This is a genomic window from Citrobacter sp. C1, assembly GCF_014596895.2.
Taxonomy (GTDB): Bacteria; Pseudomonadota; Gammaproteobacteria; order Enterobacterales; family Enterobacteriaceae; genus Citrobacter; species Citrobacter gillenii.
Window position 1 is genome coordinate 4,944,095 of record NZ_CP115035.1, and the last position, 57,671, is coordinate 5,001,765.

A 57,671-nucleotide genomic window follows, 5' to 3' on the forward strand; every position below is an offset into this window, starting at 1 on the left:
GGCAACCGCGCCGCAGGGAGAATAATGATGCTAAAAGTATTATTGCTCTTTGTGCTGCTGATCGCCGGGATCGTCGTCGGCCCAATGATCGCCGGTCATCAGGGATACGTGCTGATCCAAACAGACAACTACAACATTGAAACCAGCGTGACGGGTCTGGTGATCATCCTGATCGTCGCCATGGTCATTCTGTTTGCGATTGAATGGCTGCTGCGCCGTATTTTCCGCACCGGTGCGCATACGCGCGGCTGGTTTGTGGGTCGCAAGCGCCGCCGTGCACGTAAGCAGACCGAGCAGGCTCTGCTCAAGCTGGCAGAAGGCGACTATCAGCAGGTTGAAAAACTGATGTCGAAAAATGCCGATCACGCGGAACAGCCGGTAGTCAATTATCTTCTGGCAGCAGAAGCGGCTCAGCAGCGTGGTGATGAAGCTCGCGCTAATCAGCACCTTGAACGTGCAGCTGAACTGGCCGGGAACGATACAATCCCGGTGGACATCACCCGTGTTCGCCTACAGTTGGCCCGCAATGAGGACCACGCCGCGCGCCACAGCGTCGACAAGCTGCTGGAAGTGACGCCGCGTCACCCGGAAGTTCTGCGTCTGGCTGAGCAGGCTTACATTCGCACCGGTGCATGGAGTTCCTTACTGGATATCATTCCTTCTATGGCCAAAGCACGCGTGGGTGATGAAGAACACCGTGCCATGCTGGAACAACAAGCCTGGGTGGGCCTGATGGATCAGGTTCGCGCCGATCAGGGTAGTGAGGGTCTACGCGCATGGTGGAAAAACCAGAACCGTAAAACCCGTCATCAGGTTGCCCTGCAGGTCGCCATGGCTGAGCATCTGATTGAGTGCGACGATCATGATACGGCACAGCAAATCATCATTGAGGGTCTGAAACGCCAGTATGACGACCGCCTGGTACTGCCTATCCCGCGTCTGAAAACCAACAACCCTGAGCAGATAGAAAAAGTGCTGCGCCAGCAGATTAAAGCCGTGGGCGATCGCCCGCTTCTGTGGAGTACGCTTGGTCAGTCGTTGATGAAGCACGGTGAATGGCAGGAGGCAACGATCGCCTTCCGTGCGGCCCTTAAACAGCGTCCGGATGCCTACGACTACGCCTGGCTGGCCGACGCGCTGGACAGACTGCATCAACCAGAAGAAGCCGCCACGATGCGTCGTGATGGCCTGATGCTGACGCTACAGAACAACAATCCTTCGCAGTGATTCCCTCTTGCCCGGTGACACTTCGCTTACCGGGCAATCGTATACACAAAATCATTCAAGATGCATCAAGGCGGCAAGTCTGGGAATCCACAAGCGCTTACATAAGTAAGTGACTGGGGTGACAAATCTGTCAGGAACAGATTTGAACGCTGTTTGCGGCGGCCCCGTAGGGGTGAGGCCCAAGGATGGGCCGAATAACCCAGGCGTAGCCAACAAAGAGGCAGCTTGAAGGATGACGTGTATATGCATAAAAAAACGCCCGCTCTTTTGGAGCAGGCGTTAAACAGGTCTGTATGACAACATAAATGGGTGCTTCACTCAACGTTATGTCCATGGTGTTTGATGAGGCTAACGCGACATCTGTCAGTGGACGATAAGCACCGGAAACGGCTCTGCGTCATTCCTGAGTTTATGAGGCCAGATGGCGAACATAAGAGATGGAATGAGCATCTACACGCATATTATTGCACAAGGCATGCCATGATTGCACTGCAAAAACTAGTTATTCGGACTTTTTAAGACATCAGGTAATTCGGGACATGGCAGCGATATCACACAGGTCTTTCTTTGTGTAAGTGCCTGAAAGAAGAGAAAATCAGAAAACAAAAAACCCCGCCGAAGCGGGGTTCAAAATTGGTCGGCGAGAGAGGATTCGAACCTCCGACCCACTGGTCCCAAACCAGTTGCGCTACCAAGCTGCGCTACTCGCCGTTTTACTGCTTTTTGAATTTTTAGTTCAATTCTTTAAGTCGTGGTGCGAGGGGGGGGACTCGAACCCCCACATCCTAAGGACACTAACACCTGAAGCTAGCGCGTCTACCAATTCCGCCACCTTCGCATTTCACAACTTTAAATTAATGGGGTGGCTAATGGGATTCGAACCCACGACAACTGGAATCACAATCCAGGGCTCTACCAACTGAGCTATAGCCACCACTGCAAATCTTTTACGCGGTATTAAAACCACCGCAGCTCTGGCACCCTACTAAATGGTGCGCCCGACAGGATTCGAACCTGAGACCTCTGCCTCCGGAGGGCAGCGCTCTATCCAGCTGAGCTACGGGCGCTTAGCGCCGTTGCGGGGCTGGATATTACGGAGGTCTCGGTCTGCTGTCTAGTGCTTTTTTAAAATAAATTACCGTTTGGTCACGGAATGTGCGTTTTGTCGCTTATTCCTCCAGTTTTTGGCTTTCCCCATGCCGATTCAGACCAAAAACCTTATAAATGAGCGTCACAGCCAGTATGAAGCCCATACCCACAAACAGCGACATTCGGGTATCTTCATTAAAATACATGCCGATCAATACGCAAATCAGGAACGCCATCGTCAAATAATTCGCCCACGGGAACAGAATGGAGCGGAAAGGATGGCTGGCAATCGCCTCTTTGTGTGCCTGACGAAAACGCAGTTGGCTAATCAGGATAACAAACCACGGTACCATCCCCGGCAACACACTGGCGCTATAGACATACACAAAGACACGCTGCGGATTCGGAATAACGTAATTCAGGCATGAGCCAATCAGCAAGATAGCGATAGAAATCGCTACGCCAGCAACCGGCACGCCATGACGAGAGACTTTTCCAACAACGGCAGGTAGTTGACGGTTCTTCGCCAGCGCGTACAGCATACGACCACAGCTATACATCCCGCTGTTGCAGCCAGACAGCGCGGCGGTCAGGACCACGAAGTTGATAATCCCGGCCGCAGCGGTAATTCCAATTTTGGCAAACGTGAGAACGAACGGGCTGCCGTTACTGCCAATCTCATTCCACGGGAAGATAGTGACGATCACAAATATCGCGCCGACGTAGAAAATCAGGATACGCCACAGCACTTTCCCTACCGCGCTACGCAATGTGACCTGCGGATTTTTGGCTTCACCCGCCGTGATGCCGATCAGCTCCACCCCCTGGTAGGAGGCCACCACGATACATAACGCGGTCAGGAAGCCTTTCCAGCCACCGGCAAAAAAGCCGCCGTGCTCGGTCAAGTTGCCGAAACCAATCGCCTGGCCGCCATTACCAAAGCCAAAGAAGATAACGCCGACCCCAATGACGATCATCACAATGATGGTGGTCACTTTGATCATCGCAAACCAGAACTCAATTTCACCGTACAGCCGAACCGCCGCCAGGTTTGCCAACGCCACTAACCCGACTGCAATCAGCGCGGGTATCCACTGTGCCATATCCGGGAACCAGAACTGCACGTAGACGCCAATGGCGGTAATTTCCGAGATCCCCACCGCCATCCACATAAACCAGTACGACCAGGCAGTGAGATAACCAAAGAAGGGGCTCATATAACGGTGGGCATACACCGCGAATGAACCGGCAACCGGCTCCAGAAACAGCATCTCGCCCATGGAACGCATAATGAAAAAGACGAACAGCCCGGCGACAATATAGGCCAACAGAACTGATGGCCCCGCCCATTTGAGGGTGCTGGCGGCGCCCATAAACAATCCAACGCCAATAGTGCCCCCAAGGGCAATTAATTCGATATGACGAGCCTCCAGCCCACGCTGTAGCTCAGGTTTACTTTCTGCCATAAATCCTCTTGTTGTGTTTGTATGCTTTCCGGTATGACCGGTTATCGTTATGGGTACATCGTTTTTTTGCCATAACAGGCCATACGGCGCCGACCGCTTGACGGTTGGCACCCAAAACACCACGGCACTATCATGATTGTTGCGAATGGTTTCCTAAAATCACTTAAATGGCAATTAAAGCATTCAAAAAATGAATAGATTGTTTGAGAAAGCAGCGATTATGTTGTGAATAAGTAGCGCGCTCAGCAGAATGCGCTACATACCAAAGAAGGGAGGAGATCAGAGATTGCCGGTATAGTGCCAGCGCAGATAACGTAATAAGCGAAGTTGACGCGTGATACGGCTCGGCTGCGACAGCAAGCGGTACAGCCACTCCAGCCCGAGGTTTTGCCAGACTTTAGGCGCACGCTTTACATGGCCGGTAAAGACGTCGTAGGTGCCACCCACGCCCATATACAGCGCATCGGGATGAACCTGGCGGCAATCACGCATAAAGATTTCTTGTTTCGGTGACCCCATCGCTACGGTAACAATCTGCGCACCGCTGGCGTGAATCCGCTCGAACAGCGCCTGACGCTGCTGCGGCGTAAAATAGCCGTCCTGGCTGCCCACAATGTTCACGTTCCATTGTGTACGCAGTTTTGCTTCCGTCTGCGCCAGCACCTCCGGCTTGCCGCCAATCAGGAAGACCGGCGTTCCTTCCCGGCCTGCTCGTGCCATTAAGGCCTCCCACAGATCGGCACCGGCCACACGTGAAACCTGGGCCTGTGGAAATTTTTTTCGCACGGAACGCACGACGCTGATCCCATCGGCGTATTTGAACTCAGCGGCATCGATCAGCGCGCGTACCTCAGGGTTATCTTCCGCTGTCAGCAACTTCTCAGCATTGATCGCCACCAGCGTCCCCTGCCTAAGATGCCCTTCTGCAAACAGGTAATTCAGCGCATGCTGCATATCGCGCCAGCCAATCAGTTGTAATCCGCGCAGTGTATACAACGGCGCAGTGGTGTTATCAGTCATTACTATCCTTCAACCTGTGTCCGGGGCAGCGATTTTATGCGTTTATGAATCAGTCCGGCACTGTCAAACAGCCAGAACAACAGTTTTGCCACCAGCAAACAGACACCAAAAATCACGAGGAAAAAGACCACTCGCGAGACAAACGAATCCAGTCCTTCACGTGCTAACACGATCATATTGAAAATGGCACCGAAACAGAAACTGTGCAAAATCGCCGACTTGTAGCGGTTTGTTTCCCGGTTACCTAACTCGTACAGCCAGTCGAACCATTTGATGATAAGTCCAACCACAATCGCGCCTAACGGGATAAACAACGCCCCGCCCATCACCACCAGCGAGCCAATTAATGTTGGCGAGATAGCCAGCCCCGAGTGGTTGTTCAACACTTCCCAGGTAAAGTAGTTCGCCGAATTGAGTACGATGCTCGGTCGCCCAGGCCACAGCCAACTGGGGATAAACACATAGAAGTCACGCACGATCGGCGCCAGACCCTGGAACTCAATATTGTGGTAATTCTGCAGCAACAATGCCAGGTTTTCCCACGGCGAGAAGGTGTCGCGCGTCAGATACAGGAAAGTATAGAACGCTTCGTCTCCGCTGACGTTCATGCCGTAGCGCTTCAGCGCCAACCAGAACATCCCCACAATGCCCAGCACGCCAGCGGCCGCCAGCATCCACAGCGAAATCCAGCCGCGAATAATGCCGATAAACAGGAAGATGGCAAAGGCGATGATGATATTGGCGCGCGTGCCGCCGACAATCATATAGGTCAGCAAGCCAAACGCGACGGTGCTTACCAGAAAAAACAGCCACGCTTTGCTGTCCTGACGCAGGAAGTATACCACCAGCATCGCTGGGATGAAGAAGTAGAAGAAGCGCTTCAACGCCACACCGGAAACTTCACTGGAGAAGATCTGGCTGTAGGACTGCAGTCTGAACAGCAGGAAGCCGTTGTGCATAAAGAATATGCCCACGCTCACTAGCGCAATCGCCATCAATATTATCCACGTCAGATGAGCCTCAACGCGGTTGATAGTAAACAGTGGCTTACGCGGTCTTTCCGCCGTTCGCCTGCGTAAACGGGTTTTATAGGTCACGTAATAGACAGCATAGAAACAGGCGGCTGACAGCAGCGCCTGCAGCAGAATTTCCGGCGGGGCCACCGCCACGTCGAAGCGGAATACCAGCACGCTGGTCAGCGGAAAGCCAAAGAAAAACGTCAATAAAAACAGCAATGAGAAGAACACATTGAAGTTAAAGCGTACCCGTCGGAACTCAAACCAGGTCAACGTGGCGATAAACAGTGTGGAGAGCAGCCACACCACCAGCAGACCGCTGAATTGCATCAGGCTCATACCGTTTCTCCGGAAGCAATTTTCAGCGCGTTATGCCACGGCTGTAGGTAATTCGGGCTAAAGAAGGTAATGGCGCTCTTATCGACCGAGGCCAGCTGACGCTGCGCTTCGCGCACAATACCTTCATTGAGTTCATCGGTGGTAAACAATACCGGCAAGTTTTGCTCTGCCATATCCTGCCAGAAGGGGTTTTCGCGGTTAAGCACACACGGAATACCGGCCTGGATCAACAGACACAAGGTGCCGATCCCCTGCTGACGAGCAAAAATAAAGTAGCCCAAATCGCACTGACGCAGTAACGCCAGATAAGCCTCAAATTCCAGCTTTTCGCTGAGAATGTGCAGGTTTTCCGCACGAAATAATGCCAGTCCAGCCTGACGAACGTCATCGATATACGCCGCATTATTGGCAGGGTAACCCATGGGCACAATCACGTTCACCGTATCGCCAAACTGCTGATGCACGGCGCGCAGCGCGGCAATATGTTCATTGCTGCGGTCGCCGGAGTTTCCCACCAGAATGGTCATTTTCCCGCTGCGTTCACGCCCGTCGCTCATCGTATTGAGCGATGGATCCATGCGCGTCGGGAAATACAGCAGCTCACCGCGCACGCGCGGATGCAGCCCAGCGAAATAGCGCAAATCACCCCGCGTGGCAAACACGCAGCCCACGCGGTTTTGCGCCAGCCGACGAAGCGGATAAAACAGGTGGAATTTCAGTCCACTGGAGACTTCATACAGATCGGCGCCCCAGATGTGCCAGTAAAACTGCTCGGGTTTAATTCCCCCACTCAGCAGTGCCAGCCATAAGCTGGTATTGAACTGACCGTGAAAGAAGAAACGCTGTTGACGATCCGCTTTCGCTTTCTTAATAACCGCCTCTGCCATCGCCTTTTTCCCGCTATAGAAACTCAGCGATAACGCCGGGCAACTTTCGCTGAATCCCGCATCCTGCCCGGCAACCATAAACACGCGCGCGTGCTCGCTCGTCGCAGCCAGCGAGTCGTTGAAAAACCGCAATACGGTTTGGTTATGGTGAGGGATATCCGATCCCAGAACGTGAATCAGTACTGTCATGCCCGCCTACGCCAGAGTAAAAATACGCCGCAACAGAGAGAAAAATAGACCACATAGGTTGCCATATATGCCTGGGCTGCTCCCAGAGCGCCATGCGCAGGGATCAGCCAGTGGGCAAATGCCGTCAATAACGTGAACTGGCTAATTTCAGCCAAAATATAAAACCGTAGCGACGCTTTCGCGATCACCAAATAGCCAAAAACGTAAGCCCCTACTTTCAGGACATCGCCCACCAACTGCCAGGCAAACAGATCGCGCATCGCGGTAAATTTAGCCGAAAACAGCAGCCAGATAGCAAAGTCACGCAGCAGCCAGACGGTGAAACTCGCGGCAGCAACCGCCGGTAGCACAAACTTCAGCGACTTTACGACCTCGCGCGAAATGTCATGCTTTTCAGTTAAGCGCGACAGCGTCGGCAGCAAGTAAACGCTGAATGAGGCGGTGATAAATTGCAGATACGCATCGGAAATACTGCTCACCCCCTGCCAGATCCCCACGTCATCCCAGCTGTAATGGGCTGCCAGCAGGTTTCGCATCATTACGTACGCCACCGGCAGCGTCACGGAGGTGACCAACGCCATCAGCGTGAACTTGCTTAACTGCCCGGCCAGACCGTTATCCCAGCAGGGTTTCAGGTAGCGCAGTGGGATAGTTCCACGCTTAATCAACATCGCAGCAGCGGGGATCACTACCAGCGCAGGCACCAGCGCCAGCCCTAACAACGCACCTTCGTAACCCCCGAGACGATAGCAACCATAATAGGCCACCACGCCCACCAGGCTACCGACAATCAGCGATAGCGCATTGCCGGCAGCATCGCGAAAACCTTTCATCAACGCCAGCAGCAGGTTCGCCCAGGCTATGCCCATCTGTACCAGTGCAACCAGCCGCACTAACCCTTGATAATGCGTATGACCAAATAAACCCTGGCTGATCGGCGCTGCTGCCAGCAGAAAAAGGGCGGCCATCAGCGTGGAGAATCCCAGCACCATCGCCGAAGAGGTACCGACCACACGGCGTAACTGCGCCGGATCGTCATGATGCTGTGCGACGTACTTCGTGACGCCGTTGAATATTCCGGCCCCCGCCAGTACACCGAGCACAGTAACCATCTGGCGGAAGTTACCCGCCTGCCCCACACCGGCCGGGCCAAATGAAACCGCCAGCAGTTTCACCACCAGAAGGCCCGCACCAATTTTTACCAGCGTACTGGCTGCCGTCCACAGGGACGCTTTAGCAAGCGACATATCAGGCGAAGTAGTTCAGTAAGGTCGTAATCACTGTGCGCTGGTTGACCGGCGACAGATTGTAAAACAGCGGCAGGCGCAGCAGACGTTCGCTCTCCTGAGTGGTGTAACGATCAACTCCGGCAAACTCACCAAATTTATCGCCAGCCGGGCAATCGTGCAGCGGGATATAATGGAATACCGCCATGATTTCGGCTTCTTTCAGGAAGTTGATCAGCGCACTGCGATCGTCGATATCGCGCAGCTTGATATAAAACATATGGGCATTTTGCACGCAATCCTGCGGGATGGAAGGCAGTTCAATACGCCCGGCGCGTGCCAGCGGTTCCAGCGCATCATAATAATTCTGCCACAGCGCCAGACGCTGCTGGTTGATACGATCCGCCGCTTCCAGTTGTGCCCACAGATAGGCGGCCTGCAGATCGGACATCAAATAGCTGGAACCAATATCTCGCCAGGTGTATTTATCCACTTGGCCACGGAAAAACTGGCTACGGTTGGTCCCTTTTTCGCGGATGATCTCAGCACGTTCGATTAATTTTTTATCATTAATCAGCGTGGCTCCACCTTCGCCACCCGCGGTGTAATTTTTGGTTTCGTGGAAGCTAAAGCAGCCAATATGACCAATTGTTCCCAGCGCGCGGCCTTTGTAGGTCGACATCACGCCCTGAGCGGCATCTTCCACCACGAACAGGTTGTACTTAGCCGCCAGTGCCATAATGGTGTCCATTTCGCAGGCAACGCCCGCGTAATGCACCGGCACGATAGCGCGGGTTTTGTCGGTGATCGCCGCTTCAATCAGCGTTTCGTCAATGTTCATGGTATCCGGGCGGATATCGACAAAGACGACTTTGGCCCCACGCAGCACGAAGGCGTTGGCGGTGGAGACAAAGGTGTAGCTCGGCATGATCACTTCATCGCCAGCCTGGATATCAAGCAGCAATGCCGCCATCTCAAGCGAGGCGGTACAGGAGGGTGTCAGCAGCACTTTCGCGCTGCCAAAATGTTGCTCCAGCCACTGCTGGCAACGACGGGTAAAACCGCCGTCACCGCACAGTTTTCCGCTGCTCATCGCAGACTGCATGTATTCAAGCTCGGTGCCCACCACCGGCGGTGCGTTAAATGGGATCATGTTGTCACCTGTATAACCAGTACGCGGTGCTTTCTACATTGGCACCGCTCTGTATGTAACGTTTAAGCGCGGCGATATTGCCCATCTGGGTCGCCACGCGCAATGTTGTTTTACCGCGAGCCTGCGCCCAGCACAGCGCAGCCTGCATCAGTTCTGCGCCCGCACCGCGACCAGCCAGTAGGCCAATACGCGCGTCGGTCTCATTCAGTTCACGCAGTGAGACATAGCCACGAATATCGCCAGCCTGTGTGCGAAAAACGAGACACTGATGGTCGAACGTGCCCAGTACGGCATTTTCAATCCACTGCGCGTAGAAACGCGCGCTGGCATCTGGCGCATACCACGGCGCACGAAAACGGCTTTGCGCGAACGCCTGCCCCGCCAACTGGCGTAACGCCTGGATATCTGCAGTTTGTGCGACCTGCGCGCTGGGATTGTCATAAACGCCCGTGACCGACAGCGCTAAATCCACTTCCCCTTCGACCAGCGAGAAACCCAGCTGCTGCAATGCATCTAACTCCTGGGCGTTCGCCGCAGGAATTTTCGCCTGTACCCGCTCCCAGGGCTGCAACGAATCCGCAGTCAGAACCGGCGCATGCGGGTCAACACGCACAATGGCGCTCTTCACGCCAAAGAACGTACTCTCCCAATTCAGCGGCTCAATACTGGCGCGGACGAGCACGGAGTAGCTCCAGCAGATATTGACCATAACCGGTTTTAGCCAGAGAACTGGCGGCACGCTTCACGCCTTCATCATCCAGCCAGCCGTTGCGCCAGGCGATTTCTTCCAGGCAGGCAATTTTAAAGCCCTGACGTTTCTCAACCGTCTGTACGAACATACTCGCTTCAATCAGGCTGTCATGCGTACCGGTATCCAGCCAGGCAAAACCACGGCCGAGCAGTTCCACCGTCAGGTTACCCGCGTCAAGATACATCTGGTTGATGGAGGTAATCTCCAGCTCTCCACGCTCGGAAGGCTTCACGCGTTTTGCGTACTCCACCACCTTACTGTCGTAGAAATAGAGTCCCGTCACCGCCCAGTTAGATTTCGGTTCTTTCGGCTTCTCTTCCAGCGAGACGGCGCGGAAATTGTCGTCAAATTCCACCACGCCGAAACGCTCAGGATCCATAACCTGATAGCCAAATACCGTCGCCCCTTCCGTTCGGGCAGCAACGTGGCGCAGTTTTGGACTAAATCCCTGTCCAAAGAAGATGTTGTCACCTAAAACCAGACAGGAAGGCTCACCGTTAAGGAACGTTTCCCCGATGATAAACGCCTGCGCCAGTCCGTCCGGGCTGGGCTGCTCGGCATAATGCAACTCAATGCCAAACTCAGAGCCATCGCCCAGCAAACGCTGGAAATAGCCTTTATCTTCCGGCGTGGTGATAATCAGGATTTCACGGATCCCCGCCAACATCAGCACCGATAGCGGGTAGTAAATCATCGGCTTGTCGTAAATCGGTAATAGCTGTTTCGATACGCCACGCGTAATGGGGTACAGGCGAGAACCCGACCCTCCCGCCAAAATGATACCTTTCATGCGTACCTCCTCCGGAAATTAACCCTTCAGACCTAAACGTTCACCCTGGTAGCTGCCGTCCTGCACGGGCTTCCACCACGCCTCATTCGCCAGATACCATTGCACGGTTTTGCGCATGCCGCTCTCAAACGTTTCCTGCGGCATCCAGCCAAGTTCACGTGCAATCTTCGACGCATCAATGGCGTAACGTTGATCGTGGCCAGGACGATCGTCAACAAAGGTGATCAGTGAGCGGTACAGCGCAAGGCCCTGTGGCTTGTTGGGGGCCAGTTCTTCCAGCAGACAGCAAATCGTCTCGACTACGTCCAGATTCTTACGCTCGTTGTGCCCGCCGATGTTATATGTTTCCCCCACGGCCCCGGTGGTCGCTACGCAATACAACGCGCGGGCATGATCCTCCACGTACAGCCAGTCGCGGATCTGCTGCCCGTTGCCGTATACCGGCAGCGGTTTGCCCGCCAACGCGTTAAGAATCGTCAGTGGGATCAGCTTTTCCGGGAAGTGGTACGGGCCGTAGTTGTTGGAGCAGTTGGTAATCAGCGTAGGTAAACCGTACGTACGTAGCCAGGCACGGACCAGATGGTCGCTACTGGCTTTCGATGCGGAATAAGGGCTACTTGGTGCATACGGCGTGGTTTCAGTGAAAAAATCATCCGTAGAATGGAGATCGCCATACACTTCATCGGTCGAAATATGATGGAAACGAAACGCCGATTTTTTCTCATCGGTTAATACGTTCCAGTAAGCACGCGCCGCTTCCAGCAGGGTGTAGGTACCCACAATATTGGTTTCGATAAATGCAGCCGGACCATCAATGGAACGATCAACGTGGCTTTCCGCCGCCAGGTGCATGACGCAGTCTGGCTGATACTGTTGAAAGACAGCGTCAAGCGCAGCCCGATCGCAGATATCAACTTTCTCAAAGGCAAAACGGTCATTCTGTGCGACTGGCGTTAGCGACATCAGGTTGCCGGCATAGGTCAGTTTATCGACCACCACCACAGCATCCTGCGTCTCGTTAATGATATGCCGTACAACCGCGGAGCCGATAAATCCGGCGCCACCGGTGACCAGAATTCGTTTCATTATCGCCAGACTCCTTTGGTATCAACCACGTACTGCTGGTGTACCGCATCGCCTTTAATCGCTTTAAATTCATTATGGTCGACCAGCATCACCAGCACATCAGCGCTTGCCAGTGCGTCGTCCAGTTTCGCCAACGTACACAGGCCATCCAGTTTTTTTGGCAGTTGATGAACATTCGGTTCCACCACCAGCGTTTCACCGCCGTGCCACTGGGCGATACTCAGCGCGATACCCATCGCCGGGCTTTCACGTAAATCGTCAATATTCGGTTTAAATGCCAGGCCAAAACAGGCAATTTTCACCTCGCTGGCGCGTTTGTTCGTCTTCGTCAGACAATCCGCTACGGCGGCTTTTACCCGATCAACAACCCAGTGAGGTTTGCCATCATTGACTTCACGGGCGGTGCGGATCAATTTCGCCTGCTGCGGGTTCTGCGCCACAATAAACCATGGATCGACTGCAATACAGTGACCGCCAACGCCGGGACCAGGTTGCAGTATATTGACGCGCGGGTGTCGGTTCGCCAGGCGAATCAGTTCCCAGACGTTAATCTCCTGTTCGGCGCAAATCAGCGACAGTTCATTGGCAAAGGCGATATTCACGTCGCGGAAGCTATTTTCAGTAAGTTTACACATTTCCGCTGTGCGGGCGTTAGTCACCACACATTCACCTTCAAGGAAGATGTTGTACAGCTCGCTGGCGCGCGCGGAACAGACGGGCGTCATCCCGCCAATCACACGATCGTTTTTAATCAGCTCGACCATCACCTGGCCCGGCAGCACGCGCTCTGGACAATAGGCAATATTGACGTCTGCCTGTTCCCCAGCCTGTTGCGGGAACGTCAGATCAGGCCGAATTTCGGCAAGCCATGCGGCCATCTGCTCGGTCGCCCCGACGGGTGACGTTGACTCGAGGATCACCAGCGCACCTTTTTTAAGCACCGGTGCCACTGACTTCGCCGCCGCTTCGACGTACACCATATCGGGTTCATGCTCCCCTTTGAACGGGGTAGGCACAGCGATTAAATACGCATCCGCTTCCGTGGGTTTGGTGGTCGCCCGAAGATACCCCTCTTCTACAGCTGTTTTCACCACCGCACCGAGGTCGGGTTCAACGATATGGATCTCACCACGGTTAATGGTGTCCACCGCATGCTGATTAACATCTACGCCAATCACGTGTTTTTGACGGGAAGCAAAAGCAGCTGCGGTTGGCAGCCCGATATAACCCAGCCCAATGACAGAAATGGTCGTAAAACTCATAGCGATATCCGATTGTTTTTTAACGCGTCTAAAATGCGACCACACGCTTGCCCATCGCCATACGGATTATGGGCTCGGCTCATGGTCTGATATTCATCTTCGTCATGCAGCAAACGCGTGACTTCTTCCACAATACGCTGCGGATCTGTCCCCACCAGCCGCACCGTGCCTGCAGTAATGGCCTCCGGGCGCTCCGTCGTTTCGCGCATCACCAGCACTGGCTTACCCAGTGATGGGGCTTCTTCCTGAATACCGCCAGAATCGGTCAGGATCAACCAGGCGTGGTTCATCAGCCAGACAAACGGCAGGTACTCCTGCGGCTCGATCAAAATCACATTGTCAACGTGACCCAGGATGCGATTAACCGGTTCGCTGACGTTAGGGTTCAGGTGCACCGGGTAGACAATCTGCACATCCTGATTCGCCGCTGCAATTTCTGCCAGCGCATGGCAGATTTGCTCAAAACCGCGACCAAAGCTTTCCCGACGATGACCGGTCACCAGGATCATCTTTTTATCCGCGCTCAGGAAAGGATAATGCTCGGCCAGTTCGGCCCGCAGTTCATCGCTCGCCAGTACGCGATCGCGAACCCAGATCAACGCATCAATCACCGTATTGCCGGTGACAAAAATGCGGTTATCGGCAATGTTTTCGCGTAACAAGTTCTGCCGCGAGTTTTCCGTAGGTGCAAAATGATACATCGCCAGACGCCCGGTCAGCGTGCGGTTTGCCTCTTCCGGCCACGGAGAATAGAGATCGCCGGTTCGCAACCCGGCCTCAACATGTCCGACAGGAATACGCTGATAAAACGCGGCCAGACTGGTGGCAATGGTCGTTGTCGTATCACCATGTACCAGTACGACATCCGGTTTAAACTCAGCCAGAATCGGCTTTAACCCTTCAAGGATTCGGCAGGTAATTTCGGTGAGTCCCTGACCGGGCTGCATAATATTGAGATCGTAGTCAGGCACAATGGAAAAGAGGTTCAACACCTGATCAAGCATCTCCCGATGCTGCGCTGTGACGCAAACTTTCGCCTCAAAATCAGGATCTTTTGCCAGCGCATGAACCAGAGGTGCCATCTTGATGGCCTCCGGTCGCGTGCCAAATACAGTCAGTACTTTCACATCGATTCTCTTCGGATTGGCAGCGAGGGCCCAGCCCCTCACTGCAACGGTATTGCTAAATCGAGCGGCGACGGGTTAACGCGACACCGGCACCGATCAAGGCCCCGACAATGCCCCACATAATCATCAGGAAGGCACGGCGCGGGCTATCACGTTTTACCGGTTCTTCCGGCGTCCGCAAATAACGATAGGTCTGAAAACGTGGGTCCAGAGTAGGACCGACGTTCAGCGTATTGAGCATGGCTCTGTTTTGGAAATAATCCAGATCGAACTCTGGACCAACGGCCTGCAAGTTTTCGAGTCGCGCCTGCAGCATAGGACGTCCGAGCAAAAACAGCTCAGAGTCCGGTAATTCATCCGCAGGTACATCGGTTGAAGTGCGAGAAATATTATGTTGCTCGGCTATTTTGAGCGCTTGTTCAATGTTGTGAGCGCGACGAGAAAAGAGTGATTTCGCCACCTCTTCCTGGCGTTTAACCTGCGCTTTCATCTGTACCGTGCGCGCAGCCCACGCGCCTTTTAACTCATCGTTCAGATGGCGTGCTGCACGCTGGCTGGCAAATGCCACATACTGGCGCAGCAGGTTGTTAGCATCTGGAGCCGTTTCCGCAATCAGCTTCACGCTGTCATTAGTGTTGCGCTGTGCATCACCAGGTATAAACTGAATGTTATTAATCAGCTCATCCAACAATGCCGCATCGGCTTTACTGTTGCCGACCATCCGTTGCTTAAAGTAATCGGTCTGCTGCCAAAACTCACGGCGCGTATCCCACGAGGCAACCTGCATGACAAATTCTTTATACGCTTCGTCCATCACCGACGGTTGATCCGTGGATGCCAGGCTAGCCTTAATATCCAGGTTACGTAAAAACTGCTGCTGAGAGTAATAGCCCCCCAACATATTCACCGTAGGTCGGTCAGAAATGGCGGTCGCACTCCACTCCTGACGCGCAAAAAACGTATAGGCGAGAGCAACAAGCGCAAAGACGAGGGCCATACCGACAATCCACACCTTCCCTGCCCATAAGGTCCGAAACAACCCACGGATGTCCAGTTCATTTTCAGTGTTCACGGCACGCTCTCCCGGTAATGGCTGTGTCATCGCATCCTCATTTACTTGGTTAAGTTTGGTTTGTTTTCGCGGTTTCTTCGTAGCCTGCGTTTCATACGTTTGATAAATCTTGCCACCTTCCAGGCACGCTTGATGCAATAACCGTAGAAGAAGAATGCTAGCAAAAACAGCACCAGCATGACCCATTCAGGGACAAAATGAGAATATTCTGCCAGCACGCCAATGGCGGCCAGAATCGCAGCAGCCAGCGTAATCAGGACAAATGCCTGCCGGGAAGTAAACCCGGCACGCATGATCAAATGATGAATATGCTGGCGATCCGCAGAAAAAGGACTCATCCCCTTACGCAAACGACGGTACATGATGGCTACCATATCCATCAGAGGAATGGCGATAATCCACAGCGCAGTGACCGGGCTAATAGGATGGGTTTTACCCTGTGTGGTTTCCAGCAGGATCCAGATAACGGTGAAGCCAATTAGCGTACTGCCCGCATCGCCCATAAACACCTTGTAGCGACGACCTAACACACCGAGGTTGAGCAGAATATACGGCAGAATGGCGGCAATCATCGCGAAGCACCAGATTGCCAGGCTAGTTTGTCCATCAAACCAGAGGATCAGGCCCATTGCGGCAAAGGATACGCTGGACAGCCCGCCAAGCAGGCCATCAATACCATCAACCATATTGAAGGCGTTAATTGCCGCCCAGACGGCGAAGAGCGTCAGGAAATAGCCGAACGGACCGAGGACCATCTCCCAAGGGCCAAAGATGTAGCCCAGACTGCTGAGATAGAGTTTACCAACCACCATCATAATGACGCCGATGACCGCCTGAATTGTGGCGCGAATTTTTACGCTGATATCATAACGATCGTCCAGCGCGCCAATAAAAACCAGCACACCGGCACAGGCGAGGTAGAGAGAAGCATGTGGGATGTAATAATCTGCGATTAAGAACATAAAGCAAATACCGGCGTAAACCGAGATCCCCCCAACCAACGGTATCAGCCCCTGATGACGTTTACGATAGTTGGGCTTATCCACTAAACCGATCTTTTTTGCGACCTTACGCGCAAAAAAAAGGAACAGTGTCGTGAATAGAAAAATACTGATGAGATCAGTACTTGCTGTCAGTAAATTCACAATGCGTGCTCTCAGAGAAAATTATTAGCAGAAGTATAACCACGAAGACCTTTATTCAGAAGGGAAACTCCGTTCCGAAATGCCTGTTTTGTATAATTATTAATCACACAACACGAATGACGTATCGAGCGCAAAATAAAGGTGAGTGACATCACTATTGCTTATGTGTCGCTTAGGTTACAGGCATAAAAGCAAAACGCCACGTAAAACGTGGCGTTTTCAGAGGATGCCCGACTTAAGAGCGCTTCATCATATCGAAGAAGTCGTCGTTGGTCTTGGTCATCGCCAGCTTGTTAATGAGGAATTCCATCGCGTCGATTTCACCCATCGGATGAATGATTTTGCGCAGGATCCACATTTTCTGCAGCTCTTCCTGAGTGGTGAGCAGCTCTTCTTTACGGGTACCGGAACGGTTGTAGTCGATAGCCGGGAAGACGCGTTTTTCAGCAATCTTACGCGAGAGGTGCAGTTCCATGTTGCCGGTACCTTTAAACTCTTCATAGATAACTTCATCCATTTTAGAGCCGGTATCGACCAGCGCAGTCGCGATGATGGTCAGGCTGCCGCCCTCTTCCACGTTACGTGCCGCACCGAAGAAACGCTTCGGACGGTGCAGGGCGTTGGCATCAACACCACCAGTCAACACTTTACCGGAAGCCGGTACCACAGTGTTGTAGGCACGCGCCAGACGGGTGATGGAATCAAGCAGGATGATAACGTCTTTCTTGTGCTCAACCAGACGTTTCGCTTTCTCGATAACCATTTCCGCAACCTGAACGTGGCGAGATGCGGGTTCGTCAAAGGTGGAAGCAATCACTTCACCTTTAACCAGACGCTGCATCTCAGTCACTTCTTCCGGACGTTCGTCGATCAGCAGTACCATCAACACGCAGTCTGGGTGGTTGTACGCGATGCTCTGTGCAATGTTCTGCAGCAGCATGGTTTTACCGGCTTTCGGTGGTGCCACAATCAGACCACGTTGGCCGCGACCGATCGGAGACGCCAGATCCAGGACACGAGCCGTTAAGTCTTCTGTAGAACCGTTACCACGTTCCATACGCAGACGTGAGTTTGCGTGCAGCGGGGTTAAGTTCTCGAACAGAATCTTATTACGCGCGTTTTCCGGCTTGTCGTAGTTAACTTCGTTAACTTTCAACAATGCAAAGTAACGCTCACCCTCTTTAGGAGGACGAATCTTACCGGAAATGGTGTCACCAGTGCGGAGGTTGAAACGGCGGATTTGGCTAGGGGATACGTAGATGTCGTCTGGGCCTGCGAGGTAGGAACTGTCTCCAGAACGAAGGAAACCAAATCCATCCTGCAATATCTCCAGCACACCGTCACCAAAGATATCTTCGCCACTCTTTGCGTGCTGCTTCAGGATGGCAAAAATAATGTCCTGCTTGCGCATACGAGCCAGGTTTTCCAGGCCCATATTTTCGCCGAGAGTGATCAGCTCAGAAACCGGCGTATTCTTTAATTCGGTAAGATTCATAATGGTGTGAGTTCTTAAACTTGGGGTAAATCTCGAACTTAATGTTGTGAATGGTATGGCAGGGTCATCCATGCCTGTTTACGGCCATCGACTCATGTCTGTTCGCTGTCTGGTCACAGGAAAGTACGCAGAGCAGAACTGAAACGACAAGACGGATTGAGCGACAAGCCAGGAATCTGTCCACTTCTCGCGCGAGAAACAACGGGAAGCATTGGATAAACAAGATTCAAACTTAATAAGGTATGTTTAATACGAAGTCAACACTAACTTAGCACGACTCAAGTCGGGCGTCCAGTCATCCGAAGAATTTTGGAATCAGGTCGCCCGAACTTGATAATTCCATCTTACGCCAGGTTAGCGTCGAGGAACTCTTTTAGCTGACCTTTGGACAGTGCGCCGACTTTTGTCGCCGCAACTTCGCCGTTTTTAAACAGCAGCAGGGTCGGGATACCACGGATACCATATTTCGGTGCGGTGCCTGGGTTTTGGTCAATGTTCAGTTTCGCAACCGTCAATTTACCCTGATACTCGTCAGCGATTTCATCCAGAATTGGAGCGATCATTTTGCACGGACCGCACCACTCTGCCCAGAAATCAACGAGGATAGCTCCGTCCGCTTTGAGTACATCCGTGTCAAAACTGTCGTCTGTCAGGTGAATAATTTTATCGCTCATAATAACTCCACAGGAAAAAGCCTGGTGTGTTGGTGTAGCATTAACCAACTAAAGGTTGACTTTATTTCACCGTATACGCTTTCGTAAAGCAATAGTAAGCTGATATTCTACCACACTATGAGCAAAACACATTTAACAGAACAGAAGTTTTCCGACTTCGCACTGCACCCACAGGTGATAGAAGCCCTTGAAAACAAAGGGTTTCATAATTGCACGCCCATTCAGGCACTGGCCCTCCCGCTAACGCTGGCAGGTCGTGATGTCGCAGGACAGGCGCAAACCGGAACCGGGAAAACGATGGCGTTTCTGACGTCAACGTTTCATTATCTTCTCTCTCATCCCGCGATTGCCGATCGCAAGGTGAACCAACCGCGTGCGCTAATTATGGCGCCAACGCGTGAGTTAGCCGTGCAGATCCATGCCGATGCGGAACCGCTGGCGCAAACTACCGGTCTGAAATTAGGCCTGGCTTATGGCGGCGACGGTTACGACAAACAGCTGAAAGTGCTGGAAAGCGGCGTCGATATCCTTATCGGCACCACGGGCCGTCTCATTGACTACGCAAAACAGAACCACATCAACCTGGGTGCCATTCAGGTCGTGGTACTGGATGAAGCCGATCGCATGTACGATCTGGGCTTTATTAAAGATATCCGCTGGCTGTTCCGTCGGATGCCGCCAACCAACCAGCGTCTGAATATGCTGTTTTCCGCGACCCTCTCTTATCGCGTTCGCGAACTGGCGTTCGAACAAATGAACAACGCCGAGTACGTAGAAGTCGAACCGGAACAGAAGACGGGCCACCGTATCAAAGAAGAGCTCTTCTATCCTTCAAACGAAGAGAAAATGCGTTTACTGCAAACGCTGATCGAAGAAGAGTGGCCAGATCGCGCCATTGTTTTTGCAAACACCAAGCACCGTTGCGAAGATATTTGGGGCAGCCTTGCCGCTGACGGCCATCGCGTCGGTCTGCTGACCGGTGACGTGGCACAGAAAAAACGTCTGCGCATTCTGGAAGAGTTCACCCGTGGCGATCTCGACATTCTGGTTGCAACCGACGTTGCCGCGCGTGGTCTGCATATTCCGGCTGTTACGCATGTATTTAACTATGACCTGCCGGATGACTGCGAAGACTACGTACACCGTATTGGTCGTACCGGTCGTGCAGGCGCAAGCGGACACTCCATCAGCCTGGCCTGTGAAGAGTACGCGTTGAATTTACCTGCCATCGAGACCTATATCGGCCATTCGATTCCGGTCAGCAAGTATAACCCGGATGCACTGATGACCGATTTGCCGAAGCCGCTTCGCCTGACGCGAACGCGCCCTGGTAATGGCCCACGCCGCACCGGTGGTGCTCCGCGTAATCGTCGTCGTTCAGGTTAAGAAACGTTATGCCATACACAAAATCATTCAGCCTGTATCAAGGCGGTGAGAAAACGCAGCCAACACAGATACAGGTTGAAGGATGAAGTGTATGAATTCTACCTCGTTGTATGCAGCAATCGATCTCGGCTCCAATAGTTTTCATATGCTGGTTGTACGCGAGGTAGCGGGAAGCATCCAGACGCTCACGCGGATTAAACGCAAAGTGCGTCTGGCCGCTGGCCTGAATAGTGATAATGCGCTCTCTGCTGAAGCCATGGAGCGCGGTTGGCAGTGTCTACGGCTGTTTGCAGAGCGCCTGCAGGATATTCCTCAGCCACAAATTCGCGTGGTTGCCACGGCAACACTGCGTATCGCCACCAATGCCGACATTTTTATTGCCAAAGCGCAAGAGATCCTCGGCTGTGCCGTTCAGGTTATTAGCGGTGAAGAAGAAGCCCGGCTGATTTATCAGGGGGTTGCCCACACCACCGGCGGTGCCGATCAGCGTCTGGTCGTCGATATCGGCGGAGCCAGTACCGAACTGGTCACCGGCTCAGGTGCACAAACCACCTCCTTGTTTAGCCTGTCAATGGGCTGCGTCACGTGGCTCGAACGGTACTTTACCGATCGAAATCTGGCGCAGGAAAACTTTGACGAGGCAGAGAAGGCGGCGCGTGAAGTCTTGCGTCCTGTCGCTGACAATCTACGTTTTCACGGCTGGAAAGTGTGTGTCGGGGCTTCTGGCACCGTACAGGCACTGCAGGAAATCATGATGGCGCAGGGCATGGACGAGCGCATTACGCTGGCAAAACTTCAGCAGTTAAAGCAGCGCGCCATTCATTGCGGACGTCTTGAAGAGCTGGAAATCGAAGGGTTAACGCTGGAACGTGCGCTGGTGTTCCCCAGCGGGCTGGCAATCCTGATCGCCATTTTCACAGAGCTCAATATCCAGTGTATGACCCTTGCTGGCGGCGCATTACGTGAAGGTCTGGTCTATGGCATGCTGCATCTGGCCGTGGACCAGGACATTCGCAGTCGCACGTTGAGAAATATTCAGCGTCGATTTATGGTCGATACCGATCAGGCGCATCGTGTCGCTAACCTGGCAAGTAAGTTCCTCGATCAAGTAGATAAAAAGTGGCATTTGGAAGCTATCAGCCGCGAACTACTGATTAGTGCCTGTCAGTTGCATGAAATTGGACTTAGCGTCGATTTTAAGCAAGCGCCGCAGCATGCGGCCTATCTGGTGCGCAATCTCGATCTTCCGGGATTTACCCCCGCACAGAAAAAACTGTTAGCCACGCTGTTACTCAACCAAACCAACCCGGTCGATCTCTCTTCGCTCCACCAGCAAAACGCGGTGCCGCCGCGTATTGCGGAACATCTTTGCCGTTTGCTCCGTCTGGCGATCATTTTTGCCAGCCGTCGCCGGGACGATTTAGTTCCGGAAATTCATCTCGAAGCAAAGAATGAACATCTTACGATAACACTGCCTGAAGGCTGGCTGGTGCATCATCCGCTGGGTAAAGAGCTTATCGATCAGGAAAGCCAGTGGCAAAGCTATGTCCATTGGACTTTAGAAGTGCACTAACCCTCAAGTATTGCCGGATAGCCTACGCTTATCCGGCCTACAAAAACCTACTTCTCTTTTGCTTTCGCCATCATTGCCCGAATATTCGCGATGCTGGCTTGCCCCTTCTGCATCCGCTCCTCAGCGCTGACCACTTTTCGCTCCTGCTCCCAGATAATATCGTCCTGCGGTAATTCCAGCAGAAAACGACTCGGCTCCGGGCGCACCAGTTCACCGTACTGACGACGCTCTTTACACAGTGTAAAAATCAGTTCTTTCTGCGCGCGAGTGATGCCAACATAGGCCAGACGACGTTCTTCATCGATGTTATCTTCATCAATGCTGCTCTGATGTGGCAAAAAGCCTTCTTCCATGCCCACCATAAACACGTACGGGAACTCCAGCCCTTTGGAGGCATGTAACGTCATGAGTTGTACCTGATCCAACTCTTCTTCACTCTCGCCACGTTCCATCATGTCGCGCAGAGTAAAGCGGGTAACAACCTGGGTCAGCGTCATAGGTTCATCAATATCACTACCTTCCAGCATTTCCGTCATCCAACTGAAGAGTGTATTGACATTTTTCATACGCATTTCGGCAGCTTTCGGGCTGGGTGAGGTTTCATAGAGCCACGATTCGTAGTCAATGCCGTGGATCAGATCGCGCACAGCCGCAATCGGGTCACGCTCGGCCAGGCGCTGAATTTCACCCAACCACTGTGTAAAGCGGGTCAGCGACTCATAGCCGCGCCCGGTTAGCGTCTGGCTAAGCCCCATATCAAAGCTGGCGGTAAACAGGCTTTTATTACGCGTCATCGCCCACTCGCCCAGTTTTTGCAGCGTCGCTGGACCAATTTCACGTTTTGGCGTATTCACAATACGCAGAAATGCGCTGTCATCATCCGGGTTACTCAGTACCCGCAGATAGGCCAGCAGATCTTTAATCTCCGGACGGGAGAAAAACGACGTGCCGCCAGAAATTTTGTACGGGATGCGGTTCTGCATCAGGAATTTTTCGAACACCCGCGACTGATGATTACCGCGGTACAGAATCGCGTAATCTTTATACTGCGTCTTGTTAACAAAGTGGTGGGCAATCAGTTCGCCGGTCACGCGCTCTGCTTCATGTTCTTCGTTATTGGCGCTTAATACCTTAAGTTCGACACCGTAACCCAGCTCAGAAAAGAGTCGTTTTTCAAAAACATGTGGGTTGTTGGCAATGAGGATGTTTGCCGCTTTCAGGATACGTCCGGAAGAACGGTAGTTCTGTTCCAGCTTAACCACCTGCAATGCCGGGAAATCTTTGCTCAGCAGCACCAGGTTTTGCGGACGTGCACCGCGCCAGGAATAGATAGACTGGTCGTCATCGCCCACCACGGTAAAGCGCGCACGGCTACCCACCAGCAGTTTTACCAGCTCGTACTGGCTGGTGTTGGTATCTTGATATTCATCCACCAGCAGATAACGAATCTTGTTCTGCCAGCGTTCACGGACCTCTTCATTGCGCTGAAGCAGCAGCGTAGGCAGCAAAATCAGATCGTCAAAATCGAGGACGTTACACGCTTTCATGTGCGCGTCGTACAAACCGTAGCAGTGGGCAAAAATACGATCGCGCTCGCCTTTGGCGCTGGCTGCCGCCTGTGAAGGCGTCATCAGATCGTTTTTCCAGTTGGAGATCGTCGAGATCAGCTGTTGGAGGATCAACTTATCGTCTTCGATGAGCCCTTCGGTCAACTCCTTCAGCAACGCCACCTGGTCGGTGTCATCGAACAATGAAAAGTTCGACTTCATGCCCAGCGCTGCGTATTCACGCTTGATAATGTCCAGCCCCAGGGTGTGGAAGGTGGAGATCATCAGCCCGCGCGCCTCTTTACGGCCCAACGTCTGCGCCACACGCTCTTTCATCTCACGCGCGGCCTTGTTGGTAAAGGTCACCGCCGCAATATGCCGTGCCTGATAGCCGCAAACGCGGATTAGGTGCGCAATTTTGTTGGTGATCACGCGGGTTTTGCCGGAGCCAGCACCCGCCAGCACCAGGCAGGGTCCGGTGACGAATTCGACGGCTTGTTGTTGTCCGGGGTTTAAACGCATAAAGATCACTCAATGAAAGTCGGGAGGGGAGATTTAGAGCATGGTAGTATAGCCAGCCTCAACCACCCCACTCAAGGCACGATCATGGCAAAAACAGCAGCAGCACTGCATATCCTTGTTAAAGAAGAGAAACTGGCACTGGATCTTCTGGAGCAAATTAAAAATGGTGCCGACTTCGAGAAGCTGGCGAAGAAACACTCCACCTGCCCGTCAGGTAAGAAAGGCGGTCACCTGGGTGAATTCCGTCAGGGCCAGATGGTTCCGGCGTTTGATAAAGTGGTCTTCTCCTGCCCGGTGCTGGAGCCAACAGGCCCGCTGCACACCCAGTTCGGTTACCACATCATTAAAGTGCTGTACCGTAACTAATAGAAAGCCCGGAGTATAAACCTCCGGGCTTTTTTGCCTGATAGCGCTTCGCTTATCAGGCCTACTAAATTCTATAAATATGACATTCTTCTATGCATTTCGTCTTAGCGGAAGGCGGCAAGGAAGTTCATCTCCAGTCACATAGATAACTATGTGACTGGAGTGTACGAACGTAGCCAACGCATCAGCAAGTTGAAAGACGACGGGGAATTAGCCTGCGACGGCGATACGCTTCATGTCAGTCATGTAGCCGCGCAGTTTCTGACCAACTTCTTCAATCGCATGGCTACGAATAGCGTCATTGACGTCACGCAGCTGAGCGTTATCTACCGCACCTTCAGCAATGGCTTTGCCCAGGTCACCAGTTTGCAGCGTGGTCATGAACTCTTTCAGCAGCGGTACGCAAGCGTAAGAGAACAGGTAGTTACCGTACTCAGCGGTATCGGAGATCACCACGTTCATTTCATACAGACGCTTACGGGCGATAGTGTTGGCAATCAGCGGCAGCTCATGCAGTGATTCGTAGTAAGCCGACTCTTCGATGATGCCGGAATCCACCATGGTTTCGAATGCCAGCTCAACGCCCGCTTTCACCATCGCGATCATCAGAACGCCTTTATCGAAGTACTCCTGCTCACCGATTTTACCGTCAAACTGAGCGGCGGTTTCGAACGCGGTTTTACCGGTCTCTTCACGCCAGGTCAGCAGTTTCTTATCGTCGTTAGCCCAGTCAGCCATCATGCCGGAAGAGAATTCGCCGGAGATGATGTCGTCCATATGTTTCTGGAACAGCGGCGCCATGATTTCTTTCAGCTGTTCGGACAGCGCATAAGCACGCAGCTTAGCTGGGTTAGACAGACGGTCCATCATCAGGGTGATGCCGCCCTGCTTCAGCGCTTCGGTGATGGTTTCCCAGCCGAACTGAATCAGTTTTTCCGCGTATGCCGGATCAGTTCCTTCTTCCACCAGCTTGTCGAAGCACAGCAGAGAACCGGCCTGCAGCATACCGCACAGGATAGTCTGCTCGCCCATCAGGTCAGATTTCACTTCCGCGACGAAAGAGGATTCCAGCACACCCGCACGGTGACCGCCGGTTGCGGCTGCCCAGGCTTTAGCAATTGCCATGCCTTCGCCTTTCGGATCGTTTTCCGGGTGAACCGCGATAAGCGTCGGTACACCGAAACCGCGTTTGTACTCTTCACGAACTTCGGTACCCGGGCACTTCGGCGCAACCATCACGACGGTAATGTCTTTACGGATCTGTTCGCCCACTTCCACGATGTTGAAACCGTGGGAATAGCCCAGCGCCGCGCCGTCTTTCATCAGCGGCTGTACGGAACGCACCACGTCGGAGTGCTGTTTGTCTGGCGTCAGGTTAACCACCAGGTCAGCCTGCGGAACCAGCTCTTCGTAGGTACCGACTTTAAAGCCGTTTTCGGTCGCTTTACGCCATGAAGCGCGCTTCTCAGCAATCGCCTCTTTACGCAGTGCGTAGGCGATATCCAGACCGGAGTCACGCATGTTCAGGCCTTGGTTCAGACCCTGAGCGCCACAGCCGATGATGACCACTTTTTTACCCTGAAGGTAGCTCGCGCCATCGGCGAATTCGTCGCGGCCCATAAAGCGACATTTACCCAGCTGTGCCAGCTGCTGGCGCAGGTTCAGTGTATTAAAGTAGTTAGCCATGATGGTGTACTCCGTGATGTTGTGTGTCTTATTGTTCGGTTCGCTTTTGCGAGAATGAACCCACTATATGACAGGAAATTTATTGCGGAAATTGATATATTCACAACGTCACGTTGCAATTTATGCAATGTAAAACCGTGGAGTGCGAGCCGTGGATTTACGCGATCTAAAAACCTTCCTGCACCTGGCGGAAAGCCGCCACTTTGGCCGCAGCGCGCGGGCGATGCACGTCAGCCCCTCCACGCTTTCCCGGCAGATTCAGCGACTCGAAGAGGATCTTGGCCAGGCGCTGTTCGTGCGGGATAACCGCACGGTCACGCTGACCGAAGCGGGCGAAGAGCTGCGCATTTTTGCCCAGCAGACGTTATTGCAGTATCAGCAACTGCGCCACACCCTCGATCAGCAGGGACCCTCGCTGTCGGGCGAGCTGCATATCTTCTGTTCGGTCACCGCCGCCTACAGCCATCTGCCGCCATTCCTTGATCGCTTTCGCGCAGAACACCCTTCGGTCGAGATTAAGCTCACCACCGGCGATGCCGCCGATGCGATGGAAAAAGTGGTCACCGGAGAAGCGGATCTGGCAATAGCCGGGAAACCGGAAACCCTGCCTGGTGCGGTGGCATTCTCTATGCTGGAAAATCTGGCGGTGGTGTTAATTGCTCCGGCATTGCCGTGCCCGGTACGCAATCAGGTGTCCATCGATGATCCCGATTGGTCCACTGTGCCGTTTATCATGGCCGACCAGGGCCCGGTACGCCGCCGCATTGAGCTGTGGTTCCGCCGTCATAAAATCAGTAATCCATCAATCTATGCCACGGTCGGCGGTCACGAGGCGATGGTCTCGATGGTGGCGCTGGGCTGCGGCGTGGCGCTGCTGCCGGAAGTGGTGCTGGAAAACAGTCCAGAGCCGGTGCGTAACCGCGTGATGATTTTAGAACGTAGCGACGAGAAAACGCCGTTTGAGCTGGGCGTTTGCGTACAAAAAAAGCGGCTGCATGAGCCGCTGATTGAGGCATTCTGGAGCTTGCTGCCTGGCCACTAATGCCGGATGGCGGCACAAGCGCCTTATCCGGCCTACCCTGCCAGAAAGAACCTGAACGCCGGGTTATGACTCTCATCATGGCAGTCGTAGCCCAGTTCGTTGATCCGCGTTTCAAAATCCGGCTCATGATCGCCCAATTCAAACGCCGCCAGCACGCGACCATAGTCGGTGCCGTGACTGCGATAATGGAACAACGAGATATTCCAGTGGGTCCCTAAGGTATGCAGGAATTTCAGCAGCGCCCCTGGCGACTCGGGGAACTCAAAGCTGTAAAGACGTTCCTGTAGCGGTTTCGAGGGGCGTCCACCGACCATATAGCGCACGTGTAGCTTGGCCATTTCATCATCGGACAGATCCACCACGCTGTAACCGCCGTCGCTAAGCAACTGGAGGATTTCTTTGCGCTCTTCCAGACCGCGGCTCAGGCGTACGCCGACAAAAATGCAGGCATCTTTCGCATCGGCAAACCGGTAGTTAAATTCGGTCACCGAACGTCCACCCAACAGCTGGCAGAATTTCAGGAAACTCCCCTTTTCTTCCGGGATTGTCACCGCCAGCAGCGCTTCACGTTGTTCACCCAGCTCGCAGCGTTCAGACACATAGCGCAGGCCGTGGAAATTGACGTTGGCACCGGACAGCACGTGCGCCAGACGTTCACCACGAATATTGTGCTGGGCGATGTATTTTTTCATCCCCGCCAGCGCCAGTGCACCAGACGGCTCCGCCACCGCACGCACGTCTTCGAACAAGTCTTTCATCGCCGCGCAGATTGCATCGCTATCAACGGTGATAATGTCGTCGAGGTATTCCTGACACAGGCGGAAGGTTTCATCACCGATGCGTTTCACCGCCACGCCTTCAGCAAACAGGCCTACGCGCGGCAGATCGACCGGGTGGCCCGCATCCAGTGCCGCCTTCAGGCAGGCTGAGTCTTCGGCTTCCACGGCAATAACTTTGATTTGTGGCATCAGCTGTTTAATCAGCACCGCCACACCCGCCGCCAGACCGCCGCCGCCAACCGGAACAAATATCCGATCGAGATGCGCATCCTGCTGCAGCAGCTCAAGCGCCAGTGTGCCCTGCCCGGCAATCACCATCGGGTGATCGAATGGCGGAACCCAGGTGAAACCTTGTTGCTGTGCCAATTCAATCGCTTTGGCTTTCGCTTCATCAAAATTGGCACCGTGCAGCAGCACTTCGCCACCGAAACTGCGAACGGCATCGACTTTGATATCCGCGGTAGCCGTTGGCATGACGATCAGCGCCTTCACCCCAAGGCGCGCAGAGGAGAAGGCCACGCCCTGAGCATGGTTTCCTGCCGACGCGGTGATCACGCCCTGCGCTTTTTGCGCTTCAGTCAGGCCCGCCATCATCGCGTAGGCCCCGCGCAGCTTGAAACTGTGTACCGGCTGTCGGTCTTCGCGCTTCACCAGGACCACGTTATCGAGGCGCGAAGAGAGTTTTTCCATTTTTTGCAGCGGCGTAACCTGCACCGCTTCATAGACCGGCGCACGCAGCACCGCCCTGAGATATTCTGCCCCCTCAGGAGAGCCGGACAGGGGTTGTGAATCAGCCATGGTATTAGCCCCCCAGCTTCGATTTATCGCGCACCGCGCCTTTGTCAGCGCTGGTTGCCAGGCTGGCATAGGCACGCAGCGCGAAGGAGACCTGACGCTGGCGATCTTTTGGCGTCCAGGCTTTGTCACCGCGAGCATCCTGCGCTTCACGACGGGCCGCGATCTCCGCATCGCTCAACAACAGCTGAATGCCACGATTCGGGATATCAATCGCAATTCTGTCGCCATCCTCAATAATCGCGATGTTACCGCCGCTCGCCGCTTCCGGAGAAACGTGACCGATAGACAGACCTGACGTCCCGCCGGAGAAACGACCGTCGGTGATCAAGGCACAGGCTTTACCCAGCCCCATGGATTTCAGGAAGGTAGTTGGGTAGAGCATTTCCTGCATCCCTGGTCCGCCTTTCGGTCCTTCGTAGCGAATCACCACCACATCACCAGCAACCACTTTGCCACCGAGGATAGCTTCAACGGCATCATCCTGACTTTCGTAGACTTTCGCCGGGCCGGTGAATTTCAGGATACTGTCATCCACGCCTGCGGTTTTCACGATACAGCCGTTTTCCGCAAAGTTACCGTACAGCACCGCCAGACCGCCGTCTTTGCTGTAAGCGTGTTCCAGCGAGCGGATACAGCCTTCAGCGCGATCGTCATCCAGCGTGTCCCAGCGACAATCCTGCGAGAACGCCTGGGTGGTACGAACGCCCGCCGGGCCGGCGCGGAACATGTTTTTCACCGCCTCATCCTGGGTCAGCATGACATCATAGCGATCCAGGGTTTGCGGCAGGGTCAACCCCAGCACGTTTTTCACATCGCGATTCAATAACTCGGCACGATCCAACTCGCCTAAAATCCCCAGCACACCGCCCGCGCGGTGAACATCTTCCATATGGTATTTCTGGGTGCTCGGCGCGACTTTACACAGCTGCGGCACTTTGCGGGACAGCTTGTCGATATCACTCATGGTGAAGTCGATTTCAGCTTCCTGTGCAGCCGCCAGCAGGTGCAGAACGGTGTTCGTGGATCCCCCCATGGCGATATCCAGTGTCATGGCATTTTCAAACGCCGCCTTGTTGGCAATATTGCGCGGCAGCGCAGAATCATCATTCTGTTCGTAATAGCGTTTGGTCAGCTCAACGATACGTGAACCCGCATTAAGGAACAGCTGTTTACGATCGGCGTGGGTGGCCAGCAGCGAACCGTTACCCGGCTGCGACAGGCCCAGCGCTTCAGTCAGGCAGTTCATCGAGTTAGCGGTGAACATCCCCGAACAGGAACCACAGGTCGGACAGGCGGAGCGCTCAATCTGATCGCTTTGCGAATCAGAGACTTTCGGGTCCGCACCCTGAATCATCGCATCCACCAGATCGAGTTTGATTATCTGATCTGAGAGTTTGGTTTTACCGGCTTCCATCGGGCCGCCGGACACAAAGATCACCGGGATGTTAAGGCGCAGGGAAGCCATTAACATCCCCGGGGTGATTTTGTCGCAGTTAGAGATACAGACCATCGCATCGGCGCAGTGGGCGTTCACCATGTACTCCACCGAATCGGCGATCAGCTCACGTGACGGCAGGGAATACAGCATGCCCCCGTGGCCCATGGCGATACCGTCATCCACGGCGATAGTATTAAACTCTTTGGCTACGCCGCCGGAGGCTTCGATCTGTTCGGCAACCAGCTTACCGAGATCGCGCAGATGCACGTGGCCCGGCACGAACTGGGTAAACGAGTTTACGACGGCGATAATCGGCTTACCGAAGTCATCGTCAGTCATCCCGGTGGCGCGCCACAGCGCGCGGGCTCCCGCCATATTGCGGCCATGTGTTGTTGTGGCGGAACGATACTTAGGCATGCTTTATTTACTCCCGTCTGACTATTTAAATGGGACGGTGCGTGCCGTCCCAAATTTATACTTAGTGATTAACCTGATCCAACCAGCCGTATTTATCTTCCGTTTCACCGGTGAAGAGGCCAAAGAAGGCCTGCTGAATGCGCTTGGTGACCGGGCCACAACGGCCTTCACCCACCTGGATACCGTCAACGCTGCGCACCGGGGTAATTTCTGCCGCCGTACCGGACATGAACACTTCATCGGCCAGATACAACGACTCACGAGACAGCACCTGTTCACGCACTTCGATATCGAGGTCTTTCGCCAGTTTGATAATCGCATCACGTGTGATGCCCGGCAGCGCGGAAGAGGTAAACGGTGGAGTAAACAGAATGCCGTCTTTAACTTCAAACAGGTTTTCACCCGCGCCTTCGGAGATGTAGCCGTTCACATCTAGCGCAATACCTTCCTGATAACCATGACGACGCGCTTCGCTACCCACCAGCAGTGAAGACAGGTAGTTACCACCCGCCTTGGCGGCGGTAGGAATGGTGTTGGGTGCGACACGGTTCCAGGAAGAAACCATCGCGTCGATCCCCTGATCCAGGGCATCAGCACCCAGGTAAGCCCCCCACGGGAACGCAGCAATGATCACATCCGTGGTGTATCCCGCCGGTGGGTTAACGCCCATGCCGACATCGCCAACAAACACCAGCGGGCGGATGTACGCACTGGTCAGGTTATTTTTACGGATCACCGCACGGCAAGCTTCCATCAACTCATCAACGCTCTGAGAAACCGGAAAACGATAAATTTTGGCTGAATCACGCAGACGCTGCATGTGCTCGCGATGACGGAACACCACCGGCCCTTTGTGAGAATCATAGCAACGGATACCTTCAAATACTGATGTACCGTAGTGCAGCGCATGGGACATCACGTGAACCTTCGCGTCTTCCCAACGAATCATCTCGCCATTGGACCAAATGAAATCAGCTTTTTTCGTCGTCATTTCTCTTCCTTTTGCGCTCAGGCGCGAATTTGTTGTGATGTGGTTGTGCTCTGGCAGATAGCAACATGTGCAACATCGACCAGTTTACTTAACTGACTAAACAGTAAGTCGACCGACCGTGGGCTGGCAACGGTCAATTCAATATTTATATTCTGCGCATCGCTGGCAGCATTCATATTCATGGAGCACACCTGAAAACCACGATGGCGTACCACGCGCAAAACACGTTCTAACGTTTCCGGATTGAAACGAGCCTCAACGGCGACCTGATGTTGCATCATGATGATTTCTCCAGCATTTCTGAGTTACTGGCACCAGGAGGTACCAGAGGCCAGACATTCTCAAGTTCGTCGATTGAGACATGAAGCAGGTATGGCCCATTACTGTTCAGCATGGTGTCGAGAGCCGCTTCAACCTGGTCTTTACGGGTGATGTGTTGGCCAGGGATGCCGAAGGCGCCGGCCAACATAAGGAAATCGGGATTATCGGTCAGGGTAGTTTCGCTATAGCGTTCCTGGAAAAACAGCTGCTGCCATTGTCGCACCATGCCTAACCGCTGGTTGTCGAGTAAGACGATTTTCAGCGGCAACTGCTTGCGTTTTACGGTGCCCAGCTCCTGCACATTCATCATGAAGGAGCCATCACCGGAGATACAGATGACCGTATCATTCGGACGGGCCACCTGCGCCCCCACTGCTGCAGGTAAGCCAAAGCCCATCGTCCCCAGGCCGCTGGAGGTGATGAAGTTCTCCGGGCGAGTGTAGGTCATGTGTTGTGCTGACCACATCTGATGCTGACCAACATCCGTCGTCACCACGCTATCCTTATGTTTCCTTTCGGACAGCTGTTTTAACAACAGCGGAGCGTAAATAGCCTCCCCCGGATGATCATAGCGCCAGGCATGTTCTGCACGCATGTCGGCGGCATACTGGCACCATTCGTTGATGGCCAGCGGTTGTTGCAATGCAGGTAACAGCGTATTTAAATCGCCTTGCAGCGCAACGTGTGCCAGGCGCAGTTTGTTCATCTCGGCCGGATCGATATCCATGTGGATCACGCTGGCATTGGGGGCGAAAGTGTTCAGCTTGCCAGTCACCCGGTCATCAAAACGCGCACCGACGGCGATCAGCAAATCGCACTCCTGCACCGCAAAGTTTGCCGCTTTGGTGCCATGCATGCCCAGCATACCCAGATAGTACGGGTAATCTGCATCCACCGCGCCAAGGCCTTTCAACGTACAAACCACCGGCACATGCGTTGCGGCGATAAACTCACGCAGCGCTGGAACTGCCTGCGCCATCCCTACGCCACCACCTACATACAGCACGGGTTTCTGTGCCTTCGCCAACATCTTGCGGGCTTGTTCAATCTCAGCATGTGGGAAAGCAACTGCGTTTTCGACGGTGGTGAAATAGGGCTCCAGCGTACCACTGGCTAACTGAATGTCTTTCGGGATATCAACCAGAACCGGACCCGGACGACCAGAGTTCGCCACGTCGAAGGCCTCGGCCATGATACGCGGCAACTCTTCCAGCGACTGCACCAGGAAACTATGTTTGGTACATGACAGCGACATGCCGAGTACATCCACTTCCTGGAACGCATCGGTGCCGATAAACGGGGAAGAGACTTGACCAGTGATCGCCACAACGGGAACGGAATCTAACAGCGCATCTGCCAGGCCGGTGATCAGGTTGGTTGCACCAGGACCGGAAGTCGCGATACAGACACCGGTTTTACCGGTTGAGCGGGCATAGCCAATCGCCGCCATCGCCGCCCCCTGCTCGTGTCGACACAACAGGTGTTCTACGCCGCCGTCGTACAACGCATCGTAAACCGGCATAATTGCGCCACCGGGATAGCCAAAGACGGTTTTCACCCCTTGTGCACGCAACGCATGTACCACCCACTGTGCCCCATTCATAGTTACATCCCCGCCGTAAATCTTGAGAAACAGAATTTTATGCTAGTGTTCACTTTCTGCTCCTCGTTTAAGTTTTTAAGGTCAAAAAAAACCCCCGAACCTTTCGGTGCGGGGGTCTTAGTTCGTTAAGGCTTGTTTCTTAAGCCTTTCCTCGTCCAAGTGCAGCCCCGCACGGTGGGATAATAATCACCACCACGCTAATCACGACCAGGCTAATCACTCGTAGAAGGGCTGTCATTTTTGTATTTTCTTGCATCTTGTTCGAAGGAATACCTAAAGAGTTACCATAGAGTTTCACTATGGCACAAGATATTTCTGCATTCATTTTTCTGACACGGTTAACGGTTTCTATAAATCGCGTTGTTTTTTATACAAAAAATAGAAAATGAAAATATTTCACGTTATTCAGTAAACACGATCATGTTTTCCCTCTGCAGGCGGCACTTTGAGCGGCGCTTGTGAGCGTTGTTCCAGAGGTTACGTAAAATATTAACCCTTGCATAAAAATACATGAATCAGCATCTAAAAGTATCAATCAAGCAAGATATCGTCGCCATCTATTAAGACATAATACCTGCATCAGGAGGGGTTATGTCACTGTCGATAGTCCACACGCGCGCCGCATTAGGCGTCAATGCACCACCCATTACTATTGAAGTCCATATTAGTAATGGCTTGCCCGGTTTAACCATGGTTGGACTACCCGAAACCACCGTGAAAGAGGCTCGAGATCGAGTTCGCAGTGCGATTATTAATAGCGGGTATGAATTTCCGGCCAAGAAGATAACCATCAACCTTGCCCCGGCAGATCTGCCTAAAGAAGGAGGGAGATATGATTTACCTATCGCCATTGCGCTTCTGGCTGCGTCAGAGCAGCTTACAACACATAATCTCGATACTTATGAGTTAGTCGGTGAACTAGCGCTTACAGGTGCTCTACGTGGCGTTCCCGGAGCAATATCCAGCGCAACTGAAGCAATTCGCGCAGGTAGGCGAATTATTGTCGCAAAAGAGAACGCTGCAGAAGTGGGGCTAATACACGGCGAGGGCTGCCTGATTGCCGATCACCTGCAAGCCGTGTGCGCATTTCTCGAAGGTAAGCATGAATTAGAAAGGCCTGTTTGCGTAGAGATTCCACCTTCAGGCTCATCTGATGACCTCAGTGACGTCATCGGCCAGGAACAGGGCAAGCGAGGGCTGGAGATTACCGCTACAGGCGGCCACAATCTCTTGCTCATCGGCCCGCCGGGTACGGGAAAAACGATGCTTGCCAGTCGCCTTCGCGGATTGTTACCACCGTTAAGTAATGATGAAGCTCTGGAAAGCGCGGCAATTCTCAGCCTGGTCAATTCCGACACCATACAAAAACAGTGGAAGCAACGCCCCTTTCGCTCACCCCATCACAGCGCGTCCTTAACCGCAATGGTAGGAGGAGGATCGATACCGGCACCGGGTGAGATTTCTCTGGCACATAACGGCATATTATTTCTGGATGAATTGCCCGAGTTTGAACGCCGTACGCTGGATGCCCTGCGTGAGCCTATTGAATCCGGACAGATTCATTTATCACGCACCCGGGCAAAAATAACCTACCCGGCACGCTTTCAATTGATAGCAGCAATGAATCCAAGCCCAACAGGGCACTATCAGGGAAACCACAACCGTTGTACCCCAGAGCAAACGCTACGTTACCTCAATCGCTTATCTGGCCCTTTTCTCGACCGCTTCGATTTGTCCCTCGAAATACCCCTTCCACCGCCCGGTATACTCAGTCAGCGAGCAGCAAAGGGAGAAGACAGTGAGACGGTGAAGAAACGGGTTATGGCCGCGCGTGAGCGCCAGTATCAGCGGCAAAATAAGTTAAATGCGCATCTGGGCAGCCAGGATATACATCAATTCTGCGTCTTACACAGGGATGACGCACGCTGGCTGGAGGAAACGTTAGCACATCTTGGATTGTCCATCCGCGCATGGCTGCGCTTGATAAAGGTCGCTCGCACAATTGCGGATATTGAGCAATGTGACCAGATCACCCGTCAACATTTACAGGAAGCCGTTGGCTATCGGGCAATAGACAGGTTGTTAATCCATTTACAGAAACTACTGGCATAAAAAAAGGGCTTTCGCCCTTTTTTTATTAATCCTCTGACTCGGTGTAATCTTCCGCACCTTCTACCTGAGGTTTGCCGCCAGACAGCGTGTGGAAACGTTTTGGACGCTTAATACGCGTCATGTATTTAGACCACACACGTTCCGCTTCGGTAACCGGCTCACGTTCACCACGGCATACCGCCACAAACAACTTCTCTTCTTCAGTTACCGGCTCACGCTTGCCCAGATCCAGCTCATTAAAGGCATAACCGTGACGCTCAAGCAGCTGTGCCTCTTTAATGGTGAAATCACCATGACGGGAGAATCCGCGGGGGTAATATTTATTGTCGAAATATCGATTAGTCGTCGTAAAGCTTTCCGCCATCCTGCACGCTCCTAATTCTTTGGCCGAGCTATTTATGGCGCGGAGTATTAGTTACGCTTGACAGAGCGTCAAACAAAAGATTTAAATCATAACGACAAATAATTTTATGGAGTGAGTTGTGGATACGGAATTGTTAAAGACTTTCCTGGAAGTTAGCCGAACGCGCCACTTTGGCCGGGCAGCTGAAGCGCTCTATTTGACCCAATCGGCGGTCAGTTTTCGCATCAGACAACTGGAAAATCAACTGGGTGTGAACCTCTTCACCCGACACAGAAACAATATCCGTTTAACCGCTGCGGGTGAAAAATTATTGCCATATGCTGAAACGCTGATGAATACGTGGCAAGCAGCACGTAAGGAGGTCGCAAATACCTCACGCCATAATGAGTTCTCTATCGGTGCCAGCGCTTCCCTTTGGGAATGCATGCTCAATAGCTGGCTGGGTCGTTTATATCAGTCGCAGGTGCCGCAAACCAGCCTGCAGTTTGAAGCCAGGATCGCGCAGCGCCAGTCGCTAGTAAAGCAACTCCATGAACGACAGCTTGATCTGCTGATTACTACTGAATCCCCAAAAATGGACGAATTTAGCAGTCAACTACTGGGGTATTTCACGCTGGCGCTCTATTGCAGCGCTCCATCACAAACAAAAGATGAACTGAATTATCTGCGTCTGGAGTGGGGACCTGATTTTCAACAACACGAAGCGGGATTAGTTGCCGGCGACGAAGTTCCTGTGCTAACCACCAGTTCTGCTGAGCTAGCAAGACAGCAACTTCCTGTACTGAAGGGTTTTAGTTGGCTTCCCGTGTGTTGGGCGAAAACAAAAAGCGATCTCCATATAGTTTCTGACAGCACGACACTTTCACGTCCGTTGTATGCGGTCTGGCTACAAAATAGCGATAAACATACGCTTATCTGCGATCTGCTGAAAACGAATATTCTGGATGATTAAAATGGACGCTGGCAAGGATGCCGGAAACAGGAAATAAACAGTATGAAGGTAGCGTCATTTTCAGATAAAAAAAATCCTTAGCAAAAATGCTAAGGATTGTTTCTGGCAGGGGCGGAGAGACTCGAACTCGCGACACCCGGTTTTGGAGACCGGTGCTCTACCAACTGAGCTACGCCCCTATATTTCTTATCATTAAGCCTGCTAAGGTAGCAGGCTTAATTTTCTAATAAGTGGCGGAACGGACGGGACTCGAACCCGCGACCCCCTGCGTGACAGGCAGGTATTCTAACCAACTGAACTACCGCTCCACCGAATTTCTTTGTCACTACCCGGATTTTTCATCCCGGTTTACTGCAATTTGATGCCTGGCAGTTCCCTACTCTCGCATGGGGAGACCCCACACTACCATCGGCGCTACGGCGTTTCACTTCTGAGTTCGGCATGGGGTCAGGTGGGACCACCGCGCTACAGCCGCCAGGCAAATTCTGTTTATCAGACCGCTTTTGCGTTCTGATTTTATCTGTATCAAGCTGAATTGATGTCTCTTTCGCCAAAACATCTTTGGCGTTGTAAGGTTAAGCCTCACGGTTCATTAGTATCGGTTAGCTCAATGTATCGCTACACTTACACACCCGACCTATCAACGTCGTAGTCTTCAACGTTCCTTCAGGACTCTCAAGGAGTCAGGGAGAACTCATCTCGGGGCAAGTTTCGTGCTTAGATGCTTTCAGCACTTATCTCTTCCGCATTTAGCTACCGGGCAATGCCATTGGCATGACAACCCGAACACCAGTGATGCGTCCACTCCGGTCCTCTCGTACTAGGAGCAGCCCCCCTCAATTCTCCAGCGCCCACGGCAGATAGGGACCGAACTGTCTCACGACGTTCTAAACCCAGCTCGCGTACCACTTTAAATGGCGAACAGCCATACCCTTGGGACCTACTTCAGCCCCAGGATGTGATGAGCCGACATCGAGGTGCCAAACACCGCCGTCGATATGAACTCTTGGGCGGTATCAGCCTGTTATCCCCGGAGTACCTTTTATCCGTTGAGCGATGGCCCTTCCATTCAGAACCACCGGATCACTAAGACCTGCTTTCGCACCTGCTCGAGCCGTCACTCTCGCAGTCAAGCTAGCTTATGCCTTTGCACTAACCTCCTGATGTCCGACCAGGATTAGCTAACCTTCGTGCTCCTCCGTTACTCTTTAGGAGGAGACCGCCCCAGTCAAACTACCCACCAGACACTGTCCGCAACCCGGATCACGGGTCTACGTTAGAACACCAGCCATTAAAGGGTGGTATTTCAAGGTTGGCTCCATGCAGACTGGCGTCCACACTTCAAAGCCTCCCACCTATCCTACACATCAAGGACCAGTGTTCAGTGTCAAGCTATAGTAAAGGTTCACGGGGTCTTTCCGTCTTGCCGCGGGTACACTGCATCTTCACAGCGAGTTCAATTTCACTGAGTCTCGGGTGGAGACAGCCTGGCCATCATTACGCCATTCGTGCAGGTCGGAACTTACCCGACAAGGAATTTCGCTACCTTAGGACCGTTATAGTTACGGCCGCCGTTTACCGGGGCTTCGATCAAGAGCTTCTCCTTACGGATAACCCCATCAATTAACCTTCCGGCACCGGGCAGGCGTCACACCGTATACGTCCACTTTCGTGTTTGCACAGTGCTGTGTTTTTAATAAACAGTTGCAGCCAGCTGGTATCTTCGACTGATTTCAGCTCCACGAGCAAGTCGCTTCACCTACCATCAGCGTGCCTTCTCCCGAAGTTACGGCACCATTTTGCCTAGTTCCTTCACCCGAGTTCTCTCAAGCGCCTTGGTATTCTCTACCTGACCACCTGTGTCGGTTTGGGGTACGATTTCGTGTTACCTGATGCTTAGAGGCTTTTCCTGGAAGCAGGGCATTTGTTACTTCAGCACCGTAGTGCCTCGTCATCACACCTCAGCGTTATACAGAAGTCCGGATTTACCTAAACTTCCCGCCTACATGCTTAAACCGGGACAACCGTCGCCCGGCTAACATAGCCTTCTCCGTCCCCCCTTCGCAGTAACACCAAGTACAGGAATATTAACCTGTTTCCCATCGACTACGCCTTTCGGCCTCGCCTTAGGGGTCGACTCACCCTGCCCCGATTAACGTTGGACAGGAACCCTTGGTCTTCCGGCGTGCGGGTTTTTCACCCGCATTATCGTTACTTATGTCAGCATTCGCACTTCTGATACCTCCAGCACCCCTCACAGGACACCTTCAACGGCTTACAGAACGCTCCCCTACCCAACAACACATAGTGTCGCTGCCGCAGCTTCGGTGCACAGTTTAGCCCCGTTACATCTTCCGCGCAGGCCGACTCGACCAGTGAGCTATTACGCTTTCTTTAAATGATGGCTGCTTCTAAGCCAACATCCTGGCTGTCTGTGCCTTCCCACATCGTTTCCCACTTAACTGTGACTTTGGGACCTTAGCTGGCGGTCTGGGTTGTTTCCCTCTTCACGACGGACGTTAGCACCCGCCGTGTGTCTCCCGTGATAACATTCTTCGGTATTCGTAGTTTGCATCGGGTTGGTAAGTCGGGATGACCCCCTAGCCGAAACAGTGCTCTACCCCCGAAGATGAGTTCACGAGGCGCTACCTAAATAGCTTTCGGGGAGAACCAGCTATCTCCCGGTTTGATTGGCCTTTCACCCCCAGCCACAAGTCATCCGCTAATTTTTCAACATTAGTCGGTTCGGTCCTCCAGTTAGTGTTACCCAACCTTCAACCTGCCCATGGCTAGATCACCGGGTTTCGGGTCTATACCCTGCAACTTAACGCCCAGTTAAGACTCGGTTTCCCTTCGGCTCCCCTATACGGTTAACCTTGCTACAGAATATAAGTCGCTGACCCATTATACAAAAGGTACGCAGTCACCCTGATAAATCAAGGCTCCCACTGCTTGTACGTACACGGTTTCAGGTTCTTTTTCACTCCCCTCGCCGGGGTTCTTTTCGCCTTTCCCTCACGGTACTGGTTCACTATCGGTCAGTCAGGAGTATTTAGCCTTGGAGGATGGTCCCCCCATATTCAGACAGGATACCACGTGTCCCGCCCTACTCTTCGAGTTCACAACACATGCGATTTTGTGTACGGGACTATCACCCTGTACCGTCGGACTTTCCAGACCGTTCCACTACCACACATGCTGATTCAGACTCTGGGCTGCTCCCCGTTCGCTCGCCGCTACTGGGGGAATCTCGGTTGATTTCTTTTCCTCGGGGTACTTAGATGTTTCAGTTCCCCCGGTTCGCTTCATTACGCTATGTATTCACGTAATGATAGTGTGTCGAAACACACTGGGTTTCCCCATTCGGAAATCGCCGGCTATAACGGTTCATATCACCTTACCGACGCTTATCGCAGATTAGCACGTCCTTCATCGCCTCTGACTGCCAGGGCATCCACCGTGTACGCTTAGTCGCTTAACCTCACAACCCGAAGATGTTTCGTAAAACACATCGTGTTGCGAAAATTTGAGAGACTCGAACACACCGCTTATCTGTTCTTATTACGGAGAACAGACACAGTGTGTCGTTTCAATTTTCAGCTTGATCCAGATTTTTAAAGAGCAAATATCTCAAACGTAACTCACTGAGTTAGTTTTGAGATATCGATGGGTTGTGCCTTTCACTCACGACCAGCAAGTGGCGTCCCCTAGGGGATTCGAACCCCTGTTGCCGCCGTGAAAGGGCGGAGTCCTAACCGCTAGACGAAGGGGACACGGAGTGTCACGACTTCGCAGCCGTCTTGCTTCTTTACTTTTCATCAGACAATCTGTGTGGACACTACAAAGAACGTTTCTTTAAGGTAAGGAGGTGATCCAACCGCAGGTTCCCCTACGGTTACCTTGTTACGACTTCACCCCAGTCATGAATCACAAAGTGGTAAGCGCCCTCCCGAAGGTTAAGCTACCTACTTCTTTTGCAACCCACTCCCATGGTGTGACGGGCGGTGTGTACAAGGCCCGGGAACGTATTCACCGTAGCATTCTGATCTACGATTACTAGCGATTCCGACTTCATGGAGTCGAGTTGCAGACTCCAATCCGGACTACGACATACTTTATGAGGTCCGCTTGCTCTCGCGAGGTCGCTTCTCTTTGTATATGCCATTGTAGCACGTGTGTAGCCCTACTCGTAAGGGCCATGATGACTTGACGTCATCCCCACCTTCCTCCAGTTTATCACTGGCAGTCTCCTTTGAGTTCCCGGCCGAACCGCTGGCAACAAAGGATAAGGGTTGCGCTCGTTGCGGGACTTAACCCAACATTTCACAACACGAGCTGACGACAGCCATGCAGCACCTGTCTCAGAGTTCCCGAAGGCACCAAAGCATCTCTGCTAAGTTCTCTGGATGTCAAGAGTAGGTAAGGTTCTTCGCGTTGCATCGAATTAAACCACATGCTCCACCGCTTGTGCGGGCCCCCGTCAATTCATTTGAGTTTTAACCTTGCGGCCGTACTCCCCAGGCGGTCGACTTAACGCGTTAGCTCCGGAAGCCACTCCTCAAGGGAACAACCTCCAAGTCGACATCGTTTACGGCGTGGACTACCAGGGTATCTAATCCTGTTTGCTCCCCACGCTTTCGCACCTGAGCGTCAGTCTTTGTCCAGGGGGCCGCCTTCGCCACCGGTATTCCTCCAGATCTCTACGCATTTCACCGCTACACCTGGAATTCTACCCCCCTCTACAAGACTCTAGCCTGCCAGTTTCGGATGCAGTTCCCAGGTTGAGCCCGGGGATTTCACATCCGACTTGACAGACCGCCTGCGTGCGCTTTACGCCCAGTAATTCCGATTAACGCTTGCACCCTCCGTATTACCGCGGCTGCTGGCACGGAGTTAGCCGGTGCTTCTTCTGCGAGTAACGTCAATGAATGCGGTTATTAACCACATCCCCTTCCTCCTCGCTGAAAGTACTTTACAACCCGAAGGCCTTCTTCATACACGCGGCATGGCTGCATCAGGCTTGCGCCCATTGTGCAATATTCCCCACTGCTGCCTCCCGTAGGAGTCTGGACCGTGTCTCAGTTCCAGTGTGGCTGGTCATCCTCTCAGACCAGCTAGGGATCGTCGCCTAGGTGAGCCGTTACCCCACCTACTAGCTAATCCCATCTGGGCACATCCGATGGCAAGAGGCCCGAAGGTCCCCCTCTTTGGTCTTGCGACATTATGCGGTATTAGCTACCGTTTCCAGTAGTTATCCCCCTCCATCGGGCAGTTTCCCAGACATTACTCACCCGTCCGCCACTCGTCACCCAAGGAGCAAGCTCCTCTGTGCTACCGTTCGACTTGCATGTGTTAGGCCTGCCGCCAGCGTTCAATCTGAGCCATGATCAAACTCTTCAATTTAAGTTTGATGCTCGTGAATTAAACTTCGTAATGAATTACGTATGTTCACTCAGAGACTTGGTATTCATTTTTCGTCTTGCGACGTTTAAGAATCCGTATCTTCGAGTGCCCACACAGATTGTCTGATAAATTGTTAAAGAGCAGTGCAACGCGGCTTTCGCTCACCGTTGCGAGGTCCCGTATAATACGTTTTCCTCATTCAGAGTCAAGCATTTAATTTCTGCTTTTCTCCGCAGGGTTCTCAGTGGAACCCCGCTGACCCGGCGGCTTGTAATCCGTTGTTCCGTGTCAGTGGAGGCGCATTATAGGGAGTTATTTCAGGCTGACAAGAGGAAATTTAAAATAACTTTCTGAGTGCGCGTTATTTCACCAAAACTGTCTTTAACATGCCATAAAATAAGCAATCTGCCGTTTTTGCAACCGCAATCACACTTCCTGATGGCATACTAATGAATAAGAGAAAGAGTAAGGAAGAACATTCATGCCTTTAAATGCCCAACAGCTAGCCGCACAGAAAAACCTTTCCTATGTTCTGGCCGAAAAGCTGGCTCAGCGAATATTAAAAGGTGAGTACGCGCCAGGCGCCATCCTACCAGGTGAAATAGAACTGGGCAGCCAGTTCGGTGTGAGCCGTACAGCGGTAAGGGAAGCGGTAAAGACATTAACGGCAAAAGGTATGGTATTACCGCGCCCGCGTATTGGTACTCGCGTTATGCCACAAGCAAACTGGAACTTTCTCGATCAGGAACTGCTCACCTGGTGGATGACGGAAGATAATTTCCCTCAGGTCATCAAACATTTTCTGGTGATGCGCATTAGCCTGGAGCCTCAAGCCTGTTTGCTGGCGGCGACTATCGGCACAGCAGAACAAAAAGCACATCTGACTACGTTAATGGAAGAGATGGTCGAGCTGAAAAGGAACTTTAAGCGCGAGCGCTGGATTGAGGTTGATATCGCCTGGCATGAGCACATCTATGAAATGAGTGCGAATCCATTTCTGATCTCCTTTGCCTCGTTATTCCATTCCGTCTACCAGACCTATTTTACCTCTATTACCTATAACGACGTGGTAAAGCTGGATTTGCATCAGGCTATTGTCGATGCCATAGAGGAGAGCGATGGCGATCGCGCCTTCACCGCCTGTCAGGCATTGCTGATAGCTCCTAACGATCTCCCGGATAAATAACATGCCTGAAAAGAAATCGCGCAGTATGGCCGGACTGCCATGGATCGCAGCCATGGCCTTTTTTATGCAGGCATTAGACGCCACCATCCTTAATACTGCGTTACCCGCCATCGCGCACAGCCTCAACCGCTCCCCACTCGCCATGCAGTCTGCCATTATCAGCTACACCCTGACGGTAGCGATGTTGATCCCGGTAAGTGGCTGGCTGGCTGACCGCTTCGGCACCCGACGTATCTTTATGATTGCCGTGAGTCTGTTTACCCTGGGTTCACTTGCCTGTGCACTCTCCGGCTCTTTAACCCAACTGGTTATTTTCCGCGTGATACAAGGCATTGGTGGCGCAATGATGATGCCGGTTGCCCGCCTGGCGCTATTACGCGCCTACCCGCGCAGTGAGCTGCTCCCGGTCCTTAACTTCGTGACTATGCCGGGACTGGTGGGACCCATTTTAGGTCCGGTCCTGGGCGGAGTACTGGTCACGTGGGCCAGCTGGCATTGGATCTTCTTGATTAATATTCCGATTGGCATCGCCGGCATCTTCTACGCCCGCAAATATATGCCTAACTTCACGACGCCGCGCCGCCGTTTTGATATGACTGGCTTCTTTCTCTTTGGTCTGAGTCTGGTACTGTTCTCCAGCGGCGTGGAGTTGTTCGGTGAAAAGCTTGTCGCCAGTTGGGTCGCCCTCAGCATTATTCTTGGTAGTATTTTGCTACTGCTCGCTTACATCCGCCACGCGCGCCGCCATCCCACACCGTTAATTTCTCTACCAATCTTTAAGACCCGCACCTTCTCGGTCGGTATCGCGGGAAACCTTGCCACACGTCTGGGAACGGGGTGTGTCCCTTTCTTAATGCCGCTGATGTTGCAGGTAGGCTTTGGCTACCCGGCGCTAATAGCCGGTTGCATGATGGCGCCGACGGCGCTGGGATCTATTCTGGCGAAATCGATGGTGACGCAGGTTCTGCGTCGTCTTGGCTACCGCACCACGCTGGTCGGCGTCACGGTATTTATCGGCCTGATGATTGCGCAGTTCTCTTTGCAATCTCCCGCGATGCCAGTCTGGATGCTGATCCTGCCGCTGTTCATTTTAGGTATGGGAATGTCCACCCAGTTTACTTCAATGAATACCATTACCCTTGCGGATCTAACCGATGATAATGCCAGTAGTGGCAACAGCGTGTTAGCCGTCACGCAGCAGCTGTCGATCAGCTTAGGGGTAGCGATTAGCGCCGCCGTACTGCGTGTCTATGAAGGCATGGAAGGAACCAATACGGTAGAACAGTTCCACTATACCTTTATTACGATGGGCGCGATTACGGTGATATCAGCGCTGATGTTCATGCTGCTAAAAGCCAAAGATGGCCGCAACCTGATCAATGATCGGCATAAGTCTAAACCGACCCCCGCACCATCAGAACAGGAGTAAGCTGCAGGCGCTGTTGCTGTAAAGCGGGCTGCGCCATGCGGTGGATTAATACGTCGATGGCCAGCTCACCCAGTTCATCTTTCGGTTGGTGGATAGTGGTGAGCGGTGGCGTCATGTAGCGCGCCAGTTCGATATCATCATAGCCCACGACCGCCATATCCTGCGGAATGCGCAATCCTGACTGATACAGAGCCTGATACGCCCCCACAGCCATTGCATCATTGCCCGCAAAAACGGCCTGTGGTCGCTGGTTATGTGACAACAGCGTTTGCATGGCTTCAAACCCACCGCCGAACTCAAAATCACCGGTGATCTCATAGCCCTGAGGAATATCCAGCCCTGCACGCTTCATCGCTTCCCGGTATCCCTCCAGCCGCAAACGTGCCGGCGTTTTATCCAGTGGACCGGTAATACAAGCTATACGCGTAAAACCCTTATCAATGAGATGCTGAGTTGCCAGATCGCCACCCAGTAGGGAATTGTCCTGAATCAGGTCACTTTCCCCTTCAAAGGGTGACCAGTCCATCATCACGGTGGGAATAGAAGGGTAGCGCTGCATGATCTCCATGGAAGGCTGATGGGTTTCGGTGCAGAGCAGCAGTAAGCCGTCCACCCGCTTTTGCATCAGCGTCTCCAGATTACGATTCATGCGCTGTTCATCGCCTTCGGTGTTGCACAAAACCAGACTGTAGCCGCGCTCAAAACAGCTGCGCTCAACGCCGCGTACCAGTTCTGAATAGAAGGGGTTGGTACTGGCTGTGATTAACATGCCAATGGTGCGAGTCTGATTCAACTTGAGGCTACGCGCCAGCGCGGAAGGCGCGTAGTTAAGCTCTTTAATCGCAGCGTCAACTTTGCCGGTGATAGCCTCGCTGACAAAGCGATCTTTATTAATGACGTGAGAAACCGTCGACGTGGAAACACCCGCCAGGCGGGCAACGTCCTTCATTGTAGCCAAGCGTTACCTCTGCTGACCTAAAAACGCCTCAATTTCTTCGCGCCACGGAACGGAAGGTTGTGCACCTTTACGCGTTACCGCAATCGCCGCGGCCGCATGCGCAAAGCGAATCGCCTCAGGCAACGGTGTCTCTTCCAGTAACGCGGTAATTAACGCACCGTTAAAGGTATCACCGGCAGCGATGGTATCAACGGCGTCCACTTTAAAACCAGGAACACGATGACCTTCACCGTTTACGCTAGCCCACACACCACGACTTCCTAAGGTAATCAGTACGGTGTGAATTCCCTTTGCGTGCAGCGCCAGCGCTGCTTTAGCGGCATCTTCATCGTTTTCTACCCGGATCCCGGTCAGCTTTTCAGCTTCCGTTTCATTCGGGGTAATGATATCCACCAGCGACAGCAGTTCGTCAGGGAGTTCACGAGCCGGAGCCGGATTAAGCGCGACCGTCGTATTATGTCGACGCGCAATTTTTGCCGCAGCCAGTACGCTTTCAATGGGCGACTCTAACTGCATCAGTAAGGCCGAGGCCTGCGCAATACGGTCATGTTGAGCTTCCACTAACGCAGGAGAAAGTGCGGCATTCGCCCCGGCATGAATAGCGATAACGTTCTCGCCTTCCGCGTTAACAAAAATCAGCGCCACGCCGGTCGCTTCGCCAGAAATCACGCTAACAGGCGCAATATCGATGTTATCGCTGGCTAATTGTTTACGTACACGCTCACCAATATCGTCATCTCCTGTACAGGCAATGAAGGCGATATTCGCACCACTACGACCCGCAGCAACCGCCTGGTTCGCGCCTTTTCCGCCAAATGCGACCTGATAGTGGCTACCGGTTACGGTTTCGCCAGGTGTCGGAAAAGAGTTAAGGTTAAGGATGTGATCGGCATTAATGCTGCCAAGTACAACGAGGTTGCCTGCGGTTTTCATGTTCGGAATTCCAAGTCAAAGTGCGCCACCGGGTTAGGGTGGCGCGTGCCCTGCTTTTCTTTTTACGCTTTCATCTTCAACGCTCTGAGGATGGCGTATTTATGTCGCCATCAGGTCGCGAGCGGCCTGAATCGCTATTACTGCTTGATGACCAGCTTCAGGTCAACCGGATATTTAGCCTGAACCTTCTCGCCCTTCAGTACCTTATCCGCAATATCAACGCCTTTCGCGCCAATCTGATCCGGTAACTGAGCGATGGTCGCAGCCAGTTTGCCATCATTTACCGCTTTTTCGCCATCAGGCGTGCCGTCAAATCCAACCACCATCACATCAGATTTACCCGCCGTTTGCAGAGCACGCAGCGCGCCCAGTGCCATTTCATCGTTCTGAGCAAATACGGCCTGCACATCAGGATGCGCGGTCAGCAGGTTCTGCATAACGTTCAGACCTTTGGTACGGTCGAAATCTGCCGGCTGGCTAGCCAGCACGTTAAATTTGTGTGCCGCAACGGCCTGCTGGAAACCTTCGCCACGCTCACGCGCCGCCGATGTTCCGGCAATACCCTGCAGTTCGATAACTTTCGCACCTTCGCCTTCTTTCTTCGCGATGTAGTCACCGGCAATTTTACCGCCCAGCACGTTATCAGACGCAATATGGCTGACAACGTCCCCTTTGGTTGCCTGACGGTCCAGGGTGATCACCGGAATTTTCGCCTGGTTAGCCATCTTCACGGCATTACCCACGGCATCGGAGTCGGTTGGGTTAATCAGCAGAATTTTGGTTCCACGCACGGTTAAGTCCTGAACGTTCGCCAACTCTTTCGCCGGGTTGTTCTGCGAGTCCAGAATCACCAGGTTATAACCTAGCTTATCGGCTTCTTTTTGCGCCCCATCCTTCAGAGAGACAAAGAACGGGTTGTTAAGGGTAGAGACCACCAGCGCAATGGTATCTTTTGCCATCGCATTCGCGCTCACGGTGGCACTCAGCGCAACAGCAGAAACCAGGGTAGCCAGTTTTTTCATGTTCATATTTAAGATGTCCTGTAGTCGTTGTTACTGCTTTTTGTTGTCTACCAGTACCGCCAGCAAAATGACCACTGCTTTAACGATCATCTGGTAATAGGAGGAAACACCTAACAAATTCAAACCATTATTGAGGAAACCGAGAATCAGTGCGCCGATCAGCGTACCAACAATACGTCCTTTACCGCCCGCAAGGCTGGTGCCGCCTAATACCACCGCCGCGATAGCATCCAGCTCATAGCCGGTACCCGCCGTCGGTTGCGCTGAGGAGAGGCGCGCCACTTCGATGATGCCTGCCAGCGATGCCAGCAGCCCACAGAGTGAATAAACGATAATTTTGATCTTATTGACGCTGATACCGGACAGACGCGTTGCCGCTTCGTTACCGCCCAGCGCATAAATATATCGACCCAGACGGGTATGGTGCAGCATGTACCACGCGGCCAGGAAGACAATCCCCATGATCCATACTGGCGTAGGGACGCCTAACGGACGACCAATACCAAACCAGCCAAACAGATCGGCATTATCGGTAAAGCCGGTGTTTACCGGACTGCCGTTGGTGTACACCATGGTGACGCCGCGCAGCAGGAGCATCATCACCAGCGTGGCGATAAACGCCTGCACGCGGCCTTTTGCCACAATAACGCCAGTCACGGCACCAACTGCCGCACCTAACGCCAGCGCAGCGGCAACGGCCACCAACGCGTTGACTTCAAGACCCACAATCGAAGCAGCAACGGCACCGGTAAGCGCCAGTAGCGAACCCACAGACAGATCGATACCCGACGTCAGAATAACCAGCGTCATACCAACGGCCATGATGGCGTTAACCGACGTTTGCTGGAGAATGTTGAACAGGTTATTAACGGTAAAAAAGTTGGGGCTCATGGTGGAAACAATCGCGATCAGCACTAACAGAGCGATGAGCGACTTTTGCTCCAGAAGCCATGCTTTAGTGAAATAACGGCGACCAGAAACAGCCTGGGTAGTCATCTTTTTTACTCCTGATTCACGCGATTAAGCTTGCCCACAGCGGCAGCCATTAATACTTCCTGAGTGGCCTGCTCGCGAGTGAATTCACCGCCGAGATGCCCTTCATGCATGACGATAATGCGATCGCTCATGCCCAATACTTCTGGCATCTCCGAAGAGACCAGAATGATGCTCAGCCCATCAGCCTTAAACTGGTTGATTAGCTGGTAAATCTCTTTTTTAGCCCCAACGTCCACGCCGCGCGTGGGTTCATCGAGGATCAGCACTTTGGGCCGGGTCATCAAACCACGCGCAATCGCCACTTTTTGCTGATTGCCACCGGAGAGCAGGCCGATTGCCTGTTCCATCGAGGGCGTTTTCACATTGAACAGACGGATAAAATCGCCCACCGCCTGCTGCTCATCTTTGTGTTTCAGACTGCCGCCCGTACGGCTGAAGTAACGCAGTGCGGTCAACGACATGTTCTCTTTCACCGACATGCCCAGCACTAAGCCGTCGCGTTTGCGGTCTTCAGAAATATAGACGATGCCGTTGGCCAGCCCATCCTGTTCAGAACGCGTAACCACTTCATGCCCGTCAAGCGTGACGTAACCACTGGTGCGCGGCAGCGCGCCGTATAGCACTTTCATCAATTCAGTACGTCCGGCACCCATCAGACCCGACACGCCAAGGATCTCACCTTTACGCAGCGTGAATGACACATCATGCACTCCAGGGCCGCACAAGTTATCGACCTTCAGGCGCACATCGCCAGGCGCTTTATCCAGCCGCGGGTACTGATCTTCCAGCTTACGTCCCACCATCATTTCAATGAGTGAATCTTCGGTCAGTGAGGCCACTTCACGTTCGGCAATAAACTGCCCATCGCGGAACACCGTCACATCATCACAAATTTCGAAAATCTCTTTCATGCGGTGAGAAATATAGACAATGCCGCGTCCCTGAGATTTCAGTTCACGGATCACGCGGAACAGGGATTCGGTTTCGGTATCCGTCAACGCATCCGTCGGTTCATCCATAATGATGACCCGGGATTCAAAGCTCAGCACTTTGGCGATTTCAACCATCTGCTGATCGCCAATCGATAGCTCACCGACCAGCTTGTCGCTTTTAAAACGCAGATTAAGTTTAGCCAGCAACTGGTCTGCTTCGGCATACATCTTCTTCCAGTCGATTTTGCCAAAGCGATTCACAAACTCACGGCCGAGGAAAATGTTCTCGGCGATGGTGAGTTGCGGGATCAGGTTCAGTTCCTGGTGAATGATGCCGATCCCTGCTTCCTGAGAGGATTTAGGACCGTTAAAGGTGGTTTCTTTCCCCAGCCACAATAACGAACCGGCATCACGAGTGTAGATACCGGTCAGGACTTTCATCATGGTGGATTTGCCCGCGCCGTTTTCGCCCACCAGCGCCATAACGCGGCCGGAGTAAACATTCAACGCGGCGCCGGATAGCGCTTTAACGCCCGGGAACGCTTTATCGATCCCTTTGAGTTGCAGTAGTGCGTTCATGATGGCCTCAGAACGTGACGCCAGCACAAAGAATGATATTCGCATACGGAGAACATTCTCCGCTGCGAATTACCGCCTGACTGTCTGCGGTTTGTTTTTTGAATTGTTCATGCGTGGTGTAACGAATTTCTATGGTATTTCCCTGGTGTTGTTGCAGTTGCTCAATGTGGCTGAGCAACGTTTCGTGGAGTTGCGGATTATGTTGTTTGATTTCCGTCGCGAGAATGGCCGACTCGACCTGCATTTCACGCGTGACCACGTCCAGTACCTGCATAAAAGAAGGTACGCCCTGGGTTAATGCCATATCGATACGCGTAGTACTATTTGGGATGGGTAAACCCGCATCACACACCACCAGCGTATCGGTATGCCCCAGACGGGAGATCACCGATGAAATTTCAGAGTTGAGTACCGTGCCTTTCTTCATTTTCTTTCCCCACTAGCGAAACGTTTCGCTGGTGATAAGTTTAGTCTGAAGAATGCACATAAAACCACCATGACGTTACGAAAATGTGATCGTCATCGAAACGTTTCGCAAGCCGTATCATCAGAAGAAAGGAAAATGTGAGGGGGAAAACAAAACGCCCCCTTTCATGAAGAAAGAGGGCGTCGGTAACGTTAAATCTCGACCTGCGTCCCGAGCTCAATCACCCGGTTAGGTGGGATCTCAAACTGGTCCGGTGCACGTAGCGCATTGCGCTGCAACAGCAGATACAATTTGCCGCGCAGGCGTAAATACCACGGACGTTTGCCGACAATCAACGACTCGTGCGACATGAAGAACGAGGTTTCCATCATCCGACAGCTTAGGCCTTCCAGCCCGCAGCGATGGAACACTTCCTCTACGTTTGGTGTTTCGCGCCAGCCGTAGCTGGCCACCACGCGCCAGAAGGTCGGCGACAGCTGCTCAATTTGCACCCTACGCACATTATGAACATACGGTGCATCTTCTGTACGCAGCGTCAGCAGGATCACGCGTTCATGCAGCACCTTGTTATGTTTGAGGTTATGCATAAGCGCAAACGGGATGACATTCATGGCACGGGACATATACACCGCTGTGCCTGGCACCCGTACCGGCGGCGATTTCTCCAGAGAAGCAATCATCGCCTCCAGAGAATTACCGTGTTCATGCATACGACGCAGCAGACGGAAGCGCTCGCTTTTCCAGGTGGTCATGATGGTGAACATCACCAGACCCAGCGTCAGCGGCAGCCAACCACCAGAAATCAGCTTATCAAGGTTCGCGGAGAACAGCGGGATATCAATGCACAGGAAGGCCACCAGAATCAGGAACACAAAGTATTTATTCCAGTGCCAGTTTTTGCGCGCCACGGTTGTCGACAGAATAGACGTCAGCACCATCGTCCCCGTTACCGCAATACCGTACGCGGCGGCCAGGTTACTGGAGTGCTCAAAGCTGACGATCACAATCACCACGGCGATGTACAGCATCCAGTTGACGAACGGAATATAGATTTGCCCTGACTCCATCTCTGAAGTATGGATGATACGCATCGGCGACAGATATCCCAGACGTACCGCCTGCCGCGTCAATGAGAATACGCCAGAGATCACCGCCTGCGAGGCAATAACCGTGGCCAGCGCGGCAAGGATCAGCAGGGGAATCAACGCCCAGTCCGGTGCCAGCAGGAAGAACGGGTTTTTGATCGCTTCCGGATGTTTTAACAGCAATGCACCCTGGCCAAAATAGTTCAGCACCAGCGAAGGTAACACTACAGAGAACCACGCCAGGCGAATGGGGAACTTACCAAAGTGGCCCATATCCGCGTACAGCGCTTCAACGCCGGTGATCGACAGCACCACCGCGCCCAGCGCAATAAACGACAGCGTTTTATATTCGAGGAAGAAATGCACCGCCCACATTGGGTTTAACGCCTGCAGCACTTCCGGGTTAGCAATAATGCTACGTACGCCCAACACCGCCAGCACCAGGAACCAAACCAGCATAATAGGTGCAAAAAGCTTACCCACGGTACCAGTACCGTGCTTTTGAATCATAAACAGCAGTGTCAGGACAATAATAGAGAGCGGAACAATCCAGGTATCCAGTTGCGGTGCCACGATCTCCAGACCTTCGATCGCCGACATCACCGAAATGGCCGGCGTAATCACCACCTCACCATAGAAGAAGCTGCCGCCTATCAACCCCATAATGACCAGCATTGAGGTCGTTCGCGCCGACGTATTACGCCCGGCCAGTGACATTAGCGTCAAGATCCCGCCTTCTCCGGCGTTATCCGCACGCATGACAAACGTCAGGTACTTGATGGAGACAACAAAGATCAGCAGCCAGAAAATCAGCGAGAGAAAACCAAACACGGCATCACGTTCAACGCCAAAACCGAACTGCCCAGACAAACATTCACGGAGTGTATAAAGTGGGCTGGTACCAATATCACCGTAGACAACCCCAATCGCTGCAAGGGTAATCGCAGACAATGATTGCTTATTATCAGTGCTCATAGACTCGTCTTTCGTTTATACACGTCATTCTTCAGGCCGCTTCCATTGGCTTCACTCGTTATTCCGCCCATCCCAGGAGATAACTCATTTACCGTCTTCGTGCAGCTTGATTGATTTGGTGTATATATAAGAAATGTGTGCGTAGTCCCTTGGCCCACAAAAAGGCGCACAGTATGCACGATTAATCGCAAAATCGTACCCCTAAATGAGACCAGATTAATCTGGCTCAAAGAAAAATAAGCGCACCTTCAGTCTATTACTGCACTGGTGTGAAGCATCTATACTCGCAGTTTACGCAGTACATTTGGCGAAAGGACGCCACTTCATTATGGCTCACCCACATTTATTAGCGGAAAGAATTTCCCGTCTGAGCAATGCGCTGGAAAAGGGACTCTATGAACGTAGCCACGCCATTCGTCTGTGCCTGCTGGCGGCGCTTAGCGGTGAGAGTGTGTTCTTACTCGGCCCGCCAGGGATCGCAAAAAGCTTAATTGCACGTCGGCTGAAGTTTGCGTTTAAAAATGCGCGCGCTTTCGAATATTTGATGACGCGCTTCTCCACGCCAGAAGAAGTCTTCGGCCCGCTATCTATTCAGGCCCTGAAAGATGAAGGGCGCTATGAGCGCTTAACGGCGGGTTATCTTCCCGAAGCTGAAATCGTTTTTCTGGATGAAATCTGGAAGGCGGGCCCGGCCATCCTCAACACCCTGCTGACAGCCATTAACGAACGCCACTTCCGCAACGGCGCGTTTGAGGAAAAAATCCCGATGCGTCTGCTGGTGGCGGCCTCCAACGAACTGCCTGAAGCAGACAGCAGCCTGGAAGCACTGTACGACCGTATGCTAATTCGCCTGTGGCTGGACAAGGTGCAGGACAAGGCCAACTTCCGCTCCATGTTGTTAAGCCAGCAGGATGAAAGCGACAACCCTGTTCCGGCAACGTTACAGGTGACCGATGAAGAGTATTACCAGTGGCAAAAAGATATCGGCACCATCACGCTTCCCGATCGCGTCTTTGAGTTGGTCTATACGCTGCGCCAGCAGTTGGATGCACTACCGAACGCTCCTTACGTCTCTGACCGTCGCTGGAAAAAAGCGATCCGCCTGTTGCAGGCCAGCGCCTTCTTTAGCGGACGTGATGCGGTTGCGCCTATCGATCTTATCCTGTTGAAAGATTGCCTGTGGTACGACGCACAAAGCCTGAATCTGATGCAGCAGCAGATTGAAATATTGATGACCGGACACGCCTGGCAGCAGCAATCAATGCTAACGCGCCTCGGCGCGATTGTGCAGCGCCGCCTCCAGTTACAGCAGCAACAGAGCGATAAAACCGCCTTTACCGTTATTCGCCAGGGTGGGATGTTCAGCCGTCGTCCACATTATGATTTACCTGCAGACGTTAATACGGCGGTAGTGACGTTGCTGCTACAAAAGCCTTTAAAACTGCATGATATGGACGTTATCCATATTGCGTTTGAGCGTAGCGCGCTGGAGCAGTGGCTGACCAAAGGCAGTGAGATCCGCGGCAAGCTAAACGGCATAGGCTTTGCCCAGACGCTGAATATGGAAGTCGACAGCGACCAGCACCTGGTCGTGCGCGACGTCAGCTTACAAGGCTCCCGCCTGGCCCTTCCGGGTTCATCGAAAGAGAATATGCCCAGCGAGATAAAAGAGCAGCTTGAGGCGCTTGATACCGAGTGGCACCAGCAGCACCGCGGGTTTAGCGAACAGCAAAAATGTCTGTTTATCCATAGCGACTGGTTAGGCCGGATTGAAGCCAGCCTGCAGGACGTTGGCGAGCAGATCCGCCAGGCACAGCAATGCTGACGCTTGATACGCTGAATATCATGCTGGCGGTAAGCGAAGAGGGGATGATCGAAGAGATGATCCTCGCGCTGCTGGCCTCCCCACAGCTGGCGGTTTTTTTTGAAAAATTCCCCCGGCTAAAAAAGGCGATAGCCAACGATCTTCCCCGCTGGCGCGAGGCATTACGCAACCGTCTGAAAGATACCCGCGTACCGCCGGAACTGACGGAAGAAGTGATGTGCTACCAGCAAAGTCAGCTCCTTTCCACCCCGCAGTTTATCGTCCAGTTACCGCAAATATTAACGCTACTGCACCGGTTACATTCCCCCTATGCCGGGCAAGCCCAACAATTGGTTGATGGCAACAGTACATTCACTCCCGCGCTGCACACGCTGTTTTTACAACGCTGGCGTTTAAGCCTGGTGATTCAAACCACCACGCTGAATCACCAGTTGCTGGAAGAAGAACGCGAACAGTTGCTCAGTGAAGTTCAGGAACGTATGACGCTGAGCGGACAGCTGGATCCGGTGCTGGCGGAAAACGACACCGCCGCAGGCCGTTTATGGGACATGAGCGCAGGTCAAATCAAGCGCGGCGATTACCAGTTGATCGTGAAGTACGGTGATTTCCTAACGCAGCAGCCCGAACTCCAACGCTTAGCCGAACAGTTGGGACGCTCCCGGGAAGCCAAATCGGTTCCGCGGAAAGATGCGCCAATGGAAACCTTTCGCACGCTGGTACGCGAACCCGCCACCGTCCCGGAGCAGGTTGATGGCATCCAACAAAGCGACGATATTCTGCGTTTACTCCCTCCGGAGCTGGCGACCCTTGGCATCACCGAACTGGAATATGAGTTCTATCGGCGGCTAGTGGAAAAACAGCTGCTGACATACCGCCTGCATGGCGAAGCCTGGCGTGAAAAAGTCACCGAGCGCCCGGTCGTGCATCAGGATTTTGACGAGCAGCCTCGCGGACCATTTATTGTCTGCGTGGATACGTCGGGTTCAATGGGAGGATTTAATGAGCAGTGCGCGAAAGCCTTTTGTCTGGCGCTAATGCGCGTGGCCCTTGCCGATAACCGCCGCTGCTACATCATGTTATTTTCGACTGAAGTTGTGCGCTACGAACTGTCTGGTCCACAGGGCATTGAGCAGGCGATCCGTTTCTTAAGCCAGCGTTTTCGCGGCGGTACGGATATTGCCAGCTGTTTTCGCGCCATTATTGAAAGGATGCAGGGACGGGAGTGGTTTGATGCTGACGCGGTCGTGATTTCGGATTTTATCGCTCAGCGATTGCCTGATGAAGTAGTGAGTAAAGTTGGGGAGTTACAGCGGGTGCATCAACACCGTTTTCATGCGGTTGCGATGTCAGCCCATGGCAAACCCGGCATCATGCGCATTTTCGATCATATCTGGCGCTTTGATACCGGGATGCGAAGCCGCCTGCTCAGACGCTGGCAGCGTTAATACTTACAGCAGGGAGTCGACGCTTTCACGGACCTGCGCCGGCCATACGCCGCACTGTACCTGACCAATATGCGGCAACTGCAGCAACAACATGGTCAAACGTGACTGACCAATACCGCCGCCAATGGTCTGCGGCATTTCGCCACGCAGCAGCGCCTGGTGCCATTCCAGACTCAGGCGATCTTCGTCGCCCGTCAGGGAAAGCTGGTGTTTCAACGCATCGGCATCCACACGGATCCCCATGGAAGACAGTTCAAACGCATCTTCAAGAACCGGGTTCCAGACCAGAATATCGCCGTTCAGACCGGCGTAACCCAGCTCGGAAGCCGAACTCCAGTCATCATAATCCGGCGCACGTACGTCATGACGATGACCATCGCTGAGCTTGCCGCCGATCCCCACCAAGAATACCGCACCCAGATCTTTCGCGATGGCGCGTTCACGCCCTTTGGCATCAAGATCCGGATAACGCGCTAACAGCTCCTGGCTGTGAACAAAATGGATCTGCTCTGGCAGGAACGGTGCCAGACCAAATTCTTTGCTTACCGCCGCTTCGGTCGCCTTAATTCCCGCCCAGATAGCCTCTACCGTGCTTTTCAGGGTGGAGAATTGACGCTCACCATCGCCCATAACGCGCTCCCAGTCCCACTGGTCCACATAGACCGAGTGAAGCGGGGAGAGACGGTCTTCATCTGGGCGCAGGGCTTTCATGTGCGTGTACAGCCCCTCACCCGCGCTGAAGTCGTGTTGTCCCAGCGTTTGACGCTTCCACTTCGCCAGTGAATGCACCACTTCGAACTGGGCGTCTGGCAAAGCTTTCACTTTCACCTGCACCGCTTTTTCACAGCCCGACAAGTTATCCTGCGTGCCATCTCCTACACGGCTCAGGATCGGTGCCTGGACTTCAATCAGCCCCAGACGCTCTTCCAGTTGGCGAGAAAAGTGAGATTTCACGAAGCTAATTTGACGTTGTTTGGCAATGTAAGCGGTTTTCATTATGTTTACTCCTGTGTCCTGTTGCCTATGATTAAGCAACAGAATGCGGTCAATATTCAATAATCAACAAACAAAAAGCCTCATTAGATTTTAATTCGTTAAAATAAACCGCTAAAATAGAGAGAATCATCAATCTACATAAGAAAAACCTATGGAAAATTATCAGATCGACAATCTGGACCGCGGCATTCTCGACGCCCTAATGGAAAATGCCCGTACAGCCTACGCTGAACTGGCTAAACAGTTTGGTGTCAGCCCGGGGACGATCCACGTGCGCGTAGAGAAGATGAAACAGGCTGGGATCATTACCGGGGCGCGCATTGACGTCAGCCCCAAACAGTTGGGCTATGACGTTGGCTGTTTTATCGGCATCATCCTGAAAAGCGCGAAAGACTATCCGTCCGCACTGGCCAGACTGGAAAGCCTTGATGAAGTAACCGAAGCGTATTACACCACCGGGCACTACAGCATCTTTATTAAGGTCATGTGCCGATCCATCGACGCCTTACAGCAGGTACTTATCAACAAGATCCAAACAATCGATGAAATTCAGTCCACTGAAACCTTGA

45 protein-coding genes, 7 tRNA genes, 3 rRNA genes and 1 pseudogene (2 of these 56 running past the window's edge) are annotated in these 57,671 nt (G+C 52.9%); 13 read left to right on the plus strand and 43 right to left on the minus strand.

The features are described from left to right. A protein-coding gene (gene hemX / locus IB214_RS23625) for a uroporphyrinogen-III C-methyltransferase (RefSeq protein WP_117343794.1) crosses the window boundary here: on the plus strand, positions 1-25 show its end. Its footprint begins 1,175 nt before the window's first position; only the last 25 of its 1,200 coding nucleotides appear in the window; its start codon lies beyond the left edge, outside the window; its stop codon occupies positions 23-25. A 2-nt stretch (positions 26-27) separates the two neighbouring features. Further along, positions 28-1,227, plus strand: a complete 1,200-nt coding sequence (gene hemY, locus IB214_RS23630) for a protoheme IX biogenesis protein HemY (RefSeq protein WP_096759491.1) — start codon at positions 28-30, stop codon at positions 1,225-1,227. A gap of 634 nt (positions 1,228-1,861) precedes the next feature. Here the strand turns inward: hemY and IB214_RS23635 are convergent. The 20 genes and pseudogenes from IB214_RS23635 to trxA form a co-directional block, all read right to left on the minus strand. Further along, positions 1,862-1,938, minus strand: a tRNA-Pro gene (locus IB214_RS23635). Positions 1,939-1,979: 41 nt separating this feature from the next. Next, a tRNA-Leu gene (locus IB214_RS23640) sits at positions 1,980-2,065 on the minus strand. A gap of 20 nt (positions 2,066-2,085) precedes the next feature. Then, positions 2,086-2,161 (minus strand) — tRNA-His (locus IB214_RS23645). A 56-nt stretch (positions 2,162-2,217) separates the two neighbouring features. Next, a tRNA-Arg gene (locus IB214_RS23650) sits at positions 2,218-2,294 on the minus strand. A gap of 102 nt (positions 2,295-2,396) precedes the next feature. Beyond that, positions 2,397-3,782: an amino acid permease gene (locus IB214_RS23655; protein WP_115259850.1), complete on the minus strand. Its 1,386-nt coding sequence runs from the start codon at positions 3,780-3,782 to the stop codon at positions 2,397-2,399. Positions 3,783-4,061: 279 nt separating this feature from the next. Next, a complete protein-coding gene (gene wecG, locus IB214_RS23660; protein ID WP_117343792.1) occupies positions 4,062-4,802 on the minus strand; it encodes a lipopolysaccharide N-acetylmannosaminouronosyltransferase in 741 nt (246 codons plus the stop codon). A gap of 2 nt (positions 4,803-4,804) precedes the next feature. Further along, positions 4,805-6,157 carry an ECA oligosaccharide polymerase gene (gene wzyE / locus IB214_RS23665; protein ID WP_096758937.1) on the minus strand — a complete coding sequence of 451 codons (1,353 nt, stop codon included), beginning with the start codon at positions 6,155-6,157 and terminating at the stop codon, positions 4,805-4,807. Then, positions 6,154-7,233: a TDP-N-acetylfucosamine:lipid II N-acetylfucosaminyltransferase gene (locus tag IB214_RS23670; RefSeq protein ID WP_117343791.1), complete on the minus strand. Its 1,080-nt coding sequence runs from the start codon at positions 7,231-7,233 to the stop codon at positions 6,154-6,156. Before IB214_RS23670 ends, wzyE begins: the two co-directional genes overlap by 4 nt. Next, the gene (wzxE, locus tag IB214_RS23675) at positions 7,230-8,480 is read right to left on the minus strand and encodes a lipid III flippase WzxE (protein WP_117343790.1); all 1,251 of its coding nucleotides are present in this window, start codon (positions 8,478-8,480) and stop codon (positions 7,230-7,232) included. The genes IB214_RS23670 and wzxE overlap by 4 nt, the downstream gene beginning before the upstream one ends. Before the next feature lies 1 nt (position 8,481). Then, positions 8,482-9,612, minus strand: a complete 1,131-nt coding sequence (rffA, locus tag IB214_RS23680) for a dTDP-4-amino-4,6-dideoxygalactose transaminase (RefSeq protein WP_096758940.1) — start codon at positions 9,610-9,612, stop codon at positions 8,482-8,484. Between the two features lie 4 nt (positions 9,613-9,616). Further along, positions 9,617-10,294 (minus strand): dTDP-4-amino-4,6-dideoxy-D-galactose acyltransferase, encoded by a 678-nt coding sequence (rffC, locus tag IB214_RS23685; RefSeq protein ID WP_117343789.1) that lies wholly within the window; start codon positions 10,292-10,294, stop codon positions 9,617-9,619. After that, positions 10,272-11,153: a glucose-1-phosphate thymidylyltransferase RfbA gene (gene rfbA / locus IB214_RS23690; RefSeq protein WP_096758942.1), complete on the minus strand. Its 882-nt coding sequence runs from the start codon at positions 11,151-11,153 to the stop codon at positions 10,272-10,274. Before rfbA ends, rffC begins: the two co-directional genes overlap by 23 nt. An 18-nt stretch (positions 11,154-11,171) precedes the next feature. Continuing rightward, positions 11,172-12,239, minus strand: a complete 1,068-nt coding sequence (gene rffG / locus IB214_RS23695) for a dTDP-glucose 4,6-dehydratase (protein ID WP_117343788.1) — start codon at positions 12,237-12,239, stop codon at positions 11,172-11,174. Beyond that, entirely contained in the window at positions 12,239-13,501 is a 1,263-nt protein-coding gene (gene wecC / locus IB214_RS23700) for a UDP-N-acetyl-D-mannosamine dehydrogenase (protein WP_117343787.1), read from the minus strand. Before wecC ends, rffG begins: the two co-directional genes overlap by 1 nt. Continuing rightward, complete coding sequence (gene wecB / locus IB214_RS23705; protein ID WP_096758945.1) at positions 13,498-14,628, minus strand: UDP-N-acetylglucosamine 2-epimerase (non-hydrolyzing); 1,131 nt, start codon at positions 14,626-14,628, stop codon at positions 13,498-13,500. Before wecB ends, wecC begins: the two co-directional genes overlap by 4 nt. 55 nt (positions 14,629-14,683) lie before the next feature. Then, the gene (gene wzzE, locus IB214_RS23710) at positions 14,684-15,730 is read right to left on the minus strand and encodes an ECA polysaccharide chain length modulation protein (RefSeq protein ID WP_117343786.1); all 1,047 of its coding nucleotides are present in this window, start codon (positions 15,728-15,730) and stop codon (positions 14,684-14,686) included. 11 nt (positions 15,731-15,741) lie between these two features. Further along, positions 15,742-16,845 (minus strand): UDP-N-acetylglucosamine--undecaprenyl-phosphate N-acetylglucosaminephosphotransferase, encoded by a 1,104-nt coding sequence (gene wecA, locus IB214_RS23715; RefSeq protein WP_117343785.1) that lies wholly within the window; start codon positions 16,843-16,845, stop codon positions 15,742-15,744. A gap of 235 nt (positions 16,846-17,080) precedes the next feature. Beyond that, complete coding sequence (gene rho, locus IB214_RS23720) at positions 17,081-18,340, minus strand: transcription termination factor Rho (protein WP_096758948.1); 1,260 nt, start codon at positions 18,338-18,340, stop codon at positions 17,081-17,083. Between the two features lie 78 nt (positions 18,341-18,418). Then, positions 18,419-18,552 (minus strand): annotated as a pseudogene (locus IB214_RS23725) (rho operon leader peptide). A gap of 132 nt (positions 18,553-18,684) precedes the next feature. Beyond that, entirely contained in the window at positions 18,685-19,014 is a 330-nt protein-coding gene (gene trxA / locus IB214_RS23730; RefSeq protein ID WP_001280776.1) for a thioredoxin TrxA, read from the minus strand. A gap of 117 nt (positions 19,015-19,131) precedes the next feature. Between trxA and rhlB the strand changes: the two genes are divergently transcribed. Beyond that, positions 19,132-20,400, plus strand: a complete 1,269-nt coding sequence (rhlB, locus tag IB214_RS23735; RefSeq protein ID WP_096758950.1) for an ATP-dependent RNA helicase RhlB — start codon at positions 19,132-19,134, stop codon at positions 20,398-20,400. Positions 20,401-20,491: 91 nt separating this feature from the next. After that, positions 20,492-21,973, plus strand: a complete 1,482-nt coding sequence (gppA, locus tag IB214_RS23740; RefSeq protein ID WP_117343784.1) for a guanosine-5'-triphosphate,3'-diphosphate diphosphatase — start codon at positions 20,492-20,494, stop codon at positions 21,971-21,973. A 47-nt stretch (positions 21,974-22,020) separates the two neighbouring features. Here the strand turns inward: gppA and rep are convergent, their stop codons facing one another. After that, positions 22,021-24,042, minus strand: coding sequence for a DNA helicase Rep (rep, locus tag IB214_RS23745; protein WP_117343783.1), 2,022 nt, complete (start codon positions 24,040-24,042; stop codon positions 22,021-22,023). An 84-nt stretch (positions 24,043-24,126) separates the two neighbouring features. Here rep and ppiC point away from each other — a divergent pair, with 84 nt between their 5' ends. Next, on the plus strand, positions 24,127-24,408 hold the full coding sequence (ppiC, locus tag IB214_RS23750; protein ID WP_015960967.1) for a peptidylprolyl isomerase PpiC: 282 nt from the start codon (positions 24,127-24,129) through the stop codon (positions 24,406-24,408). A 210-nt stretch (positions 24,409-24,618) separates the two neighbouring features. On the opposite strand, the gene ilvC is transcribed toward ppiC, so the two are convergent. Next, positions 24,619-26,094: a ketol-acid reductoisomerase gene (ilvC, locus tag IB214_RS23755; RefSeq protein WP_096758953.1), complete on the minus strand. Its 1,476-nt coding sequence runs from the start codon at positions 26,092-26,094 to the stop codon at positions 24,619-24,621. 151 nt (positions 26,095-26,245) lie between these two features. On the opposite strand from ilvC, the gene ilvY reads away from it, so the two are divergent. Next, positions 26,246-27,136, plus strand: coding sequence for an HTH-type transcriptional activator IlvY (gene ilvY / locus IB214_RS23760; RefSeq protein WP_117343782.1), 891 nt, complete (start codon positions 26,246-26,248; stop codon positions 27,134-27,136). Positions 27,137-27,168: 32 nt separating this feature from the next. Here the strand turns inward: ilvY and ilvA are convergent, their stop codons facing one another. The 6 genes from ilvA to ilvL form a co-directional block, all read right to left on the minus strand. After that, positions 27,169-28,713: a threonine ammonia-lyase, biosynthetic gene (gene ilvA / locus IB214_RS23765; protein WP_096758955.1), complete on the minus strand. Its 1,545-nt coding sequence runs from the start codon at positions 28,711-28,713 to the stop codon at positions 27,169-27,171. Positions 28,714-28,717: 4 nt separating this feature from the next. After that, positions 28,718-30,568, minus strand: coding sequence for a dihydroxy-acid dehydratase (gene ilvD, locus IB214_RS23770; RefSeq protein ID WP_096758956.1), 1,851 nt, complete (start codon positions 30,566-30,568; stop codon positions 28,718-28,720). Between the two features lie 61 nt (positions 30,569-30,629). After that, entirely contained in the window at positions 30,630-31,559 is a 930-nt protein-coding gene (locus IB214_RS23775) for a branched-chain amino acid transaminase (protein ID WP_096758957.1), read from the minus strand. A gap of 17 nt (positions 31,560-31,576) precedes the next feature. After that, positions 31,577-31,840, minus strand: a complete 264-nt coding sequence (ilvM, locus tag IB214_RS23780) for an acetolactate synthase 2 small subunit (RefSeq protein ID WP_096758958.1) — start codon at positions 31,838-31,840, stop codon at positions 31,577-31,579. Next, complete coding sequence (gene ilvG / locus IB214_RS23785; RefSeq protein WP_117343781.1) at positions 31,837-33,483, minus strand: acetolactate synthase 2 catalytic subunit; 1,647 nt, start codon at positions 33,481-33,483, stop codon at positions 31,837-31,839. Before ilvG ends, ilvM begins: the two co-directional genes overlap by 4 nt. A 139-nt stretch (positions 33,484-33,622) precedes the next feature. Next, the gene (ilvL, locus tag IB214_RS23790) at positions 33,623-33,721 is read right to left on the minus strand and encodes an ilv operon leader peptide (RefSeq protein ID WP_001311244.1); all 99 of its coding nucleotides are present in this window, start codon (positions 33,719-33,721) and stop codon (positions 33,623-33,625) included. A 353-nt stretch (positions 33,722-34,074) separates the two neighbouring features. Between ilvL and IB214_RS23795 the strand changes: the two genes are divergently transcribed. Beyond that, positions 34,075-35,595 (plus strand): YifB family Mg chelatase-like AAA ATPase, encoded by a 1,521-nt coding sequence (locus IB214_RS23795; protein ID WP_117343780.1) that lies wholly within the window; start codon positions 34,075-34,077, stop codon positions 35,593-35,595. 25 nt (positions 35,596-35,620) lie between these two features. On the opposite strand, the gene maoP is transcribed toward IB214_RS23795, so the two are convergent. After that, positions 35,621-35,959 carry a macrodomain Ori organization protein MaoP gene (gene maoP, locus IB214_RS23800; protein ID WP_096758961.1) on the minus strand — a complete coding sequence of 113 codons (339 nt, stop codon included), beginning with the start codon at positions 35,957-35,959 and terminating at the stop codon, positions 35,621-35,623. 118 nt (positions 35,960-36,077) lie between these two features. Here maoP and hdfR point away from each other — a divergent pair, with 118 nt between their 5' ends. Then, positions 36,078-36,911 carry an HTH-type transcriptional regulator HdfR gene (gene hdfR / locus IB214_RS23805; protein ID WP_117343779.1) on the plus strand — a complete coding sequence of 278 codons (834 nt, stop codon included), beginning with the start codon at positions 36,078-36,080 and terminating at the stop codon, positions 36,909-36,911. Positions 36,912-37,014: 103 nt separating this feature from the next. On the opposite strand, the gene IB214_RS23810 is transcribed toward hdfR, so the two are convergent. The 6 genes from IB214_RS23810 to IB214_RS23835 form a co-directional block, all read right to left on the minus strand. Next, positions 37,015-37,090 (minus strand) — tRNA-Trp (locus IB214_RS23810). Between the two features lie 52 nt (positions 37,091-37,142). Next, positions 37,143-37,219: transfer RNA gene (locus tag IB214_RS23815), tRNA-Asp, on the minus strand. A 55-nt stretch (positions 37,220-37,274) separates the two neighbouring features. Further along, positions 37,275-37,390: ribosomal RNA gene (gene rrf, locus IB214_RS23820) — 5S ribosomal RNA — on the minus strand. Positions 37,391-37,482: 92 nt separating this feature from the next. Continuing rightward, positions 37,483-40,392: ribosomal RNA gene (locus tag IB214_RS23825) — 23S ribosomal RNA — on the minus strand. Positions 40,393-40,609: 217 nt separating this feature from the next. After that, positions 40,610-40,684, minus strand: a tRNA-Glu gene (locus tag IB214_RS23830). An 88-nt stretch (positions 40,685-40,772) separates the two neighbouring features. Further along, a 16S ribosomal RNA gene (locus IB214_RS23835) occupies positions 40,773-42,314 on the minus strand. Together the 16S, 23S and 5S rRNA genes with 3 tRNA genes alongside form the textbook arrangement of a ribosomal RNA operon. A 481-nt stretch (positions 42,315-42,795) precedes the next feature. Here IB214_RS23835 and IB214_RS23840 point away from each other — a divergent pair. After that, the gene (locus tag IB214_RS23840) at positions 42,796-43,500 is read left to right on the plus strand and encodes a FadR/GntR family transcriptional regulator (RefSeq protein WP_096758963.1); all 705 of its coding nucleotides are present in this window, start codon (positions 42,796-42,798) and stop codon (positions 43,498-43,500) included. Between the two features lies 1 nt (position 43,501). Beyond that, complete coding sequence (mdtD, locus tag IB214_RS23845) at positions 43,502-44,929, plus strand: multidrug transporter subunit MdtD (RefSeq protein WP_096758964.1); 1,428 nt, start codon at positions 43,502-43,504, stop codon at positions 44,927-44,929. Here mdtD and rbsR read toward each other — a convergent pair. The 7 genes from rbsR to kup form a co-directional block, all read right to left on the minus strand. Then, on the minus strand, positions 44,895-45,887 hold the full coding sequence (gene rbsR / locus IB214_RS23850) for a ribose operon transcriptional repressor RbsR (protein ID WP_096758965.1): 993 nt from the start codon (positions 45,885-45,887) through the stop codon (positions 44,895-44,897). The two genes, mdtD and rbsR, sit on opposite strands and share 35 nt — an antisense overlap. A 3-nt stretch (positions 45,888-45,890) precedes the next feature. After that, the gene (rbsK, locus tag IB214_RS23855; RefSeq protein WP_115259866.1) at positions 45,891-46,820 is read right to left on the minus strand and encodes a ribokinase; all 930 of its coding nucleotides are present in this window, start codon (positions 46,818-46,820) and stop codon (positions 45,891-45,893) included. Between the two features lie 137 nt (positions 46,821-46,957). Continuing rightward, a complete protein-coding gene (gene rbsB / locus IB214_RS23860) occupies positions 46,958-47,848 on the minus strand; it encodes a ribose ABC transporter substrate-binding protein RbsB (RefSeq protein WP_117342611.1) in 891 nt (296 codons plus the stop codon). A gap of 24 nt (positions 47,849-47,872) precedes the next feature. After that, a complete protein-coding gene (gene rbsC / locus IB214_RS23865; protein ID WP_096758968.1) occupies positions 47,873-48,838 on the minus strand; it encodes a ribose ABC transporter permease in 966 nt (321 codons plus the stop codon). 5 nt (positions 48,839-48,843) lie between these two features. Beyond that, entirely contained in the window at positions 48,844-50,349 is a 1,506-nt protein-coding gene (rbsA, locus tag IB214_RS23870) for a ribose ABC transporter ATP-binding protein RbsA (RefSeq protein ID WP_117342619.1), read from the minus strand. Positions 50,350-50,356: 7 nt separating this feature from the next. Continuing rightward, positions 50,357-50,776, minus strand: a complete 420-nt coding sequence (rbsD, locus tag IB214_RS23875; protein WP_061075803.1) for a D-ribose pyranase — start codon at positions 50,774-50,776, stop codon at positions 50,357-50,359. A 191-nt stretch (positions 50,777-50,967) separates the two neighbouring features. Beyond that, positions 50,968-52,836 carry a low affinity potassium transporter Kup gene (gene kup, locus IB214_RS23880; protein WP_115259869.1) on the minus strand — a complete coding sequence of 623 codons (1,869 nt, stop codon included), beginning with the start codon at positions 52,834-52,836 and terminating at the stop codon, positions 50,968-50,970. A 328-nt stretch (positions 52,837-53,164) separates the two neighbouring features. On the opposite strand from kup, the gene ravA reads away from it, so the two are divergent. Together ravA and viaA are read left to right on the plus strand one after the other, a co-directional pair. After that, on the plus strand, positions 53,165-54,661 hold the full coding sequence (gene ravA, locus IB214_RS23885; RefSeq protein ID WP_096758971.1) for an ATPase RavA: 1,497 nt from the start codon (positions 53,165-53,167) through the stop codon (positions 54,659-54,661). Further along, entirely contained in the window at positions 54,655-56,106 is a 1,452-nt protein-coding gene (viaA, locus tag IB214_RS23890; RefSeq protein ID WP_117342610.1) for an ATPase RavA stimulator ViaA, read from the plus strand. The genes ravA and viaA overlap by 7 nt, the downstream gene beginning before the upstream one ends. A 3-nt stretch (positions 56,107-56,109) precedes the next feature. Here the strand turns inward: viaA and asnA are convergent, their stop codons facing one another. Then, on the minus strand, positions 56,110-57,102 hold the full coding sequence (gene asnA / locus IB214_RS23895; protein WP_096758973.1) for an aspartate--ammonia ligase: 993 nt from the start codon (positions 57,100-57,102) through the stop codon (positions 56,110-56,112). A gap of 151 nt (positions 57,103-57,253) precedes the next feature. Here asnA and asnC point away from each other — a divergent pair, with 151 nt between their 5' ends. Next, on the plus strand, positions 57,254-57,671 hold the 5' portion of the coding sequence (asnC, locus tag IB214_RS23900) for a transcriptional regulator AsnC (protein ID WP_045449013.1). Its footprint extends 41 nt past the window's final position; only the first 418 of its 459 coding nucleotides appear in the window; it begins with the start codon at positions 57,254-57,256; the stop codon falls past the right edge of the window.

Bases quoted from the DNA above. Each gene is read 5' to 3' on its own strand.
- rbsK (WP_115259866.1), bottom strand. From the start codon at position 46,820: ATGAAAACCGCAGGCAACCTCGTTGTACTTGGCAGCATTAATGCCGAT.
- rbsB (WP_117342611.1), bottom strand. From the start codon at position 47,848: ATGAACATGAAAAAACTGGCTACCCTGGTTTCTGCTGTTGCGCTGAGT.
- mdtD (WP_096758964.1), top strand. From the start codon at position 43,502: ATGCCTGAAAAGAAATCGCGCAGTATGGCCGGACTGCCATGGATCGCA.
- wzyE (WP_096758937.1), bottom strand. From the start codon at position 6,157: ATGAGCCTGATGCAATTCAGCGGTCTGCTGGTGGTGTGGCTGCTCTCC.
- ilvL (WP_001311244.1), bottom strand. From the start codon at position 33,721: ATGACAGCCCTTCTACGAGTGATTAGCCTGGTCGTGATTAGCGTGGTG.
- ilvA (WP_096758955.1), bottom strand. From the start codon at position 28,713: ATGGCTGATTCACAACCCCTGTCCGGCTCTCCTGAGGGGGCAGAATAT.
- ppiC (WP_015960967.1), top strand. From the start codon at position 24,127: ATGGCAAAAACAGCAGCAGCACTGCATATCCTTGTTAAAGAAGAGAAA.
- wzxE (WP_117343790.1), bottom strand. From the start codon at position 8,480: ATGTCGCTTGCTAAAGCGTCCCTGTGGACGGCAGCCAGTACGCTGGTA.
- rho (WP_096758948.1), bottom strand. From the start codon at position 18,340: ATGAATCTTACCGAATTAAAGAATACGCCGGTTTCTGAGCTGATCACT.
- hemY (WP_096759491.1), top strand. From the start codon at position 28: ATGCTAAAAGTATTATTGCTCTTTGTGCTGCTGATCGCCGGGATCGTC.
- kup (WP_115259869.1), bottom strand. From the start codon at position 52,836: ATGAGCACTGATAATAAGCAATCATTGTCTGCGATTACCCTTGCAGCG.
- IB214_RS23775 (WP_096758957.1), bottom strand. From the start codon at position 31,559: ATGACGACGAAAAAAGCTGATTTCATTTGGTCCAATGGCGAGATGATT.
- rbsA (WP_117342619.1), bottom strand. From the start codon at position 50,349: ATGAACGCACTACTGCAACTCAAAGGGATCGATAAAGCGTTCCCGGGC.
- ilvD (WP_096758956.1), bottom strand. From the start codon at position 30,568: ATGCCTAAGTATCGTTCCGCCACAACAACACATGGCCGCAATATGGCG.
- ravA (WP_096758971.1), top strand. From the start codon at position 53,165: ATGGCTCACCCACATTTATTAGCGGAAAGAATTTCCCGTCTGAGCAAT.
- wzzE (WP_117343786.1), bottom strand. From the start codon at position 15,730: ATGACACAGCCATTACCGGGAGAGCGTGCCGTGAACACTGAAAATGAA.
- rffA (WP_096758940.1), bottom strand. From the start codon at position 9,612: ATGATCCCATTTAACGCACCGCCGGTGGTGGGCACCGAGCTTGAATAC.
- rhlB (WP_096758950.1), top strand. From the start codon at position 19,132: ATGAGCAAAACACATTTAACAGAACAGAAGTTTTCCGACTTCGCACTG.
- rffG (WP_117343788.1), bottom strand. From the start codon at position 12,239: ATGAAACGAATTCTGGTCACCGGTGGCGCCGGATTTATCGGCTCCGCG.
- IB214_RS23840 (WP_096758963.1), top strand. From the start codon at position 42,796: ATGCCTTTAAATGCCCAACAGCTAGCCGCACAGAAAAACCTTTCCTAT.
- ilvC (WP_096758953.1), bottom strand. From the start codon at position 26,094: ATGGCTAACTACTTTAATACACTGAACCTGCGCCAGCAGCTGGCACAG.
- wecC (WP_117343787.1), bottom strand. From the start codon at position 13,501: ATGAGTTTTACGACCATTTCTGTCATTGGGCTGGGTTATATCGGGCTG.
- rfbA (WP_096758942.1), bottom strand. From the start codon at position 11,153: ATGAAAGGTATCATTTTGGCGGGAGGGTCGGGTTCTCGCCTGTACCCC.
- viaA (WP_117342610.1), top strand. From the start codon at position 54,655: ATGCTGACGCTTGATACGCTGAATATCATGCTGGCGGTAAGCGAAGAG.
- wecG (WP_117343792.1), bottom strand. From the start codon at position 4,802: ATGACTGATAACACCACTGCGCCGTTGTATACACTGCGCGGATTACAA.
- trxA (WP_001280776.1), bottom strand. From the start codon at position 19,014: ATGAGCGATAAAATTATTCACCTGACAGACGACAGTTTTGACACGGAT.
- gppA (WP_117343784.1), top strand. From the start codon at position 20,492: ATGAATTCTACCTCGTTGTATGCAGCAATCGATCTCGGCTCCAATAGT.
- asnA (WP_096758973.1), bottom strand. From the start codon at position 57,102: ATGAAAACCGCTTACATTGCCAAACAACGTCAAATTAGCTTCGTGAAA.
- rep (WP_117343783.1), bottom strand. From the start codon at position 24,042: ATGCGTTTAAACCCCGGACAACAACAAGCCGTCGAATTCGTCACCGGA.
- IB214_RS23670 (WP_117343791.1), bottom strand. From the start codon at position 7,233: ATGACAGTACTGATTCACGTTCTGGGATCGGATATCCCTCACCATAAC.
- IB214_RS23795 (WP_117343780.1), top strand. From the start codon at position 34,075: ATGTCACTGTCGATAGTCCACACGCGCGCCGCATTAGGCGTCAATGCA.
- ilvG (WP_117343781.1), bottom strand. From the start codon at position 33,483: ATGAATGGGGCACAGTGGGTGGTACATGCGTTGCGTGCACAAGGGGTG.
- maoP (WP_096758961.1), bottom strand. From the start codon at position 35,959: ATGGCGGAAAGCTTTACGACGACTAATCGATATTTCGACAATAAATAT.
- rbsC (WP_096758968.1), bottom strand. From the start codon at position 48,838: ATGACTACCCAGGCTGTTTCTGGTCGCCGTTATTTCACTAAAGCATGG.
- IB214_RS23655 (WP_115259850.1), bottom strand. From the start codon at position 3,782: ATGGCAGAAAGTAAACCTGAGCTACAGCGTGGGCTGGAGGCTCGTCAT.
- rbsD (WP_061075803.1), bottom strand. From the start codon at position 50,776: ATGAAGAAAGGCACGGTACTCAACTCTGAAATTTCATCGGTGATCTCC.
- ilvM (WP_096758958.1), bottom strand. From the start codon at position 31,840: ATGATGCAACATCAGGTCGCCGTTGAGGCTCGTTTCAATCCGGAAACG.